General features: G+C 60.4%; 36 protein-coding genes, 2 tRNA genes and 5 pseudogenes. 20 read left to right on the forward strand and 23 right to left on the reverse strand.

Annotated elements, in window-relative coordinates; genetic code table 11:
• The 4 genes from PQQ96_RS29535 to ompR form a co-directional block, all read right to left on the reverse strand.
• Positions 1-742: transposase (locus PQQ96_RS29535; protein WP_408299180.1), on the reverse strand; the 742-nt coding region annotated here is incomplete at its 3' end.
• A gap of 298 nt (positions 743-1,040) precedes the next feature.
• Positions 1,041-1,589, reverse strand: coding sequence for a peroxiredoxin (locus tag PQQ96_RS29540; RefSeq protein WP_408299182.1), 549 nt, complete (start codon positions 1,587-1,589; stop codon positions 1,041-1,043).
• Between the two features lie 191 nt (positions 1,590-1,780).
• Positions 1,781-3,130 carry an ATP-binding protein gene (locus tag PQQ96_RS29545; protein ID WP_408299184.1) on the reverse strand — a complete coding sequence of 450 codons (1,350 nt, stop codon included), beginning with the start codon at positions 3,128-3,130 and terminating at the stop codon, positions 1,781-1,783.
• Between the two features lie 44 nt (positions 3,131-3,174).
• On the reverse strand, positions 3,175-3,909 hold the full coding sequence (ompR, locus tag PQQ96_RS29550) for an osmolarity response regulator transcription factor OmpR (protein ID WP_006048917.1): 735 nt from the start codon (positions 3,907-3,909) through the stop codon (positions 3,175-3,177).
• A 229-nt stretch (positions 3,910-4,138) separates the two neighbouring features.
• On the opposite strand from ompR, the gene PQQ96_RS29555 reads away from it, so the two are divergent.
• The 3 genes from PQQ96_RS29555 to PQQ96_RS29565 all read left to right on the forward strand — a co-directional run bounded on the left by PQQ96_RS29555 (position 4,139) and on the right by PQQ96_RS29565 (position 7,616).
• Complete coding sequence (locus PQQ96_RS29555; protein WP_408299186.1) at positions 4,139-4,471, forward strand: hypothetical protein; 333 nt, start codon at positions 4,139-4,141, stop codon at positions 4,469-4,471.
• A gap of 170 nt (positions 4,472-4,641) precedes the next feature.
• The gene (locus PQQ96_RS29560; RefSeq protein WP_408299188.1) at positions 4,642-6,279 is read left to right on the forward strand and encodes a DUF1800 domain-containing protein; all 1,638 of its coding nucleotides are present in this window, start codon (positions 4,642-4,644) and stop codon (positions 6,277-6,279) included.
• A 119-nt stretch (positions 6,280-6,398) separates the two neighbouring features.
• The gene (locus tag PQQ96_RS29565) at positions 6,399-7,616 is read left to right on the forward strand and encodes a DUF1501 domain-containing protein (RefSeq protein WP_408299190.1); all 1,218 of its coding nucleotides are present in this window, start codon (positions 6,399-6,401) and stop codon (positions 7,614-7,616) included.
• 53 nt (positions 7,617-7,669) lie between these two features.
• Here PQQ96_RS29565 and PQQ96_RS29570 read toward each other — a convergent pair whose 3' ends face one another.
• Positions 7,670-8,494, reverse strand: a complete 825-nt coding sequence (locus PQQ96_RS29570; protein WP_408299192.1) for a squalene/phytoene synthase family protein — start codon at positions 8,492-8,494, stop codon at positions 7,670-7,672.
• A 218-nt stretch (positions 8,495-8,712) separates the two neighbouring features.
• On the opposite strand from PQQ96_RS29570, the gene PQQ96_RS29575 reads away from it, so the two are divergent.
• A tRNA-Leu gene (locus PQQ96_RS29575) sits at positions 8,713-8,799 on the forward strand.
• Between the two features lie 95 nt (positions 8,800-8,894).
• Here PQQ96_RS29575 and PQQ96_RS29580 read toward each other — a convergent pair.
• Positions 8,895-9,188: a hypothetical protein gene (locus PQQ96_RS29580; RefSeq protein ID WP_169488731.1), complete on the reverse strand. Its 294-nt coding sequence runs from the start codon at positions 9,186-9,188 to the stop codon at positions 8,895-8,897.
• Positions 9,189-9,837: 649 nt separating this feature from the next.
• On the opposite strand from PQQ96_RS29580, the gene PQQ96_RS29585 reads away from it, so the two are divergent.
• Together PQQ96_RS29585 and PQQ96_RS29590 are read left to right on the forward strand one after the other, a co-directional pair.
• Positions 9,838-12,876 (forward strand): DUF2339 domain-containing protein, encoded by a 3,039-nt coding sequence (locus PQQ96_RS29585; protein WP_408299194.1) that lies wholly within the window; start codon positions 9,838-9,840, stop codon positions 12,874-12,876.
• Complete coding sequence (locus tag PQQ96_RS29590) at positions 12,873-14,399, forward strand: DUF3999 domain-containing protein (protein ID WP_408299196.1); 1,527 nt, start codon at positions 12,873-12,875, stop codon at positions 14,397-14,399. Before PQQ96_RS29585 ends, PQQ96_RS29590 begins: the two co-directional genes overlap by 4 nt.
• A 129-nt stretch (positions 14,400-14,528) precedes the next feature.
• On the opposite strand, the gene PQQ96_RS29595 is transcribed toward PQQ96_RS29590, so the two are convergent.
• Entirely contained in the window at positions 14,529-14,981 is a 453-nt protein-coding gene (locus tag PQQ96_RS29595; protein ID WP_408299198.1) for a MarR family winged helix-turn-helix transcriptional regulator, read from the reverse strand.
• A 63-nt stretch (positions 14,982-15,044) separates the two neighbouring features.
• The gene (locus tag PQQ96_RS29600) at positions 15,045-16,190 is read right to left on the reverse strand and encodes a glycerate kinase (RefSeq protein WP_408299200.1); all 1,146 of its coding nucleotides are present in this window, start codon (positions 16,188-16,190) and stop codon (positions 15,045-15,047) included.
• Positions 16,191-16,756: 566 nt separating this feature from the next.
• Between PQQ96_RS29600 and tig the strand changes: the two genes are divergently transcribed.
• The 6 genes from tig (at position 16,757) to PQQ96_RS29630 (ending at position 23,873) form a co-directional block, all read left to right on the forward strand.
• Positions 16,757-18,103 carry a trigger factor gene (gene tig, locus PQQ96_RS29605; RefSeq protein WP_408299202.1) on the forward strand — a complete coding sequence of 449 codons (1,347 nt, stop codon included), beginning with the start codon at positions 16,757-16,759 and terminating at the stop codon, positions 18,101-18,103.
• 192 nt (positions 18,104-18,295) lie between these two features.
• The gene (gene clpP / locus PQQ96_RS29610; protein WP_007182010.1) at positions 18,296-18,949 is read left to right on the forward strand and encodes an ATP-dependent Clp endopeptidase proteolytic subunit ClpP; all 654 of its coding nucleotides are present in this window, start codon (positions 18,296-18,298) and stop codon (positions 18,947-18,949) included.
• Positions 18,950-19,132: 183 nt separating this feature from the next.
• A complete protein-coding gene (gene clpX / locus PQQ96_RS29615) occupies positions 19,133-20,404 on the forward strand; it encodes an ATP-dependent Clp protease ATP-binding subunit ClpX (protein WP_020065906.1) in 1,272 nt (423 codons plus the stop codon).
• Positions 20,405-20,606: 202 nt separating this feature from the next.
• Positions 20,607-23,033: an endopeptidase La gene (gene lon / locus PQQ96_RS29620; RefSeq protein ID WP_408299204.1), complete on the forward strand. Its 2,427-nt coding sequence runs from the start codon at positions 20,607-20,609 to the stop codon at positions 23,031-23,033.
• Positions 23,034-23,389: 356 nt separating this feature from the next.
• Entirely contained in the window at positions 23,390-23,662 is a 273-nt protein-coding gene (locus tag PQQ96_RS29625; protein WP_408299206.1) for an HU family DNA-binding protein, read from the forward strand.
• A gap of 135 nt (positions 23,663-23,797) precedes the next feature.
• Positions 23,798-23,873, forward strand: a tRNA-Val gene (locus tag PQQ96_RS29630).
• Positions 23,874-24,091: 218 nt separating this feature from the next.
• On the opposite strand, the gene PQQ96_RS29635 is transcribed toward PQQ96_RS29630, so the two are convergent.
• Together PQQ96_RS29635 and PQQ96_RS29640 are read right to left on the reverse strand one after the other, a co-directional pair.
• Entirely contained in the window at positions 24,092-24,379 is a 288-nt protein-coding gene (locus PQQ96_RS29635) for an AEC family transporter (RefSeq protein WP_408299208.1), read from the reverse strand.
• Positions 24,380-24,481: 102 nt separating this feature from the next.
• The gene (locus PQQ96_RS29640; RefSeq protein WP_408299209.1) at positions 24,482-25,357 is read right to left on the reverse strand and encodes an alpha/beta fold hydrolase; all 876 of its coding nucleotides are present in this window, start codon (positions 25,355-25,357) and stop codon (positions 24,482-24,484) included.
• Between the two features lie 757 nt (positions 25,358-26,114).
• On the opposite strand from PQQ96_RS29640, the gene PQQ96_RS29645 reads away from it, so the two are divergent.
• From PQQ96_RS29645 to PQQ96_RS29655, 3 genes and pseudogenes are all read left to right on the forward strand, one after another.
• Complete coding sequence (locus PQQ96_RS29645; RefSeq protein WP_408299211.1) at positions 26,115-26,678, forward strand: carboxymuconolactone decarboxylase family protein; 564 nt, start codon at positions 26,115-26,117, stop codon at positions 26,676-26,678.
• A 116-nt stretch (positions 26,679-26,794) separates the two neighbouring features.
• Entirely contained in the window at positions 26,795-27,196 is a 402-nt protein-coding gene (locus PQQ96_RS29650; protein ID WP_408299213.1) for a hypothetical protein, read from the forward strand.
• A 12-nt stretch (positions 27,197-27,208) separates the two neighbouring features.
• Positions 27,209-27,544 (forward strand): annotated as a pseudogene (locus PQQ96_RS29655) (c-type cytochrome); the annotation flags it as partial.
• Positions 27,545-27,564: 20 nt separating this feature from the next.
• On the opposite strand, the gene PQQ96_RS29660 reads toward PQQ96_RS29655, so the two are convergent.
• The 6 genes from PQQ96_RS29660 to PQQ96_RS29685 form a co-directional block, all read right to left on the reverse strand.
• Positions 27,565-28,677 (reverse strand): amidohydrolase family protein, encoded by a 1,113-nt coding sequence (locus PQQ96_RS29660; RefSeq protein ID WP_408299214.1) that lies wholly within the window; start codon positions 28,675-28,677, stop codon positions 27,565-27,567.
• 34 nt (positions 28,678-28,711) lie between these two features.
• Positions 28,712-30,346 carry a cation acetate symporter gene (locus PQQ96_RS29665; protein WP_408299216.1) on the reverse strand — a complete coding sequence of 545 codons (1,635 nt, stop codon included), beginning with the start codon at positions 30,344-30,346 and terminating at the stop codon, positions 28,712-28,714.
• A 2-nt stretch (positions 30,347-30,348) separates the two neighbouring features.
• Positions 30,349-30,705: a DUF485 domain-containing protein gene (locus tag PQQ96_RS29670; protein ID WP_408299218.1), complete on the reverse strand. Its 357-nt coding sequence runs from the start codon at positions 30,703-30,705 to the stop codon at positions 30,349-30,351.
• A 79-nt stretch (positions 30,706-30,784) separates the two neighbouring features.
• Positions 30,785-32,008, reverse strand: a complete 1,224-nt coding sequence (locus tag PQQ96_RS29675) for an FAD binding domain-containing protein (protein ID WP_408299234.1) — start codon at positions 32,006-32,008, stop codon at positions 30,785-30,787.
• A 2-nt stretch (positions 32,009-32,010) separates the two neighbouring features.
• Entirely contained in the window at positions 32,011-32,496 is a 486-nt protein-coding gene (locus tag PQQ96_RS29680; RefSeq protein WP_408299219.1) for a VOC family protein, read from the reverse strand.
• Between the two features lie 353 nt (positions 32,497-32,849).
• Positions 32,850-33,488: a TetR/AcrR family transcriptional regulator gene (locus tag PQQ96_RS29685; protein WP_408299236.1), complete on the reverse strand. Its 639-nt coding sequence runs from the start codon at positions 33,486-33,488 to the stop codon at positions 32,850-32,852.
• 637 nt (positions 33,489-34,125) lie between these two features.
• Between PQQ96_RS29685 and PQQ96_RS29690 the strand changes: the two are divergent.
• Positions 34,126-35,244 (forward strand): annotated as a pseudogene (locus PQQ96_RS29690) (NADH:flavin oxidoreductase/NADH oxidase).
• Between the two features lie 136 nt (positions 35,245-35,380).
• On the opposite strand, the gene PQQ96_RS29695 reads toward PQQ96_RS29690, so the two are convergent.
• From PQQ96_RS29695 to PQQ96_RS29705, 3 genes are all read right to left on the reverse strand, one after another.
• Positions 35,381-36,493, reverse strand: a complete 1,113-nt coding sequence (locus PQQ96_RS29695) for an alkene reductase (protein ID WP_408299221.1) — start codon at positions 36,491-36,493, stop codon at positions 35,381-35,383.
• 222 nt (positions 36,494-36,715) lie between these two features.
• The gene (locus PQQ96_RS29700; protein ID WP_408299223.1) at positions 36,716-37,621 is read right to left on the reverse strand and encodes a LysR family transcriptional regulator; all 906 of its coding nucleotides are present in this window, start codon (positions 37,619-37,621) and stop codon (positions 36,716-36,718) included.
• A gap of 270 nt (positions 37,622-37,891) precedes the next feature.
• Complete coding sequence (locus PQQ96_RS29705) at positions 37,892-39,031, reverse strand: FAD binding domain-containing protein (RefSeq protein ID WP_408299225.1); 1,140 nt, start codon at positions 39,029-39,031, stop codon at positions 37,892-37,894.
• Positions 39,032-39,384: 353 nt separating this feature from the next.
• On the opposite strand from PQQ96_RS29705, the gene PQQ96_RS29710 reads away from it, so the two are divergent.
• The 4 genes and pseudogenes from PQQ96_RS29710 (at position 39,385) to PQQ96_RS29725 (ending at position 42,077) form a co-directional block, all read left to right on the forward strand.
• Positions 39,385-40,035: a DsbA family oxidoreductase gene (locus tag PQQ96_RS29710; protein WP_408299227.1), complete on the forward strand. Its 651-nt coding sequence runs from the start codon at positions 39,385-39,387 to the stop codon at positions 40,033-40,035.
• A gap of 186 nt (positions 40,036-40,221) precedes the next feature.
• Positions 40,222-41,477 (forward strand): annotated as a pseudogene (locus tag PQQ96_RS29715) (NAD(P)/FAD-dependent oxidoreductase).
• Between the two features lie 86 nt (positions 41,478-41,563).
• Positions 41,564-41,710, forward strand: a pseudogene (locus tag PQQ96_RS29720) (alkene reductase); the annotation flags it as partial.
• A 94-nt stretch (positions 41,711-41,804) separates the two neighbouring features.
• Complete coding sequence (locus PQQ96_RS29725) at positions 41,805-42,077, forward strand: UBP-type zinc finger domain-containing protein (RefSeq protein ID WP_408299229.1); 273 nt, start codon at positions 41,805-41,807, stop codon at positions 42,075-42,077.
• A gap of 5 nt (positions 42,078-42,082) precedes the next feature.
• Here PQQ96_RS29725 and PQQ96_RS29730 read toward each other — a convergent pair.
• From PQQ96_RS29730 to PQQ96_RS29745, 4 genes and pseudogenes are all read right to left on the reverse strand, one after another.
• Positions 42,083-42,643, reverse strand: a pseudogene (locus PQQ96_RS29730) (alcohol dehydrogenase catalytic domain-containing protein); the annotation flags it as partial.
• 35 nt (positions 42,644-42,678) lie between these two features.
• Complete coding sequence (locus PQQ96_RS29735; protein ID WP_408299230.1) at positions 42,679-43,902, reverse strand: FAD binding domain-containing protein; 1,224 nt, start codon at positions 43,900-43,902, stop codon at positions 42,679-42,681.
• 2 nt (positions 43,903-43,904) lie between these two features.
• Positions 43,905-44,390 (reverse strand): VOC family protein, encoded by a 486-nt coding sequence (locus PQQ96_RS29740; protein WP_408299237.1) that lies wholly within the window; start codon positions 44,388-44,390, stop codon positions 43,905-43,907.
• Positions 44,391-44,586: 196 nt separating this feature from the next.
• Positions 44,587-45,428 (reverse strand): MFS transporter (locus PQQ96_RS29745; RefSeq protein WP_408299232.1); only part of this gene is annotated, 842 nt, incomplete at its 5' end.

Below are 45,428 nucleotides of genomic sequence, written 5' to 3' on the forward strand. Positions count from 1 at the left end.
AGCGGCGATGATAGAGCTCGCCGAAAGTAGCCGCCTGATAGCGCTCGCCGTCCAGCAGCGAGCTCATCAGTACACGCACCCGCCCGCTGGGTGTGACATCCCGGATCAGGCGCACGGTGGTGGGCAGGCGCTCCAGTTCATAGTCGCGGGCATCCCGTTCGTTAGGCGCGGGCAGCGTTACGACGCGTTCGGCCTCGCCACTGCGCGCAAATGCGCTCACACATGTCCAGCCACGGGTATCCACGCGCCGACAGAAGTCGATCTCGCGCTGCACCAGCGCGGCCACCATCATATTGCCGATATAACCGCGATCAAGCAGCAGCAGATCGGTCCGGGGCTGCAGCACATCGAGCGCTTCGAACAGCATCTGCCGCTCGGCGCCGTCGGCGGGATGAAGCGCGGCGTGCAAGGTCAGCTCGGGCCCCGGCAGGAACAGGGCAAATGCATAGTGATCGGCGCGCAGGTCATGGCCCTGGCGAGTCCCCACCCGAAGCCGGCTGCCGTCGGCGGCGACCGGCCTCAGGCCGTTCCAGCGCATCGAGTCGATGCGTGCCTGAGCGAGCTCAATCAGACGCGCACGAGCCAGCTCGAACACCTCGGCCGACAGCCCCCGGCGCGCCTTGCTGAAGGCTTGCGCACTGACCGCACGGGTGCGCCCGCCGCGCCCGCCCAGCTCGCCAAACAAACCATCGAGTTCGGCCTGCACGCCCGCGCACATGCCCGACATCATCAGCGCGGCCATGCGCGGCAATGTCAGTGTGCGATTGCGGGTGAAAGCGGTGGGAGAGCGGCGCACGCGTTCAGCGAGCGCTGGATCGAACAGGAAATCGGAGAACTCAGCCAGGAGTTGGGAAGACGCTGGTATTTGAGTTCATATCGTTGATTTATCAGTGAGTTATGCGATGAAGTTTACAGGGGCAATGTCTCGTTTACAAGCTCTTTGGGGCTTAAGTTGAGAGCATCGCCCCGCACAGGGGCAACACTAATAAACTAATAAGAATTCAAGGAAAGGCCAAAAAGTCAGATCAAGAATACACAGCTTATAGCGTTGCGCCACCAACCGCCCGATTGCAAGGACACTCTTCATACGTTTGCAGAGCATCAAGAAGCCGTAGCACTTCCTCCGGGTTACGCCCGACGTTCAGGTTGTTCACCGAAACGTGTTGAATCGTATTGTCCGGATCGACAATGAACGTTGCCCGCAACGCCACGCCCGCTTCCTTGTCGCGTACACCAAGCTGGTCGATCAACTCGCCCTTCACGTCGCCGAACGAATAGTGGTTCAGCTTGTTCAGATCCTTGTGCTCGCGGCGCCATGCCAGTTTGACGAATTCGTTGTCCACGCTGCCGCCAAGCAGCACCGCATCGCGCTCTTCGAAATCCTTGGCCAGCTTGCCGAATTCGATAATTTCCGTCGGGCACACGAATGTGAAATCCTTCGGGTAGAAATAGATAACCTTCCACTTGCCGGGAAACGATTGTTCGGTTATCTCTTCGAACGCCGATACGCCGTTTTCTTCATAATGGTTGAAACCGGGCTTGGCTGCAGTAACGGTGAACGCTTCGAGTTTATCGCCGACGGTTTTCATGCGAATGCTCCTTCGTGTGATGGAAAAACAGCCTGTTGAGGCCCGACGCTATCAGCCCGTCGCAACGAGTACCTTGCACTTTTTGCCTTGATGCTATGACGTCATCTGTTCGATAGTTTTTGTAATATTCTGAGTGGCCACGATTTAACCGCGCGGTCGACAGTCGCATGGGCGGCGCAAGGCCCTTGCGATCAGGCGCCTTTTGCTAGCGGAAACTCGATCGTGACCTCGAGCCCCGGGCCTGGCGTGCGATTGCGCAGGCGCAGCGCGCCGCGATACCGGCCTACCAGTCGCTGCACAATGGCCATGCCAAGACCCGTGCCGTTCGCCTGGGTGCGCGCCGAATTCACACGATAGAACGGGCGTGTGACAAGCGCCAGTTGATCTTCGGGAATGCCTGGCCCTTCATCGACCACCGATAACTCGACCCGCGAGTGCGATACCCGCGTTTCCAGAATCACGTGCGGTATGCCATCGCCGTCACTCAGACCGTACTTGCGCGCGTTCTCCAGCAGATTGCCAACCACGCGCCGCATGTCGGTCGCATCCGCCTCGATCACCGCCGATGGCGCGAGGCGCGTGATCAGCCGCATGCTGTCTTCGCTTTGCATCCGCGCGGCAAGCTCGCCGGCGATCACGGAAAGGTCGACAGGCTCCGGCACGCGCTGCACCGGACGGGCGTAATCGAGAAACCGGCCGATGATCATGTCCATCTGCTCGATGTCGTCGACCATCGCATCCTTGGTCGCCTGGTCGGACGGGCTCATCTCGGTTTCGAGCCGCAGCCGCGCAAGCGGCGTGCGCAGATCGTGCGAGATACCCGCGAGCATGAGCGCGCGGTCGGCCTCGAGCTGTTCGAGGTCCTGCACCATCTGGTTGAAACTGCGATTGGTCTCGGCGGCCACGCCCATGCCGCGCTCGGGCAAAGGCTCCGGCGACTGGCCCGAACCGACCTTGCGCGCGGCCATGGCGAGCCGGGCGAACGGACGGTTCACAAGACTCGTGATGAATGCCGCGCCGAACAGTGATAGCGCCAGCGCGAACACGCCCCAGCCGGCCCACTGCAAGCCTGTCGCGTTGTCCAGTTGGTCGCGGTCGAGCGCCACCCAGTAATCGTCGTCGTCGATCTTGAAGCTGATCCACACGCCGGGGATGTCGTTGACGCTCTGTGCAATGACCGTGTCGTCGCCGAGGCGGCCGCGAATGTCGTGTTCGATCAGCCGGTTCAGCGACTCGTCGGGCTGAAGTTTGTACTTGTCGGTGGTTTCGCGCGGGTACACGCGCACCCCTTCATTGCTCTCCAGATCCTGCAGCAGCGCGCGTCGCAGGTCGGGATCGGAATAGAGGAGTGCGGTGCGCGTGAGCTTGACGATAGCGACCAGTTGCAAAGCCACGCGCTGTGCGCGCGGCTCACGTTCGATCACCCGAAAGCTCTGAAACCACGCGGCGAGACTGACTGCGATCAACAAAGCGATCAACAGAAAGGTCCGCCAGAAAAGGCCGCCGAACGCGAGCGTCAGGAGGCGCCGGTCGATCCGCATGGGCCCTTCTTATTTGAAATCAAAAACGAGAGGTGAGAGCAAACTCAGGCTGCACCGTCAGGAATGAACACGTAGCCAAGACCCCAGACGGTTTGAATGAAGCGCGGGCTGCCCGGATCAGGTTCGATCAGCTTGCGCAGACGCGAAATCTGCACGTCGAGGCTGCGGTCGAACACTTCATATTCACGGCCGCGGGCAAGCTCCATCAGCTTTTCACGCGACAGCGGCTGACGCGGGTGGCGCGCAAATACCTTCAGCACCGAGAACTCACCCGTGGTCAGCGGAATTTCCTGGCCGGCCTTGGTGAGCGTGCGGGTGGCGAGATTCAGCGCGAACTCGCCGAACTCGAACACTTCCGTGGTTTCGGACGGCGCGCCCGGCAACTCCGACGGCGACTGGCGGCGCAGCACCGCGTGGATCCGCGCGACCAGTTCGCGCGGGTTAAACGGCTTGGGCAGATAGTCGTCTGCGCCCATTTCGAGGCCGACGATACGATCGACGTCTTCACCCTTGGCCGTCAGCATGATGATCGGCGTGCGGTCGTTGCTGCCGCGCAAGCGGCGGCAGATCGACAGGCCGTCCTCACCGGGCAGCATCAGATCGAGCACCAGCAAGTCGAAGCGCTCACGCACCCAGAGCTTGTTCATGGACGGCGCGTTCTCGGCAACGTAGACATTGAAGCCCTGTTCACCGAGGTAGCGGCGCAGCAGATCGCGCAGGCGCGGATCGTCGTCGACGACGAGGATTTTCGAAGGGTTTTTGGTTTCCATGGTCGGCATCTTAGCGCGATTAGAAAGTAGCGCGCGGTTGCATCATTTATCGGGTTACAGTCAGTTACAAAATTTACCCGCACTGTGGCACGACGTAAAGCATGCGCAGGTAGACTCCTTTACTGAATGCGGCTGTTCGGTGGATACTTCACTCGACTAAAACTCTCGCACCCGGCTCGCTACCGGGGTTTGTATACGCATTTGAGGTAGCCGGTTGCCGCGCCACGAAGGGAACAACATGAAGGGAGGGGTTTGGCCGAATGTGCGCCTAAGCGTAATTGCACTGGCGATAGCCGGGACGCTTGCAGGCACACTAGGACCAACGCTCGCCCACGCCCAGCCTTCGGCCGACAGAGCTGCGAGCGAACGCGCGCCGAGACCGCCTAACTCCAAAGCGAATCGCCGCAACCCCAACGTCAACAACGACCGCCCTGCATCAGACGTGATGTTGCGCACCGCAGTTCCCCCCGACCTTGATCAACGTCGTCGTGATGGTCACATGACGCCCGACGAACGGCGTCTGTTACGGCAGCACATCGAAGACGCTGTCCGCGAACTCTATAAACGCTAGCTATTTCCGTGCCCGCTCTGGGCACGCCGGTCGCGCCTTCCCCGTGCGCGAAAGATTTCGTTGCACTTTCCCCGTCAACTTTGCTGCTCCGTTTGCCGTTGAGTCGCCAGAGCACAGCGCGTTTTGCCTGCGCGAATGCCTTTCCGTGACGCCCCGCAACCGGACAATCGATGATGAAATTGCTGACAGGCGGTAATCGTGGGCGATGGCTTGCAGTCACAGCCACTGCGCTCGCGGCCGTGACGTGGTGTGCGGCGGCATCGGCCGAGCAGCAAGGCGCCTCCAACGCGCCTCCCCACACCAGGCATCGCGCGCCGGCTGCCGCGTCTGCAGTTTCCCCGGCCGAGCAGGACATCCTCGACGCCGATGACGCGCGCTTCTTCCTGACGCGCGTCGGCTTTGCGCCCGATAGCAGCGAGGTCACGCAATACGTTGGACTCACGCGCGAGCAGGCGGTCGACAAGGTGCTGGCAACCGCCCGAACCGAAGCCGTCACGCCGCTGCCGGAGTGGGTACTCGAACCGATCCCGACACGCGACATCCGCAAGACGTGGACGGACGATCAACGCCGCGATGAGCAGCGACTGCGCGGCCAGCGTTACGAACTATTACGTGCCTGGTGGGTGCGCGAGATGTTGAGCACGCCGTCGCCGCTGACCGAGCGCATGACGCTCTTCTGGCACAACCATTTCACGTCAGGCCAGGACAAGGTCCAGTATCCGCAGCAGATGGCGCAACAGAACATGCTGTTGCGGCGTGACGCGCTCGGCAACTTCGGCGAGCTGTTGCACGACGTCGCGAAAGACCCGGCGATGCTGCAATACCTCGACGGCGCGAGCAACCGCAAGGGCAAGCCCAATGAAAACTTCGCGCGTGAAGTGATGGAGCTGTTCACGCTCGGCGAAGGGCACTACACGCAGCGCGACGTATCGGAAGCAGCGCGTGCCTACACGGGGTGGAGCCTCGATCCCGACACGCAGGCGTACGTGTGGCGTGCCAACCAGCACGACGACGGCGACAAGACCGTGCTCGGTCAAACCGGCCCGTTCGACGGCGATCAGGTGCTCGACATCCTGCTGGCACGACCGGAAACCGCGACCTTCGTCACGACCAAGCTATGGCGCGAGTTCGTCTCCGACACCCCGGACCCCGCTCGCATCGCGCCGATCGCCGCGCAGTTCCGCACGAGTCACTACGATATCAAGGTCGCGCTGCGCGCCCTCTTCATGAGCGACGCGTTCTGGGACGACGGCGATCGCGGTGTCCTGGTGAAATCGCCGGCTGAATTCGTGGTCGGGACACTGCGCACGTTCGACATCGGCTACGACAACACGGCGCCGTTCGCCGCGCAGATCCGCACGCTCGGCGAGAACCTGTTCTACCCGCCGAACGTCAAAGGATGGCCGGGCGGCACAATCTGGATCAATAGTTCGACACTGCTTGCACGTAAGCAATTCGTCGAGCAACTGTTTCGCGCGACTGAAACCGCCGGTCCGCGGCGCATGAACAATCCGATGAGTACGAAGAGCGCGGCGAGCGGCGCACCCGGCAATATGCAGGCGATGCCGCCGATGCAGCGCGCGACCGCGCGTGTCGGCCAGACCGGCCAAGGTGGCGTACGCTTTGATATCGACACATGGCTTGCGCATTACAACACCGCGCCGACGGCAAAGCCGGGGCTCTCGGCGGAGCTTCAGTTGCAGCACGCGGTCCTGCCGCTCACCCCGGTCGACGCGATCGAAACCGATTCGACCGCCAGCGCTTATCTGGAGGCGTTGCTGATGGATCCGGCTTATCAGCTGAAGTGAGCAACTGGGACAGGCGGCGGAATTGAGCCGCTCAACCGTTTAACCCAGATCAGCAGCGCAAATAAATGGTCCGCCGACAGCGGCAAGCCGCAGGCCATGACAATCGAACGAGGTGCAGGATGAAACGACGCAGCTTTCTCTCGATGGGCGCCGCCGCCGGCGCGACGCTCTGGTTGCCACGCGCGTTCGGCGCGCAGGCGGCAGCCCAGGGCGGGCCAATGAGTCGCGGCTACGGCAACCTGCTGATTCTCGTCGAACTGAAGGGCGGTAACGACGGTTTGAACACCGTGATTCCGTTTGCCGATCCTGCTTACTATCAGCTGCGCAAAAACATCGGCATCAAACGCGAGCAGGCGATTCAACTCGACGAGCGTACCGCGCTGCATCCGTCGTTGCAGCCGCTGATGCCGCTTTGGCAAAGCCAGCAATTGGCGATCGTGCAGGGCGTCAGCTACGCGCAACCGAACCTGTCGCATTTCCGCTCGATCGAGATCTGGGACACCGCGTCGCGTTCGGATCAATATCTGCGCGAGGGCTGGCTCACGCGTGCATTCGCGCAGGCGCCGGTGCCCGCTGGTTTTGTCGCTGACGGCGTGGTGATCGGCAGCGCCGAAATGGGACCGCTCGCCAACGGCGCACGCGCGATCGCGTTGGTCAACCCGGTGCAGTTCGTCAAGGCTTCGCATCTTGCTGCGCCGGTGTCGCTGCACGAGCGTAATCCGGAGCTGGCGCACATTCTCGACGTCGAGAACGACATTGTGAAAGCCGCCGACCGCCTGCGTCCCACACAAGCTCAGGCGCAATTGAAGACCGCGTTCCCCGGCGGCGCGTTTGGCAGCTCGATCAAGACGGCGATGCAGGTGCTCGCCGCGGGGGATACGGCGCAAGGACAGCCAAAGAGCGGGCAGGGCGTCGCGGTGATCCGTTTGACGCTGAACGGTTTCGATACGCATCAGAACCAGCCTGGTCAGCAGGCGGCGCTGCTCAAGCAACTGGCCGAAGGGTTTGCGTCGATGAAGTCGGCGCTGGTGGAACTCGGCCGCTGGGACGAGGCGCTGGTGATGACCTATGCCGAGTTCGGCCGGCGTCCGCGTGAGAATCAGAGCAACGGCACCGACCACGGCACCGTCGCGCCGCATTTCGTGATGGGTGGGCGAGTGCGGGGTGGCTTGTACGGTGTGCCGCCGGTGCTCGCGCGGCTCGACGGCAATGGCAACTTGCCGGTTGGCGTCGATTTCCAACAACTCTACGCAACCGTGCTTGGGCCCTGGTGGGGGCTCGACGCATCCGCGATCCTGCAGCAGCGGTTCGAGCCGCTGCCGTTACTACGCGTCTGATAATGAGTGGAGCTTGCTCCTTGGCATGAGGTGGCGGCCGTGGCGTCGCGCGCTTATCTGGCGCGCCACGCGATCCAGAGTTTGCGGATCGGCGTCAACGCGATGCGCTGATGCAGCACGTGATAGCCGTCACGCTCGATTTCATCCAGCAGCGCCAAGGCCAGTGCCGCCTGCGCGATCAGCGTGCGCTGCGAGCGGCGCTCATGCGCGGGTAGGGCGGCAAGCGCTGCATGCAACGCATCGCGGGCCCGCTTGGTCTCGAAGCGCATCAGCTCGGTAAACGCATCGGAATATTTCCGATTGATCAGGTCCGAAGCGGTGACGTTAAAGCGCTGCATTTCGTCGATCGGAATATAGATGCGGCCGTGACGCGCATCATTGCCGGTTTCGACGACGAACTGCGCAAGCTGCAGCGCCTCACCGAGCGGCGCCGACCAGCTTGACGCCTGTGCGCCGTCTTTCGCCGTAGCACGCGCGATCAGCGACGCGAAGGTGCCGCCGACGCCTTGCACATAGCGCCGCAGATTCGGGTAGTCGAGGTAGCGCGCCTGGTCGAGGTCCATTTCGAAACCGGCGAGCAACGCTTGCAATTCCGGATACGCAGCCTGCACATCGGGCAGATAGGCCGCCAGCGCTTTTGAAACCGGATGCGACGGCGAGCCCGAAGCCAGCGCGGCGAGTTCGTTTTGCCACCACGCGAGTTTGGTGCGGCCGATGGCCGGATCGCTGGTTTCTTTAACGGTTTCCTCGAACTCGCGGCGCAGCGCGAAGAGCGCGGTCAGGACCGGTTGGCTTGCCGCGGGCGCCTGCCGAAGTGCATAGTAAGTGCTCGAGCCGGGCGGGGCCGCTTTCTGCTGGCAGTATTCGTCGAAATTCACAGGATTGGAATGTGGGAAAGGGCAGGCGAAGAGGAGCGCGGTGCGCGCGTTTAGCCAAAAATTGTAGCATCGACGCCCCTCGGGTCGATGCGTGAGCAAATGCAGACAAGCGCGAATCAATCGGTTAGAATCTCGCGCTTACGCTTTCGGACGCGGGTTTTTAACGCGATCGTGAGCAGGCAGGACATCGGGCAAGAGGCATTGAAGCTTGTCCGGCTGCGAGGGTGGCGAAATTGGTAGACGCACCAGGTTTAGGTCCTGACGCCCGCAAGGGTGTAGGGGTTCGAGTCCCCTCCCTCGCACCATTCGTATGTCGCAGAGAACCCCGTTAAGTCTTCGGACTGACGGGGTTTTTTGTTTTTCGCGTGACTTGCGCCGGGCCGTGCGTGCCCGGCAGCGCTCAGGCGTCCGGCGCGGGCGATTGCTGTTCGGCTTGTGTGCCTGGCAATTCGGCTTGTGCGGCGCCTTCGAGAAAGCGGCGGGTCGATTCGAACGCCTGAAGCATCGGATCGGGCCACGGCGTTTGCAACATGACCGCCTGGTGGTTTTCGAACGCCGACGACAACAGCTTTACCAGTTCAGGCGAGCGCAGATGACGCAGCAGCACACTGACGGCGATCGCCGTTGCCTGGCTCGCGCCGGCGGTTTGAAGTTCTGATGCGGTGAGGGCCGCTACCTGTTTGTTGATGTCCACTGAAACGTCCCTGGATGAAATGTGGGTGATCGAAGGCCTGTTGGCCGAGCCCGAATTTTGACATGGTTGGCGGGTTGCCGCGAACGCAGGGGTCTGGCCGGGCCTGCTATGCTCGAAGCGAGGCGATCGGCTTTAGCGCAGTTAATCTATTAAACGATATGCAGTTGGTGTAGCTGAGCGTCGCCGCTGGATTTGTCCAGCCAATCGGGTGTTCATCAAGCTGTGCCCGAAATTACGTGGTATCCGTTGCGATGCATGGTATGCGTGGATTGTTAATCCGGACGCTGGGCATATTGGAGGCGTGGAGTTAGAAATGGCTGCTTGGGTCCGCTTTGGCCGGGTTGTGGCGCGCACGTGTTCGAACCATACTGGTCGGTGCGTCCGCGCGAACGCGCTCGCGCTCATCGTCGGCAGCACACTGATTAATCCTGTGAAAATAAGCCGTGTAAAGTCAGAAAAAATCGATATGCATCGACGAATAAACATCACCATTCTGCTTCGCTCGCACAAGGGTTCAAAAGCGTGGTTCAAAACTCGACTTACATGGTATTCTGCGCGCCGATTTTTGCCGTATTGCTGATGCAATAGTCTCGGATTAACCCGTGCGGCAAACGGATCTCGCAGCTGAAGACAATAAAAGAGAGGCCCGATGAGCGTGATACTTGCCGTGATCGGCGCGGTGATCGGGATAGTGACCGCCATGTCGAACGATTTTCCGATCGCTTTCGGTGCCTTGATGGGTGGGGTGGCCGGCGTTGCGCTCGCCCGTCTGCTGCACAAGAAGTCCCCACGCGTCGCGAATGAACCCGCACCCAAACCGGCGGCGTTCGACAACTTGAACCAACCAGCCGGCAGCCCTTCAGGCGAACTGGCCGCGCGCGTCGAACGACTCGAGCGCGAAATCGTCGTGCTGCGCGGTGAGATTCGAGAATTGCGGGCCAGCGTCACCGGTGCATCGGCGAGCGGGAGCGTGGATGGCGAGCCGGCGACGTCCAAACTGCGTCCAGGCGATGTCGCGCCGCATCCGTACGCGATACCGCCCGCTGCGGAACAGATGCCGCACCGCGAGTCTGAGGCAACGTCGGCGCAGCCGGCAGCCGTGCGCTCGACGTTGAGCGCCAACGCGGTCACGCCGTCGGCGTCGGGCGAATCGCCTGCATCCGGTGGGCCGGCCGCACTGAATCCTCTGAATGTTTCGCCACACAACCCGGCGTCGTCGTCGCCGTCCGCTGATTCATCGCTGCCGCTATCGCTTTCCACTGAACCGCCGCTGCCCGCGCAACGGCCGTCCGCGCCACGGTCGCCGCCCGTACCGCCGCGTGGTCCCGGTCTCGCCGAACGCCTCATCAAAAGCGGTCGCGACTGGCTATTCGGTGGCAACACGGTCGTGCGGGTCGGCATCATCGTGCTGTTCTTCGGCATTGCGTTCCTGCTCAAATACGCGGCGGACAACAGCGTGCTGCCGATCGAATTCCGCCTCGCCGGCGTTGCGCTTGCCGCGACCGCCTTGCTCGGGCTCGGCTGGCGCATCGGTGGGCGCCGCGGCGCGTACGGGCTGATCTTGCAGGGCGGCGGCGTCGGTGCGCTCTATCTGACGGTGTTCGCCGCAACGAAGCTCTACCATTTGCTGCCGGCGGGCGCGGCCTTGCCGCTGATGATCGCGATCTGCGGCTTGAGCGCGTTTCTGGCGGTGCGGCAGAGCGCGTCGTCACTGGCCTTCATGGGCAGCGCGGGCGGCTTTCTCGCGCCGCTCCTCCTGTCGACGGGCGGCGGCAGTCACGTAATCCTGTTCAGCTACTACGCGTTGCTCAACGCAGGCATTTCCGCGATTGCCTGGTTCAAGGCGTGGCGGCCGCTGAATCTGCTTGGCTTTGTGTTCACGTTCTCGATCGGCGCAGTGTGGGGCGTGACGGCTTACCGGCCGGAGTTGCTTGCCAGCACCGAGCCGTTCCTGGTTCTGTTTTTCCTGATGTATGTCGGCATCGCGTTGCTCTACGCGGTGCGCCGCGAGGTCGCGCTTAAGCATTACGTCGACGGCACGCTGGTATTCGGCACGCCGCTTGTCGCGATCGGTCTGCAAGCTGCGCTGATGAGGGGCACCGAATTCGGTCTGGCGTGGAGCGCGGTGGCGCTGGCCGCGTTCTACCTCGCGATCGCGGGCTGGCTGGCGCGGCGGCGCGTGCGCCTCAATATGATGTTCGAGGCCATGCTCGCGTTGGCCGTGATCTTCGCCACGCTCGCCGTGCCGCTCGCTTTCACCGGACCGACCACGAGCGCGACCTGGGCAATCGAAGGCGCCGCGATCATGTGGCTTGCCGTGCGTCAGCGGCGCCTGACCGCATTCGCTTTTGGTTTGCTGATGCAACTGGCCGCAGCGGGCGCGTATGTCGTCGGCACGTTCGCACAGATCGACGGCGCGCATGCGTGGCCGGTCCTGAACGGCGCGTACATCGCGACCGTGCTGATCGCGGTTGGGGGTATCTTCACCGGATGGCGGTTGCATGGACGCAGCGAAGCGGGCGCGTGGCACGCGTGGATGCCGCAGATCGGCCTCGTGGCTGGCGTATGGGGACTGTTGTGGTGGGCCATCGGTGGCCTCCACGAAATCCATGCGTACGCTCTGGCTCATCTTGCGTACGATCGCGATCGTTTCGAGACTGCCGCTGACGCACTGTTCGCTGTTCTCACTGCGTGGCTCGCTCACGGCGCACACCGCAAGCTGCGTTGGCCGCTCGCCGAACTGCCGGCCCTGGCGCTCGTACCGGTGCTCGCTCTGCTGACGCTGAGTCTGTTCATGTTGAGCATGGCGCCGGTCAGCGGTTACGGTTGGCTGGTTTGCGCGGTCGTCGCGGTGTCGGCCTACTTGCTGCTGTGGCGTCAGCAGCGCGAAGTCGGCGATCGCGTGCTCGCGCCACTGCATACGCTGATGTTCTGGACGGCCGGCGCGCTCGTTGCGCTCGAAGGCTATTGGAGCTTGCGCGCCTACGTGCCGGAAGGCGCATGGAGTTGGAGCGCGTGGGCCTATGGCTTCGGCGTTCTGCTGCTGTTGGTGGCCGGCGTCGGGCATCGTTTGCGCTGGCCGGTCGCGCGCTTCGTCGTGGCCTATCAGGTGTGGGCCGCGGCGCCGCTCGCCGCCTTGCTGTGGCTGTGGGGCATCGCGAGTGTGACGAGCGACGGCAGTGCCGCGCCGCTCTTCTGGCTGCCGATCGCGAATCCGCTGGATGTGGCGCAGATCCTCGCGTTCATCGCCTGCGCCGTGTGGTTGCGGCGTCTTCGCGCACTGGGCGTGTACTGGCATCCGCGGGCTTTCGACTACGCGGTGCTCGCCACGTTGTTCCTGTGGTTCAACGCACTGTTGCTGCGTACGCTGCATCATTGGATTGGCGTACCGTATCAGCTTGATGAGATGTCACACTCGATGCTTGTGCAGGCTTCAGTATCGGTATTCTGGACGGTCTGCGCGCTGGCTATGATGATCTGGGCGACCCGGCGGGCCCGCCGGCTATTCTGGTTCATCGGCGGCGGACTGCTGGCGGCGACCGTCGTCAAACTGTTCCTGTTCGACCTGTCGCACGTGACGGGTATCGAGCGGATCGTGTCGTTCATCGGTATCGGGCTGATGCTGCTGCTGATCGGCTACTTCTCGCCGTTGCCGCCCAAGGTGGCGGTTCTGGAAACTGAGCCATGAAGCGTGTCTTGATAGTGACGGGGTGGTGTCTTGCGATCTCGTCGGTGTGGGTGTCGACGGTGGCGGTCGCGGCCGATCGGTTTGCGCAGCGCTTTGCGCTCGAACTCGAAAGCGGCGCCGCTTATTACAGCGTGACGCTTCCGGCTGCCGTCTACGCCGCCAGCGAGCGCAGCGATCTCGGCGACGTGCGCGTGTTCAATGGCGCCGGCGAACCCGTGCCGTATTCGCTCGACACGCCCCGTGAGCCTTCCCGCGCGCCGTCCACGTTGCGTCCGGTGCGCTGGTTCCCCATGCCGCCCCCTGCGCCCGGTGGCACCGGCGCGCCACTCGGCATAACGATTGCCGCCGATGGGTCGCTGCGCGCGACTGCGGCCCCGCCGGGCCGCGCGGAAGATGACGCCGACCTGATCGATGTCGCGCGCGAGGCGCGGGCGGGGGCTCGGGTAGAGGCATTGGTCGTCCACGTGCGTGACGACAACTACCAGGGGCGTGTCAACGTCGAATCGAGTGACGATTTGCGCAACTGGCAACCCGCCGGCGAGGCGCAACTGCTCAAGGTCAGCTATAACGGCAGCACGCTGAGCCAGGACCGCATCGATCTCAACGGCATGCGCGCGCGTTACCTGCGTTTGCGCTGGCTCGACGGCGCGCCGTACATCGAGTCGATCGACGCTCAGGTGCAGGCGGCCAGCGCCGATCATGCGCAACGTGCGGATAACCAGCGGCAATGGCGTGAAGGCATCGTTGCCCGTGCGGGGCCGAAACCCGGCGAGTATTTCTTCGAGACCGGCGGGCCTTATCCCGTCGATCGTTTGCGCCTGAATCTGCCGCAGCCGAATACCGTGGCGCCCGCTGTCGTCTACTCGCGTGCGGGACTCGAGGCGCCCTGGAGAGAAGTATCGAGCGCGACGCTGTTTCGGCTGCACAACGGCACGGTGGAGCAAAGCAATCCATCGCTTGAAATGGCGGCCGACACGGACCGTCAGTGGCGCGTGGTGGTCGACACGCGTAATGGTGGTTTGGGAAGCGGCACGTTGACCGTCGCCGCGGGTTGGCGTCCGGCGACACTCACTTTCGTCGCACGCGGGGCTGCGCCCTTTACGCTGGCGGTGGGGAGTGCGGCCGCGGTGTCGTCGGCGGTAAGCCGGGCGGATCTGCTGGTGGGCGCTTCGTCGGTCGCCGTCGCGGCGCGGCTGGGCGAGGCGCTATCCGTTGAGCAGGACGCCGATACGCGGTTGTCGGGCAACGACCCCGATGCGATGCGGCGCTATATGTTGTGGGCAGCCTTGTTGCTGGCCGTCGGCTCGCTCGGCGCAATTGCCTGGCGGCTTGCGCGTGGCGCTCAGGTCCAGGCTGGCAGCAGTGCGGCTGGAGGCGCGGCCGATGGCGGCGGTGGAGCGGATGGCGTGGGCGGCGTTGATGGATTGGCCGGTGATGTGCCGGGCGGGTCAGGCGCAGCGAGTGCTACGGTGAAAGATGCAGGTTCTGCCGACGCTGACAGTCAAAGCACCGGAAAGAACTGACTTCAGCACGAGGGATTGCGCGGCAGCGAAGCGAGGAATCGCGCAGTACGGAGAGTTGCATCGCTCGGAGAAATCGCAAAGCGCCATGAAATTGCGTAGCGCGTGCGACCCGCGGCTGCGCGCCGCTGCTTACCCCTCGCGCTCCGACATCGTGTTGATGATCTTGTCGAGCGCATGGCCGAACGCGAGCTTTTCCTCTTCGTCGAGGCAGTCGAACATATCCCCGTTCCACTTACGCGCGATTGACATCACCTTGCGATAGAGCGCGCGGCCCTCCGGGGTCAGCGACACCAGCACGACGCGGCCGTCTTCGGCGCTCGGCTCGCGCTTCACCAGTCCTTGCTTGATCAACGCCTCGGCCGCACGGCTCGCCTGACTCTTGTCAAGGTTGGCGTGCCGCGCCAGTTCCATGATCGAAAACGGTCCGAACGAGCCCACCGACGCAATCACCCGCGCTTCAGGCAACGTCACGCCCAGCTTGTCCTGATAGCGCTCGCTGATGCCACGCTCGGCGAGTTTGTTCAGCACATGCAGACGATACGTGAGGAACTGCTCGAGTCCGGCTTTGGCGGAATCCTTCATGGTTTTCCCGTGATGAGTGGAGCGGTCGCGGCGCTCTGATTGTTGCCGCAACCGTCCTGCCGGTCAACGCGCGCCGTATTTCAGGCGCGTCAATTGCTCGGCCTCGTCGGCCAGCAAGCGCGCCGCGTCGCGAATCGCCACCTCGAGGGTGATCGGGCCGGGGGCCGGCGAGAAGCAGCCACTGAAGTGTTCGGCGAGGCGCGGCAGCGCTGCGGAGTCGACCGCGCCGGAGAGTAGCGTGGCCGGCACACCCGCTGCCTGTGCATGACGGCAAGCGATGAACGGTGCCTTGCCGTGCAGTGTTTGCACGTCCGAGCGGCCTTCGCCCGTGATCAGCCAGTTCGCCCCTTCAAGCGCCGCGTCCAGTCCGATCTGCCGCGCGACGGTTTCCGCGCCCGGCTCGAATTGCGCGCCCAGCATGTGCAGCGCAAAGCCGAGGCCGCCGGCCGCGCCCGCGCCGGGTAGGTCGCGTGCCGTGCGCCCGAGCGCCGCCTCGAGCAGATCGGCGAAGCGGGCGAGGGCGGCGTCGATCGGGGCAACCTGTTCCGGCTTCACGCCCTTTTGCGGACCGAACACCGCGGTCGCGCCGTGATCGCCGGTCAGTGGGTTGTCCACGTCCGACATGCCGACGAACTGCGTGTCTGCCAGGCGGGCGTCCAGTTGCGACACGTCGAGGCGCGTCACGCGAGCGAGTTGTTCGGGCGTTGCGTTGAGTTCTTTGCCTTCTCCGTCGAAAAGTTTCAGACCGAGGCCGGCCAGCAAGCCGGCGCCGCCGTCGTTCGTGCTGCTGCCGCCGAGCGCGACGAAAAAGCGCCGCACACCCGCGTCGAGCAGGGCGCGAATCGCTTCGCCCATGCCGCGCGTGCTGCGCGCTTCGACCGGCACGCCCATGCCGACCGGATCGGTAATGCCGACGATTTCCGCCGTTTCGATGATCGCGCTGCCATCAGCAAGCAGACCGGTGAGTGCCTCGCGCACCGGACCGGCCGCGCCGCGGACGCTCAGCGTGCGGCGTTCGCCGCCGCTCGTGAGCATGGCGTCGAGCGTGCCTTCGCCGCCGTCCGCCATCGGGCAGATGCGCACGCTGGCGTCGGGCCGGGCGCGCTGGATGCCGGACGCAATCGCCTGCGCGACCTGTTCCGCGCTGAGCGAACCTTTGAAGGAATCGGGAGCAATGACGACGACAGGCGAGGACGGCAAATTCGGCATGGTGTCTCTGAATGGTTAGGATCGTTGCGAGGGCGGACGATATGAAGAATGCAGGCGCAGCCCCGAGCGCGTCCGTTAGCTTATCAGCATGGGCGCGCTGACTGAATATGTCGAACGGCATAGCCGGGATCGTCCGTGACAGCGCGTGCGGCGATCGTGCGTGGGAGCACGCGCGGCAAACGCGGCGCTGTCGGCCATGCGGGGCCTTCCGACAGAAGCGGCGTCGACGAAATGAATCGTCAGACTGCGGAAAGCAATCTGGAAACTGGCCGGGGACTGGGCGCAAAGCCAGCACCAAGCGGCCACAAAGCAAGCATGAAACAGGTGAAAAACAGCGCAGAAAGCGGCCCGAACTCCGATAAAAACGCGCGCAATCATCGAATCCCGGCTAAGCGCGCAAATAGTTTGCTAAAATATTCGGCTCTTTGGACCCAACCGTGCTGCCGGCGGCCTGCAAGCCCGCGGCGCAGGCGCGCAATCGATGCCAGACGACGCAAACGCGACATCGAAAAGCGGCACGGAGAAGATAACTGATTCGCTCGAATAATTTTAGGACGATTGAAGCCATGGCTAACGTTGTTGAGAACCTCGGCAAGCTCGAACGCCGCGTCACGATTTCCCTGCCGAAGGACGCCGTGCAGAAGGAAGTGGATTCGCGTATCCGTCAACTCGCGAAGAACGTGCGCATGCCGGGTTTCCGCCCGGGCAAGGTGCCGCTCAAGATGGTGACGCAACAGTATTCGGGCCAGGTGGAAGCCGAAGTGCTGAGCGACAAGGTCGGCAAGGAGTTTTTCGACATCAGCCGCGCCGAAAACCTGCGCGTTGCCGGTCAGCCGAGCTTCGCGCCGAAGGCCGACGCTGCTGAAGGCGACTACGCGTTCGACGCGACGTTCGAGGTGTATCCGGAAGTGAAGCTGGGCGACGTCGCCACGGCTGAAATCGAACGCACTACGACCACCATCAGCGAAGCGGAAATCGACCGCACGCTGGACATCCTGCGCAAGCAGCGCGTGCATTTCCACGCTCGCGGCGAAGCCGGCGAGCATGGCGACGGCGGCGCGGACACGGCGGCTAAAGACGGCGACCGCGTGACGGTCGACTTCGTCGGCAAGATCGACGGTGAAGTGTTCCAGGGCGGCAGCGCTGACGATTTCGCATTCGTGCTGGGTGAAGGTCGCATGCTGCCGGAATTCGAAAAGGCAGCGCTGGGCCTCGCGGTCGGCGCATCGAAAGAATTCGATCTGGCTTTCCCGGCTGACTATCACGGCAAGGACGTCGCTGGTAAGACCGCGCAATTCACGATCACGATGAAGAAGATCGAATGGCCGCACCTGCCGGAAATCGACGGTGAATTCGCGAAGTCGCTCGGTATCGAAGACGGCGATCTGGTCAAGATGCGCGCTGAGATCAAAGACAATCTCGAGCGCGAAGCGAAGCGTCGCACGCAAGCTATCGTCAAGAACCAGGTCATGGACGCGCTCCTGAAGATCTCGGAACTCGACGTGCCGACCGCATTGATCGCACAAGATCAGGAACGCCTGGTCGGCATGGCCCGTCAGGACCTCGAGCAACGTGGCGTGCCGAACGCCGCTGACGCACCGATCCCGGCTGAAATGTTCAAGGAACAGGCTGAGCGTCGCGTCAAGCTGGGCCTCGTGCTGGCTGAGCTGGTCAAGGCTAATGAGCTGCAAGCGAAGCCGGAGCAGATTCGTGCCGAAGTCGACGAATTCGCGAAAAGCTACGAAGACCCGAAGGAAGTCGTCCGCTGGTATTATTCCAATCAGCAGCGTCTTGCCGAAATGGAAGCGTACGTCGTTGAAGCCAACGTCGTCGATTTCGTCCTCAGCAAGGCCAAGGTGACGGACAAGGAAGTAAGCTTCGAAGAACTGGCAAGCGCAACGGCGCAAGCGTAAGCGTCGCTGTAACGGCGTGCCGGCTGTCGGAGCGACGGCCCGCACGCCGTTTTTTTGTGCTGTGAAAGTGCGTTGCGTTTTGCACGGCGTTGCACACCGCGTCCGCACTGATCGCGCACTTGAATACGGGCTTGTCGGCCGCACCTGTCTAGCATCTAATATTTAGAATATTTCCAGACAAGGATCCATTGCATGACCTTTCGCGCCCAAATGCTGGACACGTTGACCTCCCAGTCGTCCCGGGATCTCGAAGCGCAGGCGCTCGGACTGGTGCCGATCGTCGTGGAAACGAGTGGCCGGGGTGAGCGCTCGTATGACATCTATTCGCGTCTGCTGAAGGAACGCATCGTGTTCCTGGTCGGCGAAGTGAACGATCAGACGGCCAACCTCGTCGTCGCGCAGATGTTGTTCCTTGAAAGTGAAAATCCGGACAAGGACATCAGCTTCTACATCAACAGCCCGGGCGGTTCGGTTTCGGCCGGGATGGCGATCTACGATACGATGCAGTTCATCAAGCCGGACGTCTCGACGCTGTGCATGGGCCTCGCGGCCAGCATGGGCGCGTTCCTGCTGGCAGCCGGCGCGAAGGGTAAACGCTTTGCGCTGCCGAATTCGCGCGTGATGATTCACCAGCCGCTGGGCGGCGCGCGTGGCCAGGCGTCGGACATCGAAATTCAGGCGCGTGAAATTCTGTACCTGAAGGAACGGCTGAATCATCTGCTCGCGCACCACACCGGCCAGCCGGTCGAGCGTATCGCACGCGACACCGACCGGGACAATTTCATGTCCGGCGATGACGCGCAAGCTTACGGTCTGGTCGATCAGGTGGCGCACAAGCGTCCTTGAACCGGTGCGGCCTCGTCCCAAAACGGGGCGAGACCGTCATCGGATCGGTTGTGAAATAATCAAGACTCGTCCGAGCGCCTGCGGCAAACGCCGTTATCCTGGCTCAAGCCCCGCCGCGCGCAAATCGCGAGGCAGGGGCAAACGGCGTATCATGTAATCGAGTGTCCGGAGGCTCGCACATCTATGGCGGACAAGAAAGGTTCTAACAGCGAAAAGCTGTTGTATTGCTCGTTCTGCGGCAAGAGCCAGCATGAAGTCAAAAAACTGATTGCCGGCCCGTCGGTGTTCATCTGTGATGAATGTATCGACCTGTGCAACGAAATCATCCGCGATGAGGCTGCAGGGGCGGGCATCGAGGCGGGCTTGTCCAAGTCCGATCTGCCGAGTCCGCAGGAAATCCGTGAAATCCTCGACCAGTATGTGATCGGTCAGGAACGCGCTAAGAAGATTCTCGCGGTCGCGGTGTACAACCACTACAAGCGCCTCAAGCATCTCGATAAGAAAGACGAGATCGAGCTGTCCAAGAGCAACATCCTGCTGATCGGCCCGACCGGTTCTGGCAAGACCTTGCTCGCGCAGACGCTCGCACGCCTTCTGAACGTTCCGTTCGTTATTGCCGATGCAACGACGCTGACGGAAGCCGGCTACGTCGGCGAAGACGTCGAGAACATCATTCAGAAGCTGCTGCAGAACTGCAATTACGAAGTCGACAAGGCCCAGCGCGGCATTGTCTATATCGACGAAATCGACAAGATCAGCCGCAAGTCCGACAACCCGTCGATCACCCGTGACGTGTCGGGCGAAGGCGTGCAGCAGGCCTTGCTGAAGCTGGTTGAGGGCACGATGGCGTCGGTGCCGCCGCAGGGTGGCCGTAAGCATCCGAATCAGGACTTCATCCAGGTCGATACCACCAATATTCTGTTTATTTGCGGTGGCGCGTTTGATGGCCTGGAGAAGGTCATCGTCGACCGTACTGAGAAGACCGGGATTGGCTTCGGTGCGAGCGTGAAGAGCAAGCAGGACCGCGACGCCGGCGAAGTGCTGCGCGAAGTGGAGCCGGAAGATCTGATCAAGTTCGGCCTGATTCCTGAGCTGATCGGCCGTCTGCCGGTGGTGGCTACGCTCGGCAAGCTCGACGAAACGGCGTTGATGAAGATCCTCGTCGAACCGAAGAATGCCTTGGTGAAGCAGTACCACAAGCTGTTCAATATGGAACGCGTCGAGCTTGAGATTCGCCCGGCTGCGTTGCAGGCTGTCGCACGTAAGGCGATTCGTCGCAAGACGGGCGCTCGCGGTCTGCGCTCCATCCTGGAACAGGCGTTGCTTGACGTCATGTATGATTTGCCGCAGATGAAAGGCGTTAGCAAGGTCATCATCGACGACAACGTGATTGACGGTGACGGCAAGCCGCTACTGATCTACGAAGACGCGCCCAAAGTGGCGGGTTCGAACTGATCGGCTTTCGGGTTCTGCAAAAAAAGCCGTTCATGGCGACGTGAACGGCTTTTTTCGTTTATCGTGTGGTCAGGATTGTTGTTTTCACTATGGAGTCACTGAACCTTCGGAGTCACTGAACTTTTCCCACACGCGGAGGCTTGCAATCTTTTCTGCTGGCCTCACCTATCGAACGAACTGATTCCACTCATGGGGAAATGAAATGTCAGGAACCCAACTCCTTCCGCCGGAACGCATTACGCTCCCGCTGCTCCCGCTGCGTGACGTAGTCGTCTTCCCGCACATGGTGATTCCGCTCTTCGTAGGCCGCCCGAAGTCGATCAAGGCTCTCGAAGCAGCGATGGAAGGCGGCAAGCACATCATGCTCGTCGCCCAGAAAACGGCTGCGAAAGATGAGCCGACCGAAAAGGACATGTACGAAGTAGGGTGTGTTGCCAACATCCTGCAAATGCTGAAGCTGCCCGATGGCACCGTTAAGGTGCTCGTCGAGGGCTTGCAGCGCGCGAAAACGCTTTCCATCGAAGAGCAGGAAACGCAGTTTTCGTGCGAAGTCATGCCGCTCGAACCCGACCACGCCGACAGCGCTGAAACTGAAGCGCTGCGCCGCGCGATCGTGTCGCAGTTCGACCAGTATGTGAAGCTGAACAAGAAGATCCCGCCGGAAATCCTGACGTCACTGGCGGGCATCGACGAGGCTGGCCGTCTGGCCGATACGATCGCGGCGCATCTGCCGCTCAAGCTCGACCAGAAGCAGCACATCCTCGAAATGTTCCCGGTCATCGAGCGCCTCGAGCATCTGCTCGCGCAACTCGAAGCCGAGATCGATATCCTGCAGGTTGAAAAGCGCATCCGTGGGCGTGTGAAGCGCCAGATGGAAAAGAGCCAGCGCGAGTACTACCTGAACGAACAGGTCAAGGCGATCCAGAAGGAACTGGGCGAAGGCGAGGAAGGTGCGGATCTCGAGGAACTCGAGAAGCGCATCACGGCTGCCCGCATGCCGAAGGAGGCGAAGAAGAAGGCCGACTCCGAGCTGAAGAAGCTCAAGCTGATGTCGCCGATGTCGGCTGAAGCGACGGTCGTGCGTAACTACATCGATACGCTGATCGGCCTGCCGTGGCGCAAGAAGAGCAAGGTCAACAACGACCTCACGAATGCGGAGCGCGTGCTCGACGAAGACCACTTCGGTCTCGAGAAAGTGAAGGAACGCATTCTCGAGTATCTCGCGGTCCAGCAACGTGTCGACAAGGTCAAGGCGCCGATCCTGTGCCTCGTTGGGCCTCCGGGTGTCGGTAAGACGTCGCTGGGTCAGTCGATCGCTCGTGCAACGAACCGCAAGTTCGTGCGCATGGCGCTTGGCGGCGTGCGCGACGAAGCCGAGATTCGCGGTCACCGTCGTACGTACATTGGTTCGATGCCGGGCAAGATCCTGCAAAGCCTGACCAAGGTCGGTGTGCGCAATCCGCTCTTCCTGCTCGACGAAGTCGACAAGATGGGCCAGGATTTCCGTGGCGATCCGTCGTCGGCGCTGCTGGAAGTGCTCGATCCGGAACAGAACCATACGTTCGCCGATCACTACGTCGAAGTCGACTTCGATCTGTCGGACGTGATGTTCGTGGCGACCTCGAACTCGCTGAACATTCCGCCGCCGTTGCTTGACCGGATGGAAGTGATCCGTCTGTCGGGTTACACGGAAGACGAGAAGGTCAGCATCGCGCAGCGTTACCTGTTGCCGAAGCAGAAGAAGAACAACGGCCTGAAGGAAGGCGAGGTCGATGTGACGGAATCCGCGATCCGCGACATCATTCGTTACTACTCGCGTGAATCGGGCGTGCGTTCGCTCGAACGTGAAATTTCGAAGATCTGCCGCAAGGTCGTGAAGATGCTTCTGCTGAAGAAGGCGGAAGGCGCGGTGAAGGTCGACGCGAGCAATATCGACACGTTCCTTGGCGTACGCAAGTACGACTTCGGTCTGGCTGCCAAGGAAAATCAGGTTGGCCAGGTCACGGGTCTCGCGTGGACGGAAGTGGGCGGCGATTTGCTGACCATCGAAGCCGCGGTGATGCCGGGCAAGGGCAATGTGATCCGCACGGGTTCGCTCGGCGACGTGATGAAGGAATCCGTCGAAGCTGCGCGCTCGGTGGTCCGCTCGCGTTCGCGCCGTCTGGGTATCAAGGACGAAGCGTTCGAGAAGCAGGACATTCACATCCACGTGCCGGAAGGCGCGACGCCGAAAGACGGTCCTTCGGCCGGTATCGCGATGACAACCGCGCTGGTGTCGGTGCTGACCGGCATTCCGGTCCGCGCCAATGTCGCGATGACGGGCGAAATCACGTTGCGTGGAGAAGTTCTGCCGATCGGTGGCCTGAAGGAAAAACTGCTGGCAGCGCATCGCGGCGGTATCAAGCTGGTGCTGATTCCGGAAGAAAACGTCAAGGACTTGACGGAAATTCCGGACAACGTGAAGAACGCGATCGAAATCGTGCCGGTCCGGTGGATCGACAAAGTACTCGAGTTGGCGCTCGAACGTGTGCCTCAGGCATTGCCGGACGAAGAGCCGAAACCGGCTGCGCCTGTCGCAGCGGCTGAACCTGGCAAAGACGCCGGTGCAACGGAAGTCTTGAAGCACTAAGGTAGTCAGCGGCGAAAGCTGCTTGCTGGTCAAAAAACCCGCGGTCCAGGCCGCGGGTTTTTTATTGATGGCGAGATGCCGAAAGACGCCTCTGGAACGCACGCAATCCCACTTTCTGAGCAAAGGGCGTTCTCCGTCGCCGACTAGTTGCGCTCGCATCGATTGGCGGCAAGATTTGGTTATAGGATGCGCACTCCAGAACCCTCGAAATCAGGCTCAACCCCGCTTGACACAAGGGTTTCGGCCAATTCTAATGAGTCGGCTCGGCGTTGGCCGTCAGCCGCGTGATGTCAGGTGCTGCAGAGCGCCGTCACGATTGCCATAAACATTCGCCATAAACATTCTCGGGGGTTGGAATGAATAAAACGGAATTGATCGATCACATTGCGCAAGAGGCCGATATTTCGAAGGCTGCGGCAGGGCGTGCACTCGATGCGGTGATCGGTGGGGTCAAAGGTACGTTGGAGAAAGGCGGTTCGGTGACGCTGGTGGGTTTTGGCACGTTTGCTGTTGGCAAGCGCACCGCGCGCACGGGCCGCAATCCGCGCACGGGCGCCGCCATCAAGATCAAGGCAGCGAAGGTCCCTAAATTTAGGCCTGGCAAAGCTCTGAAGGATGCGCTAAACTAATGGGCTTGCTGCTTGAGGAATTGCAGATTCGTTAGAAAGAAGTGCAGCGAATCCTGCGTGACTTGGTGTCGCATCAATTGCAGCGCAAGTTGATCAATCAGGCAGTAAAAGCAGAAACACACTGAATCGCGAAACGGGTGCTTAGCTCAGTTGGTAGAGCGGCGCCCTTACAAGGCGTAGGTCGGGAGTTCGAGCCTCTCAGCACCCACCATTCCGTTTCACGATTAGTGTCCGGGTAAGTCCGAAGAGATCTGCTGCAGTACCCTAAAACCCGCGTGGCTATTGGCTCCGCGGGTTTTTTTGTTGCCTGTTGCCGATCAAAAGACTGCCAACAAAGGCCAGCGAAAGCTGGACTTTTATCGTTGTATTTTTGCCGCCTGTGACCCTCCACGGGTCAGGTATACAACGATGGTTCGCTCTCCACGCACGTTATAGGCGAGTCCGAACAGGATTCCGAATGAGCCGCAAGGAATGAAAATACGGTAAAAGCATAACAATGACGAGAACCACAACCACAACCAGAACGATGGGGATCGAGAAGCTGCCTCGTTGCATCTTTGCCGTATAGACGAACAACGCGAATGGAAGGGCATAATCGACGAGCATCGTGTTGATCGACGCAAGTGCCATTTTTCCCTTGCCGATCTTCCCTGCGAAATAGCCTGCTCCCATCGAGAAAAAGAAGGGGATCAAGGCGTAAGAAATTTCATGGAGCATAGAGACCGCGATGGGGCAACGCTCGGCGTATTTGACGAGCGGACCTGAGCAGGACGGAGGGGGCAGGGTCGGTGATCCAACCTGGTGAGATATCGTTCCGACTCAACCTTTCCAGGTTTCCAGAAAATCAAGCAATAGTGTATTGACCCGTTCCGGTTGCTCTTCCTGCGGTAGATGTCCGCACTGCGCAATGGGTTCCGCGCGCAGATGAGTGGCCATTCCCTCCCAAACCGCTTTCATGTCGAACATTCCACCTACCGCATAGAAGTCTTCGCCCCAGATGGCCATGGTCGGGCAGGCGATTTTGGTGTCCGCATCGACAAGATCCTGTTTCACATCCTCGTTATTCGCCCGGTAGTCGGACATCGCGCCGCGTAGGGCACCCGGCCGCTTATAGGCCCTGACGTAGGTGTCGAAGTCGGCCCCTTCGATTGCATACGGGTTGTAGCACCAGTCCGCGAAAAAATGATGAAGCCACTCCGCTTCCTTGCCGCTAATCAAAGTCTCCGGCAGATCCGGGACGAGATGAAACAGGAAGAACCAGTAAGCACGTGCAGTTTGAGCGGTCGTGTTCTGCGCCACGACGCGCGTCGGTACGTTGTCCATCACCACCAGCCGGTCGAGGCGCTGCGGGTGATCTTTAGCAAATCGTGTGGCTACGCGCGCCCCCCGGTCATGACCGACCAGAGCGATTCTGTCGATGCCGAGGTCGTCGAGCAGGGCCAGCAGATCCAGCGCCATATTGCGCTTGTCATAGCCACTTGCCGGCTTGTCGGTTTCACCGTAACCGCGAAGATCGGGCGCGATGACGCGAAACTTCCTCGCTAGAACTGGGATCTGAAAACGCCACGCGAAGCTGGTTTCGGGAAAGCCATGCAGCAAAACGACGATCGGGCCGCTGCCCGAATCAAGGTAGTGCTGGCGAATGCCGTTCGCCCGGCGTGTGTGATTGACGATGGGATTGGCGGTCGAAGTCATGTCGTCTCTCTTGCTGTGGAACTTGATGGTATGAAGCTGACAGCGCTTCGATACGGGGCCACACACGAGATCGCGCTATCGAAGAACGAGCCGGGAGAGTTAGGTGCTTCGGCCTTGGTGATGGGATTTAACCAATAGCCGGGACCCTGAGTGCGCACCTGAGGCGTGGCGGCCGTTGCAGAGGGAGGAGCGAGGGCAACGACCGGGAGAAGCGCAAACAGCAATCTGAAGGCGAGATTCCGGACATGGCGCATGGCGTGCATAGGTCATTCCCTTCTGTCACGCTGCATCGATTGACCGCGCCTGCCGCTGCGTGGCGCGACGGGTTACCGGACAAAAAGGCTTACCGCAGCAGGGTCACGCCGTCTCGTTGCAACATCCGTCACTAGCGATTCTTGAGCGTTGCTTGAGCTTAGTCGAGCGCACGTTTCGCCGCAGACTAAATCTTCTGAATCATTCTGAATGGGCATTTGAACGGCTAGTCGCCGTGCGCTCGTGCGCCACAGATAACATTGATATCGGTCCGGTCGGTCCGGTCGGTCCGGCGGCAGCGTGGATCGGCGTCGCCAACTGTTGCCTCCGCGCTGAACCCGCGAGCGTAGCAAACCGACGTATTATCCTTAGCAATCTTAAGAATATTTATCTGGTTGTTCTGACTTGCCCAAATTAAGGTTTGAACATTAGCAACGGCAATGCGCGCCGCGATGGGTGGTTCTGACCGATGTATCCACGGTTCCTGTCTCCTGGAAAGTATTTTATGCGCCTCGCTCCAATCGCTCCGCAGAATCTCACTGCGGAACAACGCCCGCTCTACGATGACATGAAGGCTGGCATCGAGGCGAAGTACAGCCTCTTCACGACCATTCGTGATGACGGCGCGATCACGGGGCCCTGGAATGCATGGCTTAATGAGCCGGAGGTCGGCGCTGCGTTCTGGAATACCACCAAGGCAATGACACGCTTCTCAGTGATCCCGGACCGGATTCGACAAATCGTCATCCTGGTGGTGGGGACGCGCTTTGGCGCTGCATACGAGTTGTATGCACATGGCGCAGTAGCGAGGAAGCACGGCTTGAGCGATCAATTCATTTCCACGCTCGTGTCTGGAAGCCGCCCAGAAGGCATGACAGACGAGGAAGGGCTGGCGTACGACGTGGCGCATGCGCTAAGCGCCGGCCACAAGCTTCCCGATGGTACTTATCGGCGCGCCATCGCGTTGTTTGGGCAGCGGGGTACGAATGAGCTGATTTATCTTGTCGGCCACTACTGTTTTGTCTCGGTCACGTTGAACGGCTTCGATATTCCCGTTCCGGTGGAGTAGGCGCGCAGTGACGGCCGAGGTCGGGGCACTAATCGGCAGTGCTGCCGTTTCTGCAATGGCGGGCGCTCGGCCACGCCGACGGTCTGATCGTGCTTCGGGAGCCCAGGAGGAGTGCTATGAAGATCATCGGCATCTCGCCTTCCCGGCGCGCATTTCTGCGCGGTGTGGCAAGCGCTGCGCCCGTTGCGGTTGCCGCCAGCGGCGGGGCGTTGGTCTCGGTAGCGTGTCGCAGGGAAATAAGCGAGACGTTCTACCGGCCAAAGTTATTTGGCCCCGATGACTGGCCGGCGCTCGTCGCGTTCTTGCGAAGCGGCCGCAACACGCGCACAGCATCGTTTGGCGCAGTGAACGATGTGGCGGTCCATTCGACGCAGTACATGACTGATGCAGATCTGACGAGTATTGCGGTCTATCTCAAGTCGTTACCGCCGCATAAGAAAGGCACCGAGCCGTTTGCGTACAGTGCGGCCGTCGCTACCGCGCTTTATAACGGGCGGGTGTCAACGCCAAGCGCGTAGCTCTACCTCGACCGCTGCGCAGGTTGTCACAGGTCTGACGGTAAAGGCAATGGGAAGGCTTTTCCGGCACTCGCTGGAAATCCTGTGTTGCAAACCCAGGACCCCACTTCCGCCATTCATATCGTGCTTTCAGGAGCCTCCATGCCCGCTACGCGAACTGCGCCATCCGCGATGACGATGGGTTCTTATGCCTCGGTGCTCAATGACCAGCAGGTCGCCGATATCGTGACCTTTGTGCAAACCGGCTGGGGGAATCAAGGGGCGTTTGCCACGGCAGAGCAGGTTGCCAAAGTGGGAAAATCGTCCAGACCCGTTGATCCGCACGGCTGGACTGCGAAAATCCCTTGAGCGCCCTGCGGCGGGTCTGTTTAGATTCTCAGAAGCTTCGCGGCATTTCCACCCAGCACGAGATTCCTCTGCTCAGGCGGAAGGGCGAGCCGGTCGAGAAAACGGACGGGTTGCTCGTAGCCCATGTCGAAACAATAATCGCTGCCGAGCACCAGCCGGTCGATCCCGATGTTTTGAATGAGAAAATCGAGCACGGGCCCGGAGTGAGAGACGGTGTCGTAGCTGAAGCGTCGCAAATAGCTGCTCGGCTTTTGTGCAAGCCATCGCGTCTCCGGCCGCGTAGTCCACCCCGCGTCGATTCGGCCCATGAGGATGGGAAGCGCGCCGCCCGCGTGCGGCAACGTGACTTGCAACTCCGGGTGCCGGTCCAACACGCCGCCCAGGATGAGATGCGAGCCGGCGATGGCGGTATCGAACGGGTTGCCGAGCAGATTGCTCAGGTAAAAGTCCGCCAGCCTCGAGCCGCCGACCGTTTGCTGCGGATGCAGAAAAACAGGCAGCTTGTGTTGTTCTATCCGTTTGAAAACGGGCTCGAACAGCGGGTCATCGAGATCCCGGTTGTTGATGTTCGTTCCCATATAGACGCCTCGGACACCGGGTAGCTCCGCAGCGCGATCCAGCTCATCGATAGCATCGCTCGCGTTCAACATAGGGAGCGTAGCGAGTACAACAAACCGGGCGGGATGCTGCAGGTAGACCTTGGATGCTGCGTCATTCCAGGTGCTCGCCAGCTTCGCGTTGAATGCGCGGTCGCCCCAGTACGCCATCGGTACACTTAAGGACAGTGCCTGAATATCGACGCCGGAGCCGTCCATGTCCTTTAAACGCTCGTCGACGTCGATGAATTTCATCGGCAACGGACCCAGGGCGCCTGCCGGGGTCTGAAAGGAGAATGAACTGGCGTCGCAAGTGAATCGCCCACCAAATTTCTTACCGTCGCCTCCCACGAGATCACAGTAGCTCTCGGGGTAGTAGTGGGCATGGATATCGATCGAGCGCGTGACGCCCGTGGTGATAGTCGATGCCGCCTGCGCAGCGGTGGCGGACACTCCTGCCATGACGCCGCCAGCAAGTGCTGTGATAGCACCGAGGAATTGACGACGTTTGGACGATACACAGCAAGCACAATCCATGAATCTGTCTCCGTTTGTATAGGTTGAAGTGCGATTAGCCCTGTTCCACCATGCCCAGCTCGCAGTTGACGAGCTGGTTGTCATACAGGCTGCGCTCCCGAGCCGCATGTGGCGACCTGTCGGTGATGGAGAAGACGAAAATACCGGCGAATGCAACGATCATCGAAAAGAGAGCGGGGTATTCATACGGGTAGATGGCATGGGCATGTCCAAGCACCTGAACCCAAACCGTAGGACTGAGAATGGTCAGCGCGACGGCCGTAAGCAATCCTAGCGAGCCGCCCCAGACTGCACCACGCGTGGTCAATCCTCGCCAGTAGATGGAGAGCAGGATCACGGGGAAATTGGAGCTGGCTGCGATCGAGAAGGTAAGGCTCACGATGAAGGCAATATTCTGCTTTTCGAATGCAATCCCGAGCAGGATGGCCAGTACGCCAAGCACGAGTGTTGTCATGCGTGAGACATGCATCTCCTCGCGGTCCGAAGCTGTGCCTTTACGAATCACATTTGCATACAGATCATGCGAGATTGCCGACGAGCCGGCAAGCGTCAGACCCGCGACGACAGCCAGAATGGTCGAGAACGCCACCGCGCAGATAAAGCCAAGAAAGATGTTGCCGCCGACCGCGTGGGCGAGATGGATCGCGACCATGTTTGCGCCACCGATCACGGCACCCGATGATGTGTGATACCGCAGGTCGGTCGCGACCAGGGCAATCGTGCCGAAGCCGATAATAATAATCAGGGCATAACCGATGCCGACAATGCCGGTCGCGTAAAGAATACTTTTGCGAGCAGCCTTGACGTTACCCACCGTGAAGAATCTCATCAGGATGTGGGGCAATCCAGCTGTTCCGAAGATCAACGCGAGACCCAGCGACACGGCGGAGACCGGATCCGACACGAGACCGCCCGGACTCATGATCGCCAGATGTTTAGGATGCGCGAGAATCGCTTGTGAGAAGAGTGCGTTGAGGCTGAACCCGAATCGATCCAGCACCATGAACGCCATGAATGCCGCACCGGCCAGCAGAAGAACCGCCTTGATAATCTGGATCCACGTGGTTGCTAACATACCGCCGAAGAACACATACACGACCATCAAAACCCCGACGATCACTACGGCAATTGTGTAATTGAACCCAAACAGCAACTCGACGAGCTTGCCTGCACCCACCATCTGCGAAACCAGATAGAGCAGAACGATCACGATCGAACTCGACGCCGCAAATGCGCGTATTGGACCTTGCTGCAGGCGGTACGATACGACGTCAGCCAGGGTATAGCGCCCGAGGTTGCGTAGCGGCTCGGCAATCAGAAAGAGGATGATCGGCCAGCTGGCGAGAAAGCCGATCGAGTAAATCAAACCGTCGTAACCGCTCGTAAAGACGAGGGCCGAAATGCCAAGCAATGACGCAGCGGACATATAGTCGCCGGCAATCGCCCAGCCATTCTGGAAAGCCGTGATCTTCCCGCCAGCGGCGTAGTGGTCGGAAACGCTGTGGTTCTTTCGGGCTGCCCACCGGGTAATCAGAAGCGTAGAGGCGACGAACACCAGAAACATGCCGATCGCAATGGGATTGTGTCCCTGTGCGACGCCCGATGGACCCGCGGCCAATGCGGGAAGGGTTGTGAGCAGCAAGCTCACTAAGACAGACAGGTGTTTCATGGTTAGGCTCCGTTCCTGATCTCGCTAATGGCGCGATCGTAAGACGAGTTTGCACGTACGACGTACACGGCTACGAGGACGAACGTGAAAACGAACATCCCAAAACCGATGGGGATACCCCACGTCATCGGGTAACCCTGGGTGACGGGATTGCCGAGCAGCGTTGGCGAAAAGGCGAGCGTCAGAATAAAGGCGAAGTAGACGATCAGCATGAGGATCGTCAGCGTCCATGAGAACGCCCGGCGTGTACGCACCAGCGCTATGAAGCGCGGATCGCTCAGCAAAGGATTGGCCGTAACGGGCCGGTCAGCGGCGCCATGCGGCTCGGCGGCCTGGTAGGTTGGGACAGTGTGCTCCATGACGTCTCCTTGCGAATCGCCCTTTATCTGCCTGAGCGAATGAGCCGGCTCGAGGGCCGGTCTGCCTTGTACAAAAAAATCAGAAGCGCGCGGGTACGGCCGTCTCGCGCATGACGGCCTCTGGGGTGCGATAGCGCTCGGCCATCAGACGATCCGTGTCGTTCTTGAGTTGTGCCTGCATATAGGCACCGAGGTGTCGAGCATGCTGGACGATGGCGGCGCCGACCTGCGTGCGCACGCGGCTGTACTCGGCGAGTGCGCCGGGAACGTCGGTGGTGGTGGTGAGGGCTGCAACCAGCGCCATGGCATCGCTTGCCGCTTTGGTTACGCCCATGCCGCAGTGCGGACGAGCGACGAATGCCGCGTCACCCAGCAATGCGACCCGGCCGAACGCCATCTGTGGCACTTCGAGGTCGAAGATGGGTTGGAAGAGCGGCTGCGTCGCGCGTGTCACAACCTCGGCAAACTGAGGGGCAAGCAGCGTCACAGCAGCTTCCTCCATGTCCGAAAGGACATCCGGGCGGATCAGCGTAGGGGGAATTCCTCCAGTCCAGCGCTTTCCGGTGGCGTCAGTCAGCAGGTTCGGTAGATCGACGTCCTCGCTGGTGGCCCGATACCAGACGAAGTTATAGCGGCGTTCGCCTGGCACCGTGCTATTTCCTTGACCGGCCACGGGGTAACCAAGAATCTGCTCATGGGGCGGCAGACAAAACGCGAACTTCTCGAACAGGGCGTCGCGGGTTTGCTGCGACAGGCTCATCTCGTCGACGAGTCCGCGCCATGCCACGTAGCCGGCGTACTCCAGCTTTACTTCGGGCAGAAACTGCTCCCGGATAGCGGATTTGAATCCATCGGCGGCGATGACGATGTCGGCCCGATGAACCGTTCCGTCGCCGAGCGTCACCGTTGTCTGATCGGGGCCGTCAACGACCGCCACGACAGTGCCCCCGGAGTGATAGTGAACGTCGGGGAAGGCTGAGCGTAGAACGTGGTACATCTTGCCCCACGCGGTGAGCGTCTGGGGCATTGCCTGTTCAGAGAGCACGGCGCCCTGCTGGTCGAACGTCACTCGCGCCTGCACCTTGACGCCGATGGAGTCGTCGATCTGGACGCCCGCTGCGCTCAGGGCTTCAAACAGTTCGGGGTGCGTAACGATCCCGGCGCCGCGACCGGCGAACTCCTCGGGAATCCGCTCGAATACGTCGACCTCCCAGCCGTTGCGGGCGAGAAGATTTGCGGCGAAGAGTCCGCCCAACGAGCCGCCTACAACGATTGCTTTGAGTTTGCGAGTCGCATTCATCATGTTCAATCTCCTGTTTTTGCTGCTTCTTGAGCGGCGGCCGGATGAGGGATCTCGAGATCCGCCACTTCTGCAGAAGGAAAGTTCAGCTCGATCGTGACGCCCGACGGGTCTTCGATGAAAATCTGATGCAGTCCGAGGCTGGGGACGGTGCGGTCGCGCCACTCGACGTTTTCCGCTTCCAGTGTTTTCCACATATCCTCGACACCGGTCGCGAGGAAGGCGATGTGATCGACCGTGCCCGTGCCGGTGGCCGGGGGTTCCTTGTTGCCCAGGTACGCTGTCAGGCCGTCCGGATTGTCTGGATCGATGCCGATGATATGGACCGTGCCGAAGTCGGTTTCGTCTCCGCCCTTATAGAGCCAGAGACCCGGAAAATCGAAGGGTGGCCGGTATCCCTGTTTGAAGCCGAGAACCCGCTCATAGAACCGGCACGATTTTTCGAGGTCGGTTGTACGGATTGAGTAATGGGCCAGCTTTGTGAGTGCCATGAACGCCTCCTACAATTTATCGATCGATTAGTGATCGATCGATAAATTGTAGATCATCACCGCTTTGAGAGAAAGCGGTGATGTGCCGGTGTTTACCCTGCAGTTTCGCAGGGTGACGGCAGTCACGACGTACTTGAAAGTTAAACGTAATGAAATTGGACTGCGTTCGGCGGACAAGCCGTTGCAGGTTTCATGCGGACCGCCATGACAGCGAGAATGGCCATCGGCGTAACGCCAGCAATCGTCGGCGTTACTCCGTCACCTGAGATTTAGCGCGAGCGACGCATCTTTGGACGATGGAGTCGCGCCGCTTCACGCCGCGCGAGAAGTGGCGACGAAAGCGACGACAAAGGCTACGAGGCCGAGCGTACGCGGCTGGTGCCTGTGGGCGTCAACTTCTTCAACACGGCCGGCGTACCGTTCAAAAAGACGTCAACCATGCGCTCGACGTGCGCGTCGAGATCCTTAGGTACGGGCAGGCCGTACACCCACTTGCGCATGCCGATATAAAAGATGCTCGCATGCAGGCTCCAGATCAGTTCGAGTTCTGCTTCCTGCGCGGCACGTGTGCGTGGCGATGGAATGTCATAGGCCGCGCGTAACTCTCGCATCACTGGCCCGAACACGCGCTCGCGCAGCTTGTCGAGATAGCGGGTGTTGATGCCCTCGCGAGTCAGGCCGGCGAAAATGAAGGTGCGGATCCATTGGCGCTGCAGGATCACGTGTGAATACGCTTTGTAGAGCGTGCACAAGCGCTCCTGAAGGGGAATGGAACGGTCCGCGATCAGGCATTCCCATTGCGGATCCCAGCGGTAGATCTCGTTGTAGACGCGGTCGATCAGCGCTTCCTTGCTAGGGAAATATCGATAGAGCAGGGGCTGTGTCACGCCGATCTGCTTGGCCAGTTCACGGGTGCTGCCGGAAAAGCCATGAGTAGCGAAATGCTCGATCGCTTTTTCGACGATCTGCATTTCGCGGTCTTCCGGCAACATACGGCGCGTGACGGTTACCGGCGTCGCCGCCAGATCTCGCGAAGCGTGGGCAACCCCTTCTTCGACGTGCCCTTTGGGGTTGATGATTGGGCGCTTCGGCTTTGGCATCCTCTTTCCTCATTCCCTTATCGGATGATCACTGGAACGGGAAATATAGCAGGTTCGAAGATATGATCTCAAACAGACCGGCGCGGCAGGCGGGCCGGTTAGACCCGCTAGTATCGGCCATGACAGTGAATCCGGGCCCAGTGATGGCGACACGCCGCGTCCCGTTAAGTGCTCGTCTGGGTGCGATGTCCGTCCACGGTTCGTTGACTGACTATTTACGCGCGCAAGGACAATTTAATTTTTCTTAATTTGGATGGCTGTATTTTAGTAAGTTATACGTATCAATATAAAAATTTATGATGCGCCGTATCTTTATCCGCCCGTCTCGCAGCACATAAATGGCCGCATTTTAAGAACAATTCAGTCATGCAAGAGGATTTCGGTGTTGCAAGGCGCTAGGATTGGGTAACGGTGACCCGCCCTGCATTGGGTGCTTTGGAGGTGTGGAGTGGGTATCCGGTAAAGGGCGAGGCGCGTTAGCACCGAGCGTGGCTCACCGGGCCCGCACATTTCCGTTATGGAGAAATGTATGTCGTCTGAACCGTTTTCACCCACCATGGTTGGAGCGATTGAATTACCCAACCGCATCGCCGTTTCCCCGATGTGTCAGTACAGCGCAGATGATGGCTGTGCGAACGACTGGCATCTGATGCATCTGATGCAACTTGGTATTTCCGGCGCCGGGTTAGTCGTGCTCGAGGCGACGGCAATAGAACGGCATGCTCGCATTACGCACGGATGTCTTGGGCTGTACAGCGACGCAAACGAAGCCGCATTGGCGCGAGTGATGGCCGCGGCGAGGCGTGTCAGTCCGAGACAGACGCGTTGGGGCATCCAGATCAATCACGCGGGCCGCAAGGCTTCGGCCCAGCGGCCGTGGGAGGGGCGTGGCGCGCTAGCCAGTTCTGAGGATCCGTGGCAGACGGAAGGGCCATCCGCGCTGGCAGCCGGCGACGGCTGGCACACGCCGACAGAGATGACGCCCGCCGCCATGGCGCGCGTTCGCGAGGGGTTTGTGGCGGCGGCTCGCCTTGGATTCGACGTTATCGAAATTCACGCGGCGCATGGTTATCTGATGCACCAGTTCCTCTCGCCTGTCGCCAATCGGCGCGAGGACGACTATGGCGGAAGCCTCGAAAACCGCATGCGATTTCCGCTGGAGGTCGCCAGGTCGATGCGTGAAGCGCTTCCGGGCTCCATATCGCTAGGCGCTCGGATTACGGGATAGGACTGGCTGGCTGAAGGCATCAGCGTCGCGGAAGCCATTACTTTCGCCTCTGCCTTGAAGGCGCTCGGCACGGACTATGTGTGCGTGAGTTCCGGCGGAATTGCCAATGTCCGGATTCCCGTGGGACCTGATTATCAGGTGCCGTTTGCCGCAGAGGTGAGAGCGCACGCAGGAATCCACACGCGCGCGGTTGGGATGATTGTCGAACCGCAGCAGGCAGAGTCAATTGTCAGCCAGGGAAAGGCAGACACCGTTGCGCTCGCGCGGGCGCTTCTGGACAACCCCCGCTGGGTCTGGCATGCGGCCGAAAAGCTGGGTGCCGAAGGCTCGATCACGTATCCGCCGCAGTATGAACGCAGCAAGCGGGCCCTGTGGCCGGGTGCGGTGCTTGCGCGTCCTGACGCCACGCCGGGTGCGTAGTCGGCACGGGTATGGGCAGGCGCTGCGCTTCGCAGTCTTTCTTCGCATGTTTATTAAACGACGCAATCCGCGGAGCAGGCCGCCTCGCTTTGGATTGCGTCACCTTGTCGAGGCGGCCAGGTGCGAAAGCTCCCGCTCAGTTCATAGCCGGGTAGTCGGTATAACCGGCCGTATCGCCGCCGAAGAAGCTGCTGCTGTCGGCGGCGTTCAGCGGGTGTCCGTCACGCAGACGCGCCGGCAGATCCGGGTTCGCGATAAAGGGGCGTCCAAACGCGACGATATCGGCCCGCCCGCTGGCGATCGCTTTTTCGGCGGTCTCACGGTCGTAGCCGCCGGCAATCATCAACACGCCCTCGTATTCGTCGCGCAGCAACTTGATGATGGCGTCCCAGCGCGGGTCGAAGTTCTCGTCCTTCACTGTCCCCACCATCGCGGGCTCGACCAGATGCAAATAGGCGAGGCCATAGTCATTGAGCTTTCGCACGATGTAGCCGAACGTTGCCTCAGGCGTTTCGTCGCCCATCCCCATGAACCGTCCCATTGGCGTCAGCCGAACGGCGACGTTTTGCGGACCCACTTCGTCGCTGACCGCAGCGACGACTTCAAGCAGCAGCCTCGCGCGATTTTCGATGCTGCCGCCGTAGCTGTCCTGGCGGTGGTTGCTGTTGCTGTTGATGAACTGGTCCAGCAAATAGCCGTTCCCAGCATGAATTTCGACGCCGTCCATGCCGGCCGAGATCGCATTGCCTGCGGCACGCCGGTAGTCGGCGACGATTTCACTGATGCCTTCGACAGTGAGTTCCTGCGGTACGGGTACGTCACTCCATACACCGTTGCCGGCTTCGTCAAGAATGAACGTCTTTCCAGGCACTGGCATGGCGGTAGGTGCAACAGGCAGCGCGCCATTGGGCTGGAACACGGGATGCGAGACCCGGCCGACGTGCCACAACTGGAGGAACATGTGGCCGCCTTCTTCATGAACGGCCTTGCTGACAGCACGCCAGCCTTCAATCTGCGCTTCCGTGTGGATGCCCGGCGTCCAGGCGTACCCCTGGCCTTGCTGCGAAATTTGTGTTGCTTCACTCACAATCAGCGCCGCGCTGGCGCGTTGCCGATAGTATTCGACGTTCAGGTCCGTCGGCACATTGCCCGACCGGCCTGCACGCGAGCGCGTAAGCGGCGCCATCGCGACGCGGTGGCCGAGGGAGAGCCGGCCGAGTTTGATCGGGTTAAAAAGGTGCTTCGTCATGGTGTTTCTCCGCCAAAGAAGTGAAGTGCGCCGGTGCTCTATGTCCGTGCGGTTGATCGATGGATGTAAGAGTAGGTGACACCGGGCTTGGGCGGAATCCCAACGGCACGCCACACACCGTTGCGTGGTGTGCAACGCTCGACGAAGGTGTTTCTGGTGTTGCGGCATTTGCCAGCCGTGGCCGAATGCCGGGTGCCAGATGTTATTGATTGACGCGAGCGGTCACTGAGGCCCACTTGCCAGTTCGGATACGAAATCAATAAATGCATTGACTCTTCGCGACCCGCGTTGATTGGGGAGATAGAGCGCGCTCACAACCGCCCGTGCATCGTTCGGGCCGGCGTCGAACTCGGCGAAGAGCCGGGTGAGGGCGCCTGACTGAACGTCCGATGCCACCAGCCAGTCGGGAAGCAACGCGATACCCATCCCATCCAACGCTGCTTCGCGAAGGACTTCGGAGCTGTTTGCCTTGAGTCGGCCGGTCACGGGCACGCGCTTTTCTTCGTTCTCACGCGAAAACGTCCAGACTTGAGGTTCAGTCGCGTAGGTGAATCGAAGGCATTCATGGTCTGCCAATGCGTCAGGAGACGCGGGATAACCTGCCCGATGAAGGTATTCGCTACTCGCGACAAGATAACGAGCGAAGATGCCCACGCGCTTGCTAACAACGTCAGCCATGGGCGCCACCTCACCCAGTCGAATAGCGACATCGATTCGCTCGCTGACCAGATCGACAAACGCATCGCTCAGCCTGACATCCAGTTCGAGCTTTGGGTATTTTTTCAGAAACGCCGTGAGGGCAGGTGCGATCCGTCGGGAGCCGAATGCGACCGGCACGGAAACGCGTAGTGGGCCTGATGGTTCACCGCTTCTGTCCGAGACTGACGCATCCGCGTCGGCCATATCCTCGAGCAGTTTTTTCGCCTTGGCGTAGTAGGAGGTTCCCGCATCGGAGAGGGTGACCTGGCGTGTGCTTCGATTGAGCAGGACCGCGCCGAGCTCCTTCTCAAGCGAATCGACAGAGCGCATGACCGAGGATGTCGCCAGATCGAGGCGGCGTGCCGCACTCGAAAAGCCGCCCGCCTCGGCGACTTCTACAAACGCCCGGAGCGCCAATAGCTTGTCCATAACCTTGGCCCATACAGTTTGCTGTTTTGCGGTGGACACGCCATACGGCGAGTGCGGCCCTCTTTCTCAATGTATCAGAATCGTTAATTATCTGTCGGACAATTAAAGTCTGGTCGACGCTCGACGCTCGACGCTCGACGCTCGCAGTCAGTTTTTGACTGAGGGACGACTCGGGTAGCGCAGGATGCAGGCGTGGCTGGAACCGTAATCATCTCCAGCGGCGTTGCCGCTGGGTTCCGTACCGAGGACCTTCACCATGCCGGTCATGCACTAGCGGTGAAGCTTCATGATGCGGTCACCCAGAGATATCCCAAGTTCCGACATGCTGATACCGAGCCGCTTTTGCTGTAGCTCCCAGCCGGATAGCGCAGACTCCAGGTGCTCGCCGCCTTTCGAAAGCGCGTGAGCTAGCGCCACGGCATTCGCGGCGGCCTTTGCTGTGCTGCCTGCGGTATGCGGACGTGGTACGTACGCGGAATCGCCAAGCAGAATCGTCCGTCCGAAAACCATTTTTTCAACTCGAAGGTCCTGGATTGCCTGAACGAACGGCTCGGCCGTAGCCTGAACGAGAACCTGCAGCGTAGGCGCGAGCAATCTGTTAGCGGCGGAACGCAGTTCGGCGATATCGTCGTCCTTTGTCGTTCCGGGGGGGAGCGACGTGCTGCGTTGCGTCCCGTTCCTGTCCAGCATCAATGCCTTGAGCCTGTCGCCGGACATCGGGCGGTACCAGACCCAGTTCCAGCGCCGCTTGCCTACCTCGGTTGCGCCGTCTTCCCCTGGTACGAGATAAACCAGAATCAGATGTGCTTCACCTTGCTGGAAAGTAAAGCGGTCACGTAGAACATTCGCCGCGTCGACCGGCAGATCATTTTCTTCGACGAGACCTCGCCACGCGATATAACCCGCATAGCTGGGTTGCGAATCAGGCAGCAACTGAGCCCGAACCGCGGAGCGCGCACCATCGGCGCCGATCAGAAGATCCGCTTCCTCGACCCGGCCATGCTCAAAATGAGCCTTGACTGTTTCCCCTGTTTGCTCGAGACGAGTGAAACGTTCGCCGGGGTGAATGATTTCAACCGGCAGGGCACGTCTCAAGGCGCTGTAAAGAAGGCTCCATGAGGTTTGGGTCTGAGGCATGGAGAACTGCTCGACGATGCGGTCGTTCTGGTCGAGATAGATGCGATCGCCGGAGTCCACGCCTGGATGAGCCGGCAGTTTTACGCCGCCGAAACGGAAAGCTTCCAGAACGTCCGGCTGCAGCACAATGCCTCCACCCCGGCTGTCGAGTTCATTGGGCGACTGCTCGAAAAGCTTGACGTCCCATCCGACTGCGCGCAGCGCAGTCGCCGTGAAGAGGCCACTGAGCGAACCGCCGATAACGATTGCAGAGGGTCGATTGACATTGGCCATGAGGCGCTCCTGATGATTCTGCGTCTGATCTTTCGGCAGAGCTATGGCGGTTACCGCGTTCTCCCGCTATTGCTCGATAGCGGAAGATTAGTCGTTACGGAAGTAGCAGAGAATCCAGACGCAACGCAATCTACCTTTGCGTGATCTGCAAAAGTGACCTGTCAGAAATATCGTGGCGCGCTGAGTGACAAAAAGCTGCTCGGTGCATGAGATGAGTGACTCCGGGCAGGCTTCGCCGTTCGACGCATCTCATTGCCCGCCACGCAGAGGTACATTGCCTCGCGTTGCCATTCCTATCGGCTGGTAGGCGCGCTATCGTTTGCTCTGCAAACAATCAATTTTGGAGAGGTTCGATGAATACGCTGAATATCGAGGTCACATACGATTTTATTTGTCCCTGGTGCTGGATTGGCGAGGAAAAACTCAAGAAGGCGATTCGTGAAGCAAATGCCGTCGAGCGCACGAAACTCGTGTTCGTTCCTTATGAATTGAATCCGGGTATGCCCGCAGAAGGTCTCGATCGAAAGGAATACCGGTCGGCCAAGTTTGGGAGCTGGGCGCGCTCGCAAGCAATGGATGCTCAAGTCACGGAGGCCGGACGTCAAGTCGGTCTGGAATTTAACTATGCGTTGGCGAAGCGTACACCGAACACGCTCGCCGCGCATCGGCTCGTATGGGCGTTGCAACAAGGGCATGACGTAACGGCGCTGGTGGAGGCGATCTTCCATGCATATTTTTCCGCTGGCCGGGATATTGGAGACGTCGCGGTGTTGACGGAGATCGCGGTCGCCGCAGGCTTCAAGAAAGACACGGTCGAAGCGCTTTTCGCGTCGGACAGTGGCGTAGACGAAGTGCGTGCGCTTGAAGCTCGGGCGATCGGGCGTGGCATCAGTTCGGTACCGTCAGTGAGGATTGGCGAGGAGATTGTCAGCGGTGCACAGTCTGTCGCTCTGTTTCGGGTAACACTTGAGGATGTGCTGAAACCCAGCGCGACCGCAGCGTAAGCAGAACCGCAATGGCTATGGGCTGCTCGCCTCGAAGACTGGGGCGGCAGCCCCGCTCGCGCCGCACATTCAGAAACTTTAACTCGACTGCGAGATTGCATTGGGTCAGCATGCTCAGTTAAGAAAGTGCAGCGGTGGCGCCCATAAGAGGCATTTTCGACGTGGCGGGTTTGTCGTGGAGGTGCGATGGACGGCGCAAGAGTGGTCAGGGTTCTTGGGGTGGCACACAGCAAGGAAGCGTACGAGATCCGGGACTTCCTCTCCCGAGGCGTGGTTGGGTATGAATGGTGCGAAATCGCGTCAGACGAAGCGTGTGTCCGGGAGCTAGGCGTTTCTGGTTTTGACGACATCAAATGGCCTGTCGTCGTGTTTCCAGATGGCTCAAGGTTAGACGCGCCGAGTTTAGCGGAGATTGCCGCCAAGCTTGGGTGGGTCTCGCGTCCGCGTTATCAGGAGTATGACCTGTCGATATACGGCGCGGGACCCGCAGGATTATCCGCTGCGGTCTACGCGGCGTCCGAGGGGTTACGGGCTGTCGTCATTGAACGGGGTGCGGTGGGCGGGCAAGAGGGAACCAGTTCGCTTATTGAAAACTATATGGGCTTCCCGCAGGGCATCGCCGGTGCTGAATTGGCGGAACGCGCTCGTCAGCAGGCAGTGAAGTTTGGCGTCGAACTGCTTATGATGCGCGAGGGCGTGCACGCCACATTTGTGAATGGAAAAATTGAAGTCAGTCTGGCAGACGGCACGCTGCTAAAGGCCCGCGCCAACATATGCGCGACGGGTATCGAGTACCGTAGCCTGGGCGTTCCCGATGAGCAAAGGCTTCTGAACGCTGGGTTGTATTACGGCGTGGGCGCGAGCGAAGCGCCAATGTGCACTGACAAAAAGATTTTCATCGTAGGTGGCGGAAACTCCGCAGGGCAAGCCGCGATGACTTCGCGCGAACCGCGCAGAGTGTCACATTGATCGTTCGCGGCGAGTCCCTTGCCGCCACCCTCTCGCATTATCTGTTAGATCGCATTGCCCACACGAGCAACGTCCGGGTTGTCTTTGAGTCGTCTGTCTCAGCAATCTACGGCGATTCCCAGCTTGAAGCACTGCAGATCACGAACAGGACGGGTCGAACTCAGGTCGTTCCGGCAGACCGCCTATTCGTGTGTATAGGTGGCGCGCCAAACACGGAGTGGGCAAAAGACACCACGATTGTCCGGGACAGGAATGGATACCTCGTGACAGGCGCAGACCTGAGCGACTTTCCCCAGTTTGAGACTTGCTGGCCGCTCGAGCGGCGTCCTTACTTTCTGGAAACGAGTGTCCCCGGTTCTTTCGCAGCCGGCGATGTCCGCCATGGTTCAGTCAAGCGGGTTGCGTCAGCGGTTGGGGAAGGGGCGATGGCGGTCACGTTCGTTCACCGGTATCTGGCGGAATCGAGTCAATGAATGATCGAGGCGAGTGACAATTGACGCAGCCGACATGCAGTTCCAGAAGCAGCATTGTCGCGCTCAGACCACGGAAAGGTGATTCTATGCCCTCGCTACTCAGCCGTTATGACATGCAGGGGGCGCTTTTGCCGATCCGTGTAGTGATGGGGCCGATGCCACGCGGTCGTGCGACTGTTCGTGGCTTACCGACGGCACTCATCGCGGAGTACTACATGCAAAGGGCGTCGGCGAGATCTTCGCATCCTCCTTCCTTGAGCGCGACAGGAGGCGAAAGCGGTACGCCGTACGTCATACCAGTGCGGTAAATCGAAAACGGAGGCGAAGATGACCATGAACTGTACTCACCTCGGTGAAGCGCGGGTCTTGCAGACGGATAAAGACTACTGCGAAGAGTGCGTACTGTCGGAGCAGCGTTGGGTGCATTTGCGCCTATGCCTAACTTGCGGGCATGTCGGCTGCTGCGACTCGTCCACAAATCGGCACGCAAGCAAGCACTATCAGGAAACTGGCCATCCGCTAGTTCGCTCGATCGAGCCTGGCGAACACTGGGTGTGGTGCTACGAGGATAAGATTGTTGCCGGTGAAATCGATCAGTGAGCAAATATAATCGCCCGGGCGTATCGCGACACCACATCGCCAATTTTTACGCCGCCCGCTTCTGCCGCGGAAAATCCCGTGCTCACGATGTCGGGGATCAGCAACACGTCCTCATCCGTCAGATTGTCCGGTATCAATGCCAGGTTCGCCTGGGCGTCGGGCACGACAAAGTACTCGGCCTGGCACCCATCGAGATAGTTACCGATCTTCCAGCCGCCGGCGACCTTCCAGCCAGTGGCTGATTTGCCACCGCACTGGGAATGAAATCCCATGAGGCATGACGAGCATTGTCCGCATGGGGTCACGGCGGCACAAAGTACCCGTTGGCCTTCCTCGTAGCCTTTGACCTGCGACCCCAGTTTTTCAATGATACCGATAGGTTCGTGGCCAACCGTGAGTCCTCTGGCCACCGGGTATTCGCCCTTCAGGATGTGAATGTCCGTGCCACAGATCGTGGTGGTGGTGATCCGGATCAGGGCATCCGTTGGCCCCACATCAGGAATCTGTTTGTCCTCGAGAGTGATTCGTCCCGGCTCGATAAACACGGCTGCTTTCATCATGGTCATACTCACCTCCCGTCAATTGAGCGAAATACCCTTAGTCACAACCTTGGGGGAACGGCTGTCTCGCGCATCACGGCCTCAGGCGTGCGGTAGCGTTCGGCCATCAGCCGGTCCGTGTCGTCTTTGAGCTGTGCCTGCATGTATGCGCCGAGGTGGCGCGCATGCTGGACGATGGCTGCACCTACCTGAGTGCGAACCTGACTGTATTGCGCCAGTGCGCGGCGGGCGTCAGCGTCGCTCGTTAGCGCAGCGACGAGCGCCATCGCGTCGCCTGCGGCTTTCGTGACCCCCATGCCGCAATGTGGACGGGCAACGAATGCCGCGTCGCCGAGCAGGGCAATTCTGCCGAACGCCATTTGCGGCACCTCAAGATCGAAGATCGGCTGGAAGAGCGGCTGCGTTGCTTTCGTGACGACTTCGGCGAATTGCGGTGCAAGAAGCGTTACGGCGGCTTCTTCCATGTCGGCGAGAACATCGGGGCGGATCAACGTAGGGGGAATACCGCCGCTCCAGCGCTTACCAGTTGAATCGGTTAGCAGATTCGGCAAGTCCACGTCCTCGCTAGTGGCCCGATACCAGACGAAGTTGTAGCGGCGTTCGCCGGGAGAGGTGCTGTTTCCGTGACCTGCCACGGGATAGCCGAGAATCTGTTCGCGCTGCGGCAGACAAAACGCAAACTTGTCGAAGAGTGCCTCACGCGTCTGCTGCGACAAGCTCATTTCGTCCACGAGTCCGCGCCATGCCACGTAACCGGCATATTCAAGCTTGACGTCGGGCAGAAAACGCTCCCGGATTGCGGATTTGAACCCGTCGGCGGCGATGACGATGTCGGCGTGATGCACACTGCCGTCGCTGAGGGTCACGGTGGCCTGATCGGGACCGTCTTCGACCGATATGACGGTGTCGCCCGAATGGTAGTGAGTGTCAGGGAGTGCCGCGCGTAGCACGTGGTACATCTTGCTCCAGGCGGTGAGCGTCTGCGGCAGGGTACGTTCAGAATGCACGTGGCCGTCCTGGTTGAACGTCACGCGTGTCTGCACCTTGACGCCGATAGAGTCGTCGATCCGGACGCCGGCAGCCTCGAGGGATTCGAACAATTCCGGATGCGTCACGATACCCGCGCCGCGGCCGGCCAGTTCCTCGGGCACGCGCTCGAACACCTCGACGTCCCAACCGTTACGCGTGAGCAGATTGGCAGCAAAGAGGCCGCCCAGCGAGCCGCCCGCGACGATTGCTTTAGGGCGGGAAGAAGGGATCGTCATGATCAATCTCCTGCCTTTGCCGATTCGGGCGTCGCCGTCTGGTGCGGGATCTTGAGATGAGCCACTTCCTCCGCTGGAAAGTTCAACTCGATGGTGACACCCGAAGGGTCTTCAATGAAGACCTGATGCAGGCCGAGGCTCGGGACGGTGCGGTCGCGCCACGCGATGCTTTCCGCTTTCAATGTTTTCCACATAGCCTCGACGCCGGTTGCAAGGAAGGCGATGTGGTCGACCGTTCCCGTGCCGGTGGCCGGGAGTGCTTTGTCACCCAGATATGCAATGAGGCCATCGGGATTGTTCGGGTCGACGCCGATGATGTGGACGGTGCCGAAATCGCGCTCGTCGTCGCCTTTGTAGAGCCATACACCCGGGAAATCGAACGGAGGCCGATACCCTTGTTTAAACCCGAGAATTCGCTCATAGAACCGGCAGGATTTTTCAAGGTCGGTGGTACGGATCGAGTAGTGAGCGAGCTTTGTAACGGGCATGGAAGCCTTCTTCAATTTATCAATCGATCAACGAAAGGTGGGTCGATTGTAGGTTAACGCTTGCCTTGAATAAAGTGATGAAGCGCAGGTGTTTATCCTGCTGTCAAAGCAACGCGTCTACGGTGAGACCCCGTGAGAACGGGGTTGAAAACATTTCGTCATCAAGCCAATCAGTTTGCCAATCCGCATGTGATGGTCAGGCATCGCCCAGTGTCTTCGAGCTTCGATGCGCCAGAATTCCGAGGGCAATCGTAAGTAGCCTGAGAACGATGCTTAGCAGGCCGATTGACGAGTCGAGACCAATCCTGTCAGCGAGGAGGCCAAGACCGACGATAGGAACGATGCCTCCCAGATAGGCAATGGAGAAGAACGACGAGATCATCCGGGCGCGATTGGCGGGCGGAGCAATCCGATTAATAACGGCCACCGCCGACATGAAGGCGAGACCTTGTCCGAAGCCACCGATCAGGTCGCTGGCAACAAACAGGATGCCGGAGTGAAGCGGGAGTGAGACAGCCATGAGGGCACCGCTGGCACCGATCGACAACGCGCCAAATGTCAGGCCATGGCGAGTGTCGACTTTGCGTAGGGTGAACTGGGCAACGGCGGAACCGACAAACAGGGTCGCCACCCCCGTACCGGCGACGGCCGGCCCATGCCACGGAAGGAGGTCACCCAGGAACGCGGGTGCCAGCGATGCAAACAGACTGAAAAGTGTGTAGCCAGTGAAGGTTGTGATCGATGCAATGGCAAACGGTCGCACGGATGCCAGCGCGGGTGCGTGGAACCGGAGTGCTGGACGGAAGTGCCGGATTGGGTGAACTTCCGCGTCAGCCGGGTGAATGGCCAGTGCAACCAGAGCAAGCAAAGCCGACACGCCGAAGACAGCATAAGGGGTCAACAGCGGGTGCGGCAAAATCTGAGCGACCACGCCGCCCGCGAACGGTCCAAGTCCCAGTCCTGCAATGTTCATGATCGAACCAACCAGCGCGGCGCGTTTGACCTCCCATGGCGGCTCTAGCGCGACCAATCCAGCGG

The sequence above is a fragment of the Paraburkholderia sediminicola genome, assembly GCF_046027825.1.
Classification (GTDB): Bacteria; Pseudomonadota; Gammaproteobacteria; order Burkholderiales; family Burkholderiaceae; genus Paraburkholderia; species Paraburkholderia sediminicola_D.

Coding starts and splice junctions, on each gene's coding strand:
- PQQ96_RS29540 (WP_408299182.1), bottom strand. CDS start 1,589: ATGAAAACCGTCGGCGATAAACTCGAAGCGTTCACCGTTACTGCAGCC.
- PQQ96_RS29545 (WP_408299184.1), bottom strand. CDS start 3,130: ATGCGGATCGACCGGCGCCTCCTGACGCTCGCGTTCGGCGGCCTTTTC.
- ompR (WP_006048917.1), bottom strand. CDS start 3,909: ATGCCGACCATGGAAACCAAAAACCCTTCGAAAATCCTCGTCGTCGAC.
- PQQ96_RS29555 (WP_408299186.1), top strand. CDS start 4,139: ATGAAGGGAGGGGTTTGGCCGAATGTGCGCCTAAGCGTAATTGCACTG.
- PQQ96_RS29560 (WP_408299188.1), top strand. CDS start 4,642: ATGATGAAATTGCTGACAGGCGGTAATCGTGGGCGATGGCTTGCAGTC.
- PQQ96_RS29565 (WP_408299190.1), top strand. CDS start 6,399: ATGAAACGACGCAGCTTTCTCTCGATGGGCGCCGCCGCCGGCGCGACG.
- PQQ96_RS29585 (WP_408299194.1), top strand. CDS start 9,838: ATGAGCGTGATACTTGCCGTGATCGGCGCGGTGATCGGGATAGTGACC.
- PQQ96_RS29590 (WP_408299196.1), top strand. CDS start 12,873: ATGAAGCGTGTCTTGATAGTGACGGGGTGGTGTCTTGCGATCTCGTCG.
- PQQ96_RS29595 (WP_408299198.1), bottom strand. CDS start 14,981: ATGAAGGATTCCGCCAAAGCCGGACTCGAGCAGTTCCTCACGTATCGT.
- PQQ96_RS29600 (WP_408299200.1), bottom strand. CDS start 16,190: ATGCCGAATTTGCCGTCCTCGCCTGTCGTCGTCATTGCTCCCGATTCC.
- tig (WP_408299202.1), top strand. CDS start 16,757: ATGGCTAACGTTGTTGAGAACCTCGGCAAGCTCGAACGCCGCGTCACG.
- clpP (WP_007182010.1), top strand. CDS start 18,296: ATGACCTTTCGCGCCCAAATGCTGGACACGTTGACCTCCCAGTCGTCC.
- clpX (WP_020065906.1), top strand. CDS start 19,133: ATGGCGGACAAGAAAGGTTCTAACAGCGAAAAGCTGTTGTATTGCTCG.
- lon (WP_408299204.1), top strand. CDS start 20,607: ATGTCAGGAACCCAACTCCTTCCGCCGGAACGCATTACGCTCCCGCTG.
- PQQ96_RS29625 (WP_408299206.1), top strand. CDS start 23,390: ATGAATAAAACGGAATTGATCGATCACATTGCGCAAGAGGCCGATATT.
- PQQ96_RS29635 (WP_408299208.1), bottom strand. CDS start 24,379: ATGCTCCATGAAATTTCTTACGCCTTGATCCCCTTCTTTTTCTCGATG.
- PQQ96_RS29640 (WP_408299209.1), bottom strand. CDS start 25,357: ATGACTTCGACCGCCAATCCCATCGTCAATCACACACGCCGGGCGAAC.
- PQQ96_RS29645 (WP_408299211.1), top strand. CDS start 26,115: ATGCGCCTCGCTCCAATCGCTCCGCAGAATCTCACTGCGGAACAACGC.
- PQQ96_RS29650 (WP_408299213.1), top strand. CDS start 26,795: ATGAAGATCATCGGCATCTCGCCTTCCCGGCGCGCATTTCTGCGCGGT.
- PQQ96_RS29660 (WP_408299214.1), bottom strand. CDS start 28,677: ATGGATTGTGCTTGCTGTGTATCGTCCAAACGTCGTCAATTCCTCGGT.
- PQQ96_RS29665 (WP_408299216.1), bottom strand. CDS start 30,346: ATGAAACACCTGTCTGTCTTAGTGAGCTTGCTGCTCACAACCCTTCCC.
- PQQ96_RS29670 (WP_408299218.1), bottom strand. CDS start 30,705: ATGGAGCACACTGTCCCAACCTACCAGGCCGCCGAGCCGCATGGCGCC.
- PQQ96_RS29675 (WP_408299234.1), bottom strand. CDS start 32,008: ATGATGAATGCGACTCGCAAACTCAAAGCAATCGTTGTAGGCGGCTCG.
- PQQ96_RS29680 (WP_408299219.1), bottom strand. CDS start 32,496: ATGGCACTCACAAAGCTGGCCCATTACTCAATCCGTACAACCGACCTC.
- PQQ96_RS29685 (WP_408299236.1), bottom strand. CDS start 33,488: ATGTTGCCGGAAGACCGCGAAATGCAGATCGTCGAAAAAGCGATCGAG.
- PQQ96_RS29695 (WP_408299221.1), bottom strand. CDS start 36,493: ATGACGAAGCACCTTTTTAACCCGATCAAACTCGGCCGGCTCTCCCTC.
- PQQ96_RS29700 (WP_408299223.1), bottom strand. CDS start 37,621: ATGGACAAGCTATTGGCGCTCCGGGCGTTTGTAGAAGTCGCCGAGGCG.
- PQQ96_RS29705 (WP_408299225.1), bottom strand. CDS start 39,031: ATGGCCAATGTCAATCGACCCTCTGCAATCGTTATCGGCGGTTCGCTC.
- PQQ96_RS29710 (WP_408299227.1), top strand. CDS start 39,385: ATGAATACGCTGAATATCGAGGTCACATACGATTTTATTTGTCCCTGG.
- PQQ96_RS29725 (WP_408299229.1), top strand. CDS start 41,805: ATGACCATGAACTGTACTCACCTCGGTGAAGCGCGGGTCTTGCAGACG.
- PQQ96_RS29735 (WP_408299230.1), bottom strand. CDS start 43,902: ATGACGATCCCTTCTTCCCGCCCTAAAGCAATCGTCGCGGGCGGCTCG.
- PQQ96_RS29740 (WP_408299237.1), bottom strand. CDS start 44,390: ATGCCCGTTACAAAGCTCGCTCACTACTCGATCCGTACCACCGACCTT.